At 64.7% G+C, this 57,671-nt stretch carries 52 protein-coding genes and 1 pseudogene (2 of these 53 only partly in view); 35 read left to right on the forward strand and 18 right to left on the reverse strand.

What is annotated here, in order from left to right:
- A protein-coding gene (locus O6W96_RS13660; protein ID WP_353470080.1) for a LysR family transcriptional regulator crosses the window boundary here: on the reverse strand, positions 1-369 show its 5' portion. The gene continues 531 nt to the left of window position 1, outside the view; 369 of the gene's 900 nt are visible here — the first part of the coding sequence; its start codon is at positions 367-369; its stop codon lies off the left edge, out of view.
- Between the two features lie 133 nt (positions 370-502).
- Between O6W96_RS13660 and O6W96_RS13665 the strand changes: the two genes are divergently transcribed.
- The 8 genes from O6W96_RS13665 (at position 503) to O6W96_RS13700 (ending at position 7,809) form a co-directional block, all read left to right on the forward strand.
- Positions 503-691 carry a hypothetical protein gene (locus O6W96_RS13665; RefSeq protein ID WP_353470081.1) on the forward strand — a complete coding sequence of 63 codons (189 nt, stop codon included), beginning with the start codon at positions 503-505 and terminating at the stop codon, positions 689-691.
- 23 nt (positions 692-714) lie between these two features.
- Positions 715-1,941 carry an MFS transporter gene (locus O6W96_RS13670; RefSeq protein WP_353470082.1) on the forward strand — a complete coding sequence of 409 codons (1,227 nt, stop codon included), beginning with the start codon at positions 715-717 and terminating at the stop codon, positions 1,939-1,941.
- Positions 1,938-3,095, forward strand: a complete 1,158-nt coding sequence (locus O6W96_RS13675; RefSeq protein WP_353470083.1) for a Gfo/Idh/MocA family protein — start codon at positions 1,938-1,940, stop codon at positions 3,093-3,095. The genes O6W96_RS13670 and O6W96_RS13675 overlap by 4 nt, the downstream gene beginning before the upstream one ends.
- A 161-nt stretch (positions 3,096-3,256) precedes the next feature.
- Positions 3,257-4,360 (forward strand): alkene reductase, encoded by a 1,104-nt coding sequence (locus O6W96_RS13680; RefSeq protein WP_353470084.1) that lies wholly within the window; start codon positions 3,257-3,259, stop codon positions 4,358-4,360.
- Between the two features lie 58 nt (positions 4,361-4,418).
- Positions 4,419-5,408 (forward strand): zinc-dependent alcohol dehydrogenase family protein, encoded by a 990-nt coding sequence (locus O6W96_RS13685; protein ID WP_353470085.1) that lies wholly within the window; start codon positions 4,419-4,421, stop codon positions 5,406-5,408.
- A 70-nt stretch (positions 5,409-5,478) separates the two neighbouring features.
- The gene (locus O6W96_RS13690; protein ID WP_353470086.1) at positions 5,479-6,396 is read left to right on the forward strand and encodes an aspartyl protease family protein; all 918 of its coding nucleotides are present in this window, start codon (positions 5,479-5,481) and stop codon (positions 6,394-6,396) included.
- Positions 6,397-6,632: 236 nt separating this feature from the next.
- Positions 6,633-7,577 carry a GlxA family transcriptional regulator gene (locus O6W96_RS13695; protein WP_353470088.1) on the forward strand — a complete coding sequence of 315 codons (945 nt, stop codon included), beginning with the start codon at positions 6,633-6,635 and terminating at the stop codon, positions 7,575-7,577.
- A gap of 55 nt (positions 7,578-7,632) precedes the next feature.
- Positions 7,633-7,809, forward strand: a complete 177-nt coding sequence (locus O6W96_RS13700; RefSeq protein WP_353470089.1) for a hypothetical protein — start codon at positions 7,633-7,635, stop codon at positions 7,807-7,809.
- 268 nt (positions 7,810-8,077) lie between these two features.
- Here the strand turns inward: O6W96_RS13700 and O6W96_RS13705 are convergent, their stop codons facing one another.
- Together O6W96_RS13705 and O6W96_RS13710 are read right to left on the reverse strand one after the other, a co-directional pair.
- Positions 8,078-8,407, reverse strand: coding sequence for a hypothetical protein (locus O6W96_RS13705; protein WP_353470090.1), 330 nt, complete (start codon positions 8,405-8,407; stop codon positions 8,078-8,080).
- 82 nt (positions 8,408-8,489) lie between these two features.
- The gene (locus O6W96_RS13710; RefSeq protein ID WP_353470091.1) at positions 8,490-8,687 is read right to left on the reverse strand and encodes a hypothetical protein; all 198 of its coding nucleotides are present in this window, start codon (positions 8,685-8,687) and stop codon (positions 8,490-8,492) included.
- A gap of 211 nt (positions 8,688-8,898) precedes the next feature.
- On the opposite strand from O6W96_RS13710, the pseudogene ligD reads away from it, so the two are divergent.
- From ligD to O6W96_RS13725, 3 genes and pseudogenes are all read left to right on the forward strand, one after another.
- Positions 8,899-10,707 (forward strand): annotated as a pseudogene (gene ligD, locus O6W96_RS13715) (DNA ligase D); the annotation flags it as partial.
- Positions 10,708-10,717: 10 nt separating this feature from the next.
- Entirely contained in the window at positions 10,718-11,521 is an 804-nt protein-coding gene (xth, locus tag O6W96_RS13720) for an exodeoxyribonuclease III (protein ID WP_353470093.1), read from the forward strand.
- Positions 11,518-12,546, forward strand: a complete 1,029-nt coding sequence (locus tag O6W96_RS13725; RefSeq protein WP_353470094.1) for an ATP-dependent DNA ligase — start codon at positions 11,518-11,520, stop codon at positions 12,544-12,546. The genes xth and O6W96_RS13725 overlap by 4 nt, the downstream gene beginning before the upstream one ends.
- A 255-nt stretch (positions 12,547-12,801) precedes the next feature.
- Here the strand turns inward: O6W96_RS13725 and dinB are convergent, their stop codons facing one another.
- A complete protein-coding gene (dinB, locus tag O6W96_RS13730; RefSeq protein WP_353470095.1) occupies positions 12,802-13,923 on the reverse strand; it encodes a DNA polymerase IV in 1,122 nt (373 codons plus the stop codon).
- Between the two features lie 157 nt (positions 13,924-14,080).
- On the opposite strand from dinB, the gene O6W96_RS13735 reads away from it, so the two are divergent.
- On the forward strand, positions 14,081-14,332 hold the full coding sequence (locus O6W96_RS13735; protein WP_353470096.1) for a DUF6582 domain-containing protein: 252 nt from the start codon (positions 14,081-14,083) through the stop codon (positions 14,330-14,332).
- Positions 14,333-14,363: 31 nt separating this feature from the next.
- On the opposite strand, the gene O6W96_RS13740 is transcribed toward O6W96_RS13735, so the two are convergent.
- Positions 14,364-14,882 (reverse strand): SOS response-associated peptidase family protein, encoded by a 519-nt coding sequence (locus tag O6W96_RS13740; protein WP_353470097.1) that lies wholly within the window; start codon positions 14,880-14,882, stop codon positions 14,364-14,366.
- A 74-nt stretch (positions 14,883-14,956) separates the two neighbouring features.
- Between O6W96_RS13740 and O6W96_RS13745 the strand changes: the two genes are divergently transcribed.
- From O6W96_RS13745 to O6W96_RS13765, 5 genes are all read left to right on the forward strand, one after another.
- Positions 14,957-15,520 carry an SOS response-associated peptidase family protein gene (locus O6W96_RS13745; protein ID WP_435372223.1) on the forward strand — a complete coding sequence of 188 codons (564 nt, stop codon included), beginning with the start codon at positions 14,957-14,959 and terminating at the stop codon, positions 15,518-15,520.
- 33 nt (positions 15,521-15,553) lie between these two features.
- Complete coding sequence (locus tag O6W96_RS13750; RefSeq protein WP_353470099.1) at positions 15,554-15,958, forward strand: DUF1622 domain-containing protein; 405 nt, start codon at positions 15,554-15,556, stop codon at positions 15,956-15,958.
- Between the two features lie 209 nt (positions 15,959-16,167).
- The gene (locus tag O6W96_RS13755; protein WP_353470100.1) at positions 16,168-16,365 is read left to right on the forward strand and encodes a hypothetical protein; all 198 of its coding nucleotides are present in this window, start codon (positions 16,168-16,170) and stop codon (positions 16,363-16,365) included.
- Positions 16,362-17,864: a deoxyribodipyrimidine photo-lyase gene (locus O6W96_RS13760; RefSeq protein ID WP_353470101.1), complete on the forward strand. Its 1,503-nt coding sequence runs from the start codon at positions 16,362-16,364 to the stop codon at positions 17,862-17,864. The genes O6W96_RS13755 and O6W96_RS13760 overlap by 4 nt, the downstream gene beginning before the upstream one ends.
- A gap of 120 nt (positions 17,865-17,984) precedes the next feature.
- The gene (locus O6W96_RS13765) at positions 17,985-19,277 is read left to right on the forward strand and encodes a hypothetical protein (RefSeq protein WP_353470102.1); all 1,293 of its coding nucleotides are present in this window, start codon (positions 17,985-17,987) and stop codon (positions 19,275-19,277) included.
- Between the two features lie 97 nt (positions 19,278-19,374).
- Here O6W96_RS13765 and O6W96_RS13770 read toward each other — a convergent pair whose 3' ends face one another.
- The 3 genes from O6W96_RS13770 to O6W96_RS13780 form a co-directional block, all read right to left on the reverse strand.
- Complete coding sequence (locus tag O6W96_RS13770; protein ID WP_353470103.1) at positions 19,375-20,661, reverse strand: glycoside hydrolase family 130 protein; 1,287 nt, start codon at positions 20,659-20,661, stop codon at positions 19,375-19,377.
- 78 nt (positions 20,662-20,739) lie between these two features.
- Positions 20,740-21,744, reverse strand: a complete 1,005-nt coding sequence (locus O6W96_RS13775; RefSeq protein ID WP_353470104.1) for a FecR family protein — start codon at positions 21,742-21,744, stop codon at positions 20,740-20,742.
- Positions 21,741-22,415: an RNA polymerase sigma factor gene (locus O6W96_RS13780; RefSeq protein ID WP_353470105.1), complete on the reverse strand. Its 675-nt coding sequence runs from the start codon at positions 22,413-22,415 to the stop codon at positions 21,741-21,743. The genes O6W96_RS13775 and O6W96_RS13780 overlap by 4 nt, the downstream gene beginning before the upstream one ends.
- A 262-nt stretch (positions 22,416-22,677) precedes the next feature.
- On the opposite strand from O6W96_RS13780, the gene O6W96_RS13785 reads away from it, so the two are divergent.
- From O6W96_RS13785 to O6W96_RS13835, 11 genes are all read left to right on the forward strand, one after another.
- On the forward strand, positions 22,678-23,397 hold the full coding sequence (locus tag O6W96_RS13785; RefSeq protein ID WP_353470106.1) for a hypothetical protein: 720 nt from the start codon (positions 22,678-22,680) through the stop codon (positions 23,395-23,397).
- A 5-nt stretch (positions 23,398-23,402) separates the two neighbouring features.
- Positions 23,403-24,512 carry an alkene reductase gene (locus O6W96_RS13790; RefSeq protein WP_353470107.1) on the forward strand — a complete coding sequence of 370 codons (1,110 nt, stop codon included), beginning with the start codon at positions 23,403-23,405 and terminating at the stop codon, positions 24,510-24,512.
- Position 24,513: 1 nt separating this feature from the next.
- On the forward strand, positions 24,514-24,924 hold the full coding sequence (locus O6W96_RS13795) for a hypothetical protein (protein WP_353470108.1): 411 nt from the start codon (positions 24,514-24,516) through the stop codon (positions 24,922-24,924).
- A 109-nt stretch (positions 24,925-25,033) separates the two neighbouring features.
- Positions 25,034-25,780: an alpha/beta fold hydrolase gene (locus tag O6W96_RS13800; RefSeq protein WP_353470109.1), complete on the forward strand. Its 747-nt coding sequence runs from the start codon at positions 25,034-25,036 to the stop codon at positions 25,778-25,780.
- A gap of 74 nt (positions 25,781-25,854) precedes the next feature.
- A complete protein-coding gene (locus O6W96_RS13805) occupies positions 25,855-26,346 on the forward strand; it encodes an ester cyclase (RefSeq protein WP_353470110.1) in 492 nt (163 codons plus the stop codon).
- A 160-nt stretch (positions 26,347-26,506) separates the two neighbouring features.
- On the forward strand, positions 26,507-27,187 hold the full coding sequence (locus O6W96_RS13810) for an alpha/beta hydrolase (RefSeq protein WP_353470111.1): 681 nt from the start codon (positions 26,507-26,509) through the stop codon (positions 27,185-27,187).
- A 362-nt stretch (positions 27,188-27,549) separates the two neighbouring features.
- Positions 27,550-30,582 carry a TonB-dependent receptor gene (locus O6W96_RS13815; protein WP_353470112.1) on the forward strand — a complete coding sequence of 1,011 codons (3,033 nt, stop codon included), beginning with the start codon at positions 27,550-27,552 and terminating at the stop codon, positions 30,580-30,582.
- 103 nt (positions 30,583-30,685) lie between these two features.
- A complete protein-coding gene (locus O6W96_RS13820; protein ID WP_353470113.1) occupies positions 30,686-31,081 on the forward strand; it encodes a nuclear transport factor 2 family protein in 396 nt (131 codons plus the stop codon).
- A 93-nt stretch (positions 31,082-31,174) separates the two neighbouring features.
- Positions 31,175-31,996 (forward strand): EthD domain-containing protein, encoded by an 822-nt coding sequence (locus tag O6W96_RS13825; RefSeq protein WP_353470114.1) that lies wholly within the window; start codon positions 31,175-31,177, stop codon positions 31,994-31,996.
- 129 nt (positions 31,997-32,125) lie between these two features.
- Positions 32,126-33,232 carry an alkene reductase gene (locus O6W96_RS13830; protein ID WP_353470298.1) on the forward strand — a complete coding sequence of 369 codons (1,107 nt, stop codon included), beginning with the start codon at positions 32,126-32,128 and terminating at the stop codon, positions 33,230-33,232.
- Positions 33,233-33,289: 57 nt separating this feature from the next.
- The gene (locus O6W96_RS13835) at positions 33,290-33,685 is read left to right on the forward strand and encodes a nuclear transport factor 2 family protein (protein WP_353470115.1); all 396 of its coding nucleotides are present in this window, start codon (positions 33,290-33,292) and stop codon (positions 33,683-33,685) included.
- 217 nt (positions 33,686-33,902) lie between these two features.
- Here the strand turns inward: O6W96_RS13835 and O6W96_RS13840 are convergent, their stop codons facing one another.
- Positions 33,903-36,815, reverse strand: a complete 2,913-nt coding sequence (locus O6W96_RS13840) for a TonB-dependent receptor (RefSeq protein WP_353470116.1) — start codon at positions 36,813-36,815, stop codon at positions 33,903-33,905.
- A gap of 339 nt (positions 36,816-37,154) precedes the next feature.
- Positions 37,155-38,087 carry a hypothetical protein gene (locus O6W96_RS13845; RefSeq protein ID WP_353470117.1) on the reverse strand — a complete coding sequence of 311 codons (933 nt, stop codon included), beginning with the start codon at positions 38,085-38,087 and terminating at the stop codon, positions 37,155-37,157.
- A gap of 179 nt (positions 38,088-38,266) precedes the next feature.
- Between O6W96_RS13845 and O6W96_RS13850 the strand changes: the two genes are divergently transcribed.
- A complete protein-coding gene (locus O6W96_RS13850) occupies positions 38,267-38,857 on the forward strand; it encodes a thermonuclease family protein (RefSeq protein WP_353470118.1) in 591 nt (196 codons plus the stop codon).
- 2 nt (positions 38,858-38,859) lie between these two features.
- Here O6W96_RS13850 and O6W96_RS13855 read toward each other — a convergent pair whose 3' ends face one another.
- The 5 genes from O6W96_RS13855 to O6W96_RS13875 form a co-directional block, all read right to left on the reverse strand.
- Positions 38,860-40,179: a hypothetical protein gene (locus O6W96_RS13855; RefSeq protein WP_353470119.1), complete on the reverse strand. Its 1,320-nt coding sequence runs from the start codon at positions 40,177-40,179 to the stop codon at positions 38,860-38,862.
- Entirely contained in the window at positions 40,176-46,442 is a 6,267-nt protein-coding gene (locus O6W96_RS13860; protein ID WP_353470120.1) for an AAA domain-containing protein, read from the reverse strand. The genes O6W96_RS13855 and O6W96_RS13860 overlap by 4 nt, the downstream gene beginning before the upstream one ends.
- The gene (locus O6W96_RS13865) at positions 46,439-47,083 is read right to left on the reverse strand and encodes a 4Fe-4S single cluster domain-containing protein (RefSeq protein WP_353470121.1); all 645 of its coding nucleotides are present in this window, start codon (positions 47,081-47,083) and stop codon (positions 46,439-46,441) included. Before O6W96_RS13865 ends, O6W96_RS13860 begins: the two co-directional genes overlap by 4 nt.
- Positions 47,080-48,879, reverse strand: coding sequence for an AAA family ATPase (locus O6W96_RS13870; RefSeq protein ID WP_353470122.1), 1,800 nt, complete (start codon positions 48,877-48,879; stop codon positions 47,080-47,082). Before O6W96_RS13870 ends, O6W96_RS13865 begins: the two co-directional genes overlap by 4 nt.
- A 309-nt stretch (positions 48,880-49,188) precedes the next feature.
- Positions 49,189-49,848 (reverse strand): hypothetical protein, encoded by a 660-nt coding sequence (locus tag O6W96_RS13875; RefSeq protein WP_353470123.1) that lies wholly within the window; start codon positions 49,846-49,848, stop codon positions 49,189-49,191.
- Positions 49,849-50,100: 252 nt separating this feature from the next.
- Here O6W96_RS13875 and O6W96_RS13880 point away from each other — a divergent pair, with 252 nt between their 5' ends.
- The 6 genes from O6W96_RS13880 to O6W96_RS13905 all read left to right on the forward strand — a co-directional run bounded on the left by O6W96_RS13880 (position 50,101) and on the right by O6W96_RS13905 (position 55,025).
- Positions 50,101-50,271, forward strand: coding sequence for a hypothetical protein (locus O6W96_RS13880; RefSeq protein ID WP_353470124.1), 171 nt, complete (start codon positions 50,101-50,103; stop codon positions 50,269-50,271).
- Complete coding sequence (gene hxsB, locus O6W96_RS13885) at positions 50,268-51,680, forward strand: His-Xaa-Ser system radical SAM maturase HxsB (RefSeq protein ID WP_353470125.1); 1,413 nt, start codon at positions 50,268-50,270, stop codon at positions 51,678-51,680. The genes O6W96_RS13880 and hxsB overlap by 4 nt, the downstream gene beginning before the upstream one ends.
- Positions 51,677-52,759, forward strand: a complete 1,083-nt coding sequence (hxsC, locus tag O6W96_RS13890; protein WP_353470126.1) for a His-Xaa-Ser system radical SAM maturase HxsC — start codon at positions 51,677-51,679, stop codon at positions 52,757-52,759. Before hxsB ends, hxsC begins: the two co-directional genes overlap by 4 nt.
- Positions 52,756-53,388, forward strand: a complete 633-nt coding sequence (locus tag O6W96_RS13895) for a peptidoglycan-binding domain-containing protein (RefSeq protein WP_353470127.1) — start codon at positions 52,756-52,758, stop codon at positions 53,386-53,388. Before hxsC ends, O6W96_RS13895 begins: the two co-directional genes overlap by 4 nt.
- Before the next feature lie 747 nt (positions 53,389-54,135).
- A complete protein-coding gene (locus O6W96_RS13900) occupies positions 54,136-54,510 on the forward strand; it encodes a hypothetical protein (protein WP_353470128.1) in 375 nt (124 codons plus the stop codon).
- Between the two features lie 278 nt (positions 54,511-54,788).
- A complete protein-coding gene (locus O6W96_RS13905) occupies positions 54,789-55,025 on the forward strand; it encodes a hypothetical protein (protein WP_353470129.1) in 237 nt (78 codons plus the stop codon).
- Positions 55,026-55,085: 60 nt separating this feature from the next.
- Here O6W96_RS13905 and O6W96_RS13910 read toward each other — a convergent pair whose 3' ends face one another.
- The 3 genes in view from O6W96_RS13910 to O6W96_RS13920 are tightly spaced (at most 5 nt apart) and all read right to left on the reverse strand, a layout consistent with a single transcriptional unit that may run on beyond the window.
- Positions 55,086-55,709 (reverse strand): hypothetical protein, encoded by a 624-nt coding sequence (locus O6W96_RS13910; RefSeq protein WP_353470130.1) that lies wholly within the window; start codon positions 55,707-55,709, stop codon positions 55,086-55,088.
- A 5-nt stretch (positions 55,710-55,714) separates the two neighbouring features.
- Positions 55,715-57,046, reverse strand: coding sequence for a hypothetical protein (locus tag O6W96_RS13915; protein WP_353470131.1), 1,332 nt, complete (start codon positions 57,044-57,046; stop codon positions 55,715-55,717).
- Positions 57,046-57,671, reverse strand: the 3' portion of a protein-coding gene (locus O6W96_RS13920) for a hypothetical protein (RefSeq protein WP_353470132.1). 397 nt of this gene lie beyond the right edge of the window; 626 of the gene's 1,023 nt are visible here — the last part of the coding sequence; the start codon falls outside the window, past its right edge; it ends in the stop codon at positions 57,046-57,048. Before O6W96_RS13920 ends, O6W96_RS13915 begins: the two co-directional genes overlap by 1 nt.

Raw genomic sequence — 57,671 nt, forward strand, 5'->3', positions numbered from 1 at the left:
GAGTTCCAGTTCGATCTCGGGGAACGCACGAGAGAAGTTGGCCATCGCGGGGGTCAGCAGCGTGCCGACGAGCGGCAGGCTGATCTTGAGCTTGCCTCGGGGCACACTGGTGCTCTGCGCGAGTTCGAGTTCGGCCGCTTCGACTTCGGCGAAGATGCGCTGGCATCGACGGAACAGGGCTTCGCCCTCGGCGGTCATGGTCACGCTTCGGGTGCTGCGATTGAAGAGGCGGACTCCCAGCCGCTCCTCAAGTCGCATGACCGTCTTCCCGACGGCGGAGGACGATATGCCCAGCTTGCGGCCAGCTGCCGTGAAGCTGCGGAGTTCTGCGGTGGAGGCGAATGCCGACAACGCCGCGAGTTTGTCCATGTCGTCCTCCAGGCATCAGCGGCGCCATGGTCCGATGCTCATGCGGTTTCTGCATAGATGATAGCGAAAAGCAATGACTACAGCGGAGGCGGTCGCGCTGCGATCTTCCTGTCAGATCAACAGGAGGTTTCCAATGGCACACCGTGATGTTCGCAAGGCGATTGCCGCCAAGTTGCTGGCGCCGTTCGACATGATCTTGAGCTTTACGGCTTTGGTCTACTCCCGCGTCTACCTTGGCGAGTCCCTGCCGGTGATGCTGCTCGCGGCATACCTCGGCATCCCGATCGAAGGCGTCGGCCTCGGCCGAACCACGCAAGGCTGATCTGACCCCACGAGGACAAGACCATGGAACGAGCAATATCAGCCGCGGCGTCACGGCCCAGGTCCGAAACCGCGGCGCTCTACGCGCTGGCGTTGGGGACCTTCGCGGTCGGAACCGAAGGGTTCATGATCGCGGCGATCCTGCCGACGATCTCGAAGTCGCTGTCGACGAGCATCCAGGCGGCGGGGCAACTCGTGACCATCTTCGCGCTGGTGTACGCCGTGAGCTCGCCGGTGCTGACCGCGCTTACTGCGGGCTATCGCCGGCGGAGCTTGCTGATCGGATCGCTTGCCGCGTTCGTCGTGGCGAACCTCGTGGCCGCCGTCGCTCCGGGCTACTGGGCGCTTGCGGGTGCTCGGGTGCTGCTGGCCCTCGCCGCGGGCCTCTACGTCCCAAACGCCAACGCTCTCGCGGGCTCGCTCGTCGCCCCCGAACGGCGCGGCCGCGCGCTCGCGATCGTCAACGGCGGCATAACGGTGGCGATCGCGATCGGCGTCCCGCTCGGCGCGTTCGTCGGGACGCATCTCGGATGGCGCATGACGTTCGTCGGCGTGGCGGTGCTCGCAGGGTTCGCGCTCGCGTTCCTGTCCTTCCAGCTCTCGTCGGACATCGAGGGCGCCCGCCCCGCCACGTTGCGTGAACGGTTCGCGTTGATCGGCAATCCCGGCGTCCTGGCGACGCTGGCGACCACGACCATCTGGGCCGTGGCGGCATACACCGTCTACACCTACGTCGCGCCATTCCTTGCGGCCAGCGCGGGGCTGACGTCGTCGCAGACCGGCCTGATGCTCATGCTGCTCGGCGCTTCCGCCGTGGTGGGCGTGACCGCAGGTGGCATCGCCAACGACCGGTTCGGCGCCCGCCTCGTCCAGGCCGTCACGCTCCCCTTGATGGCGCTTGCCTTCGCGGGGCTGACGGTCGCCTCGCTGTTGCTTGCGCCCCGGGCTGTCCTGGCGATGGTACCGCTCGTCGTCCTCTGGGGCCTGAGCGCCTGGGGGTTCTTCCCGTCGCAGCAGGACCGCCTGATCCGGGTGACCGGGGTCGAACATGCATCGGTCGCGCTCTCGTTGAACGCGTCGTTCATGTACGTCGGATTCTCGCTGGGAGCGGTGCTCGGTTCCCTCGTCATCTCATTCACATCGATAGCCTGGATCGGAGCCGCCGCGGCGGTCTGCGTGGTCCTGGCGATCGCCGTGTCGCGCCTCGCCTGGGTGTCGGCTGAACGCGGGATGCCGATCCACGCCTTGTGATCAACGATCACGCATTTCCCGAATCTAGAAGGAACATCACCATGACCACTTCGCCAAGTCCTGCCCGCCGTATCGGCGTCGGCCTGATCGGCGCCGGTAACTGGGCACTTCACGGCCACGCCCGGGTCCTCAATCTCGTCCCCGGCTACCGGCTCGTCGCCGTGCAGAGCAGGCGCCGGGCTGCCTCCGAGCAGGCGGCCCGTCAGCATGGATTCCGCGACGTCGTCGACACGGTCGAGGAGCTCGTCTCGCACCCGGAGGTCGATCTCGTCGTGGTCACCACGACGGCACCGCAGCACGCCGACGGCGTTCGCGCCGCGATCGCGGCCGGAAGGGACGTATTCTCCGAATGGCCCCTTACGCCCGACACTTCTACGTCGCTGTCTCTCGCCGATGCGGCGAAGCGCGCCGGGGTCCGCAATCTGGTCGGTCTTCAGCGACGCCTGGCGCCCCACAACAGGTTCATCAAGGACCTTCTGGCGGACGGTTACGTCGGCGAGATCCGGTCGGTCCGGATGCACGTCAGCGTCAGTGGCTTCGGTGCGGAACGCGGTCAGGCGCTCGCCTGGACGATTCCAGCCGAGAACTTCTCGAGCGTGATCTCGATCTATGCGGGGCACTTCCTCGACATGCTTTTCGACGCGACCGGCTGGCCGACGTCGATCTCGGCTCTGGCTCTGAACCAGTTCCCGGTGGTGACCCTGTCGGAGACGGGGCAGTCGCTGCCGACGACGAGTCCCGACGAACTCGTCATGATCGGCCGCCTGAACGACGACGCCGTGGTCACCGTGCAGGTCGAAGGCGGCAAGCGTAACGGCACCGGAGTGCAGATCGACATCACCGGCACGAAGGGAGATCTGCGCATCGTGAACCGGTCTGCGTTCGGCGATGTCGGGGACGACTATCAGGTCCTCGGCTCGCAGGGCGAGCGTCAGCCGCTTGAGCCGCTGCCCGTGCCGGCGTCCTATCGGATCCTCCCGGCGTCGAACTTGCCGTCGGCGGTTCAAGAACTGGGCGAGGTCTACGCAGCCCATGTTCGCGATGTCGCAGCGTCCGATGGCGCAGCGCCGGGCTTCTCCGACGCGGTGCGGCTGCACCGCCTGTTCGACGCCATCACCCTCTCGACGGAGACGGGCCAACGCGTGGACCTCTAGCGGATAGGCGTAGCGCGCCCGGATTGCGGACCTGCGGTTGAAGCTGTTCCGACCGCAGGCGGAATACCCCTGAGCGCCGTCGCTGCCCATTTCAATCCTACCGAAGAACGTCGTTTTCCACCCTGCGCCGGCATCGCCGAGCGTCATCAAAGGAGCATTCCGTGAGCAATCTGTTTTCATCGATCTCGGTCGGCAGCATCCCTCTTTCCCACCGCATCGTGGCCGCCCCGCTCACGCGGCTGCGCGCCGATCAGCCGGGGGACGTGCCCGGCGACCTGATGGTCGAATACTATTCGCAGCGGGCATCGGAGGGCGGACTTCAGATCGCTGAGGCGACGCCGGTCAGCAAGCAGGGCCAGGGCTACCTCGGTTCGCCGGGAATCTACTCGGAAGAGCAGGTCACCGGCTGGCGGCGCGTGACCGATGCGGTTCACGCGAAGGGCGGGCGGATCCTGCTTCAGCTCTGGCACGTCGGACGCCAGAGCCATGTCGACAACACCGGCGGTGCGAGCCCTGTGGCCCCTTCGGCGATCCAGACCAGCGACCTGGTGTTCACCAAGGATGGCTGGGTTCCGGTCTCGCCGAACCGCGAGCTCACCCTCGACGAGATCGCTGAGATCGTGGAGCAGTTCCGACTAGGGGCGGTCCGCGCCAAGTCGGCGGGCTTCGACGGCGTCGAGATCCACGGGGCCAATGGCTATCTGGTCGATCAGTTCATCCAGGACGGGTCGAACAAGCGCACCGACCGCTATGGCGGGCCCATCGAGAACCGCGCCCGCTTCCTGTTCGAGGTGCTCGACGCGGTCACTTCGGTATGGGGCGGCGATCGCGTCGGCCTTCGAGTCGGTCCGAGCGGGACGTTCCTGTCGATGTCGGACAGCGATCCGCAGGCGACCTTCGGGTACATCGCCAAGGAACTGAACCGCTTCGGTCTGGCGTACCTCCATGTCATCGAGCCGCGCATCGTCGGCTCCGAGGCACTCGTCGACGGTCAGCCGGCGGTCGCTTCCGCGCAGCTGCGTCCGCTCTTCCACGGCCCGATCATCGCCGCGGGCGGCTTCGAGAAGGAGACGGCGGAGGAGATCATCGAACGGGGTGATGCGGACCTGGTGTCCTTCGGGCGCCACTTCGCGTCGAACCCGGATCTGGTCGAACGCTACCGCAACGACTGGCCGCTCAACGCTCATGACCGCGCCACCTTCTATGGCGGCGATGAGCGCGGCTACGTCGACTACCCGTTCTACCGGCAGACCGTGGCAGCCTGACCCCGCATCGGCGCCGTTCCAGAAGCGGCGCCCACGTCACCCGTATCGGAGATCGTCCATGAACCGTACCGTACGCTTCCACGAGACCGGGGGCCCCGATGTCCTGCGGCTCGAGCCCATCGAACCACCCGCGCCAGGTCATGGCGAGGTGAGGCTTCGTATCCGGGCCATCGGCCTGAACCGCGCCGAGATCATGTTCCGGCAGGGATCGTACATCCAGGCGCCGTCATTGCCGAGCCAACTCGGATACGAGGCCGCAGGCGAGATCGAGGCGCTCGGTCCGGACGTGACCGCTTTTGCCGTGGGAGACCGCGTAAGCGTCATTCCCGCTTTCGACGTCGATGCCTACGGCCTCTACGGCGACGTCAGCCTCGCCCCGGCGCGTGCACTCGTGGCCGTACCTGACGGGGTGGACTGGGCCGACGCGGCGGCGAGCTGGATGCAGTACGGTACGGCCTGGGGCGCGCTGGTCGGCGTCGCCGGACTGAAGGCAGGACAGACCGTGTTGATCACGGCTGCATCGAGCAGCGTCGGCCTGGCCGCCATCCAGATCGCGAACATGCTCGGGGCGCGACCCATCGCCGTCACCCGTCGGTCCGACAAGGCCGAGGCGCTGAAGGCAGCCGGCGCGGTCGCGGTGATCGCCCTCGAGGAACAGGACGTCGTCTCGGAAGTCATGGGGATTACCCAGGGACGAGGGGCTGACCTGGTGTTCGATCCCGTAGGTGGCCCTGCGTTCCCGGCGCTTCTCGAGGCCTTGGCGATCGGCGCGCTGGCGATCATCTATGGTGCCCTCAGCGACGCCGTCACACCGTTGCCGATGCTCACGGTCCTGGTGCGCGACATCACGATCAGGAGCTACGGTTTCGCCGCAGTCATGCAGAACGATGGTCAGCTGCGCGAGATGAAGGCGTTCGTCACGGAGGGGATGCGTTCGGGCGCCTTGAGGCCCGTCATAGCCCGGACGTTTCCGCTCGATGAGATCGTCGAGGCACACCGGTATCTCCAGTCGAACGCCCAGGTCGGCAAGGTGGTCGTCCTTCCCTGATGAACCGGGATGCAGCCACGACCTGATCCACGAGCATGTTGAAGACCTCTTTTTCGAAGGTAAAATCACGATGAAACGCATCTTCGCCGCCGCAGCGCTCGCCTCCTCGGTGATGGCGATGCCTGCGGCCGCGCGAACCACGTACGTCGACATCCAGTATCGGCAAGTCTCCGGCACGCGTCCGTTCATTCCTGCGCGATTGGGTCAGACGACCCTTCTGATGATGGTCCATTCAGGCGCCGGGTTCTACATGATGACGAACCACGAGCACGCTAAGGCGATCGGGCTGAAGGACCTGCAGGATGCCGGCAAGTACGGAATAACGTCGGTCGGCCACGTCAGTCCGCTGGGACGGGTCAGAGCCGTCCTCCCCTCCCTCGTGATAGGAGGCAAAGAGGTGAAGAACGCCCCCCTCCTCGTCTTCGAGACTCCGCAGGATCCGCCGATGGACGGCATGCTCGGTCTCGGGTGGCTGAACGCCAACAAGGTGTTGCTGGATTTCGACAAGAACCGTGTCGGCATCCCGGACACGTCGGACGATACGACCGCGGGTGATCGAGAACTCGAGGCCCGCGGTTATGTCGGCCACAAGATGATCCGGGGCAAGGACGGGTACTACGTCAACGGGACCGTGAACGGCGCACCTGCGCGCATCAGCATCAACACGGTCATGAACAACGTGATCGAAGCGGCCTTCGCGAAGCGATCGGGCATACAGCTCGGACCGGTCGTGGACGAGGCGGGCGGGCCGAAGGGCGCGGTGTTGCCGGTACGCATCAGCAAGTACCAGCTCGATGTGGCGATCGACGGTCAGACCACGGCGCCGACGCAGCCGCTGTCGTGGGACACGGCCGCCTATCACTCGGAAGCGGCGGGATCGGCGGAAGACGATCTTCAGCTCGGTTCGGAGTTCATGTTGGCAAATCAGGCCGTCATCGACTTCGGGTCCGAGACGTTGTTCCTCCCGCGCCGCCCCTCCAGGCCCTGAACGCCGTCGCGCTCCGCCGGTGCGATCAACCGTAAGCGGCCCGCCCGCAGCAGATCCTAAGGACTGTCGCGCGCGGGCCTGGACGAAACCGACCTGCAGCGCGGCACCCTCGCGCGTCCAGCGCCTGGGTGGCGGCTGCACCGCGGCCGTGCGCCATCCTGCGAAAAAGCGACTGCTTGAGAAAACCTTTACGGGTCTGTCCGGGACCCGCGTCTACGGCGGCGAAGGAGCTTGTCATGCAGCTTATCGGTCTCGTCGTTCCCGCCGACTTTGAAGTCAGCAGCTTTGCTCCGTTGTCCGTCTTCGAGAGCGCGAACGCAGTGCTCGGCGAGCGCCGCTACGTGACGCGTCTGCTGTCGAGCACGGGCGGTGCCGTGAGCGGCTCCTTCGGCATCGAGGTGATAACCCACCCCCTTGGCGAACCCGCGTGCGACACGCTGTTCGTCGCCGGGACCGGTACCGCGTCGGCCGAGGATGACGCCTCCGACTTCCTGCTTGAGGCCTGCGACAGCGCACGCCGCATCGCCGCGACGCGGCGTGGCACCTTCGCTTTGGCAGAACTCGGGCTGCTCGATGGACGCCGGGTCACGGCGCACTGGGAGTTCGCGAGCGAGTTCAAGGAGCGCTTTCCGCAGGTTAGGTTCGAGGACGACAGCATCTTCGTCGAGGACGGATCCATCTGGACGTCCGCGGGGATGACGGCCGGCGTCGATCTCGCGATGCAACTGCTCGAGAGGGATATCGGCCCTGCGGCGACCCAGAAGGTCGCAAGCCAGATGGTAGTCGGGCAGCGGCGCTACGCGCGCCATCAGCAACGTCCCGCCACCACCGCGTTCGAACCGAAGTCCGATCGGATCCAGATGGCGTTGACGCACGCGCGGGCGAACCTGAGATCGGCTTTGACGGTCGAGGAGATGGCCGATGCCGCATGTCTGAGTCCGCGGCAGTTCACGCGCCTGTTCGGCGAGGAGACCGGATGCTCGCCAGCACGAGCCGTGGAGAAACTCCGTCTCGAAGCAGCCAGCCTGCTCGTCTCGCAGGGCCGGTTGTCCATCGACGTGATCGCGATCGAGACGGGCTTCGGCGACAGCGAACGCATGCGCCGTGCCTTTCAGCGGGCCTACGGTCATTCACCCCGGGCCATGCGCCAACTCGCAGACGTTCGGGTGAACATCGGGTGATCGCATGGCGTGAACCCCTCTTGGAATCAGAAGAGACTCAAGGATGAGTTTGCCGGTGGCTGATCAGTTTGTTCGCGTTCCAGGCGTCACGGAACTGTACGACGTCGTTAGAGGGGGCCGGACCGTCGGAATGGTCTGGCTCCATCGCGGGGTCTGGCACGCTGCCCTCATCAGCATGGCCAATCCCACGATCAGCGAACCATCGCGCGAACTGGCGGCGGCCAAGCTGTAGATGGTGATGTTGCGGGCGGCGGTGTTGCCGGAATGCCAGCATCGGCGTTCCGATACCGGCAGCTAACGCCGCGCCGATGCCATCCTGGAAATCGTCGATGCAAGGATTACCCGGCACTTGGAGCGCTGCTTGCGCAGCCCGAACTGCATCGCCCGACGAACGCCTATGCTTTCGTAGTTACGTCGGACGGGGATTGGTGCTGGGCCGAACGCGTGCGGCCTGACATCCCGCACGAAACGGCGAGTCCGGACACGTCCGCGCCCAACCGCTACCGATGGCTCGGTGCCGGCGGTGCCGACCACATGTCCGCCTCGTCGACGAAGGCGGTGCGCGTCCGTTTGTCGTAAAGGCACAGTTTGCTCAACGTCGATCCCCGCGTACGGTCGGATATCAGTTGCGCGACCTTGCCGACACGATCGTCAAACCCGACGATCACGGACGCCCGCGCGTTGCGGATGCCGCTTGCCGCGACACAGCTACGCGTCACGCGCTGATTGAACTCTCCCCACGCGGCGTCACTCGATGCGAAGGCCTGCGATGCGACGAGGACGAGCGAGGCGGCTGAGGCCAGCGCGAGCGGGCGAATGAGAGGGTTCATGATATTCTCGTCTCTACGGTTTTGCACATCGGTTCGTAGGTAGGATTGCACGCTCGCCGATGCGATGATGTGAGGCCGTTGTCTACGTCAGCCTGAGGGAAGTGGGCGGCAGCACGATGATCGGGGCGTACTCAGCCTCTTCGACTTCGCGCGGAACAGCCTGGGTGGCGACGATCTTGCCGCCTATCGAGATCTGCCGAGCACGGGGACTGCCAATCGTCCCAAGCCGCCTTTCAGCGTCACCTATTTCGGCGTTCTTGGGGCCGGTCAGGCTGAACATCAGGATGTGATGTGATCGAGCCCCTGCCAACTCGCCAAGTCCTGGACCACCAAAGCGCAGTCCATGATGATCGAACTCAACCAGAACGCCGGTTGGTGGAACGAGTGGTCATCGAATGAGTCTTCCTTGCATGGCGCGCACTCAGACACCCTCGCCAAGCAGTCGGGGCGGCACGAAGAAGGGTCCTCGTGCCGCTGCACAGTTGAGGCCGCCACCGTTCCAGCCCGTGCAGCTTGCGACACTGGTCGATACCGTACCAGCGGGTGACAACTGGCTTCACGAGATGAAGTACGACGGCTACCGCCTGCTGGTCGCCGTCGGGGGAGGCTCCGCACGGGCGTACACCCGATCGGGCCTCGACTGGTCGGACAGGTTCGCCGACGTCGTCGCTGAGGCCAGCGTGTTGAACGTCCGATCCGCCCTGCTCGACGGGGAGGCCGTCGTCATTGAAGCGGACGGCCGCTCGAACTTCCAGGCGTTGCAGGGCGCGTTGAAGGGAGCGCCCGCGAGCATCGACTATGTGGCGTTCGACCTCCTCGAGCTCGACAGAGAGGACCTGACGGGGCTGCCGTTGACCGAACGGAAGGCGAAGCTCCGCGAGATCCTGCCGGAAGGAAGCCACCGCGTCCGGTACTCCGAGCACATCGAGGGCAATGGCGAGAGGCTGTTGCACGACTTCTGCGATGCCGGGCTTGAGGGTGTCATCTCGAAGAAGAAGGACGGGCGCTACATCGGCTCGCGTTCCGGCGGCTGGCTGAAGACCAAGTGCATCAAGCGGCAGGAGTTCGTCGTCGTCGGCTGGACGCCGTCGGACAAGTCGCGACTCTTCCGGTCGCTGATCCTCGGCATCCATGAAGACGGCGTGCTGCGCTATGCAGGCAAGGTCGGGACGGGGTTCGGCAACGACGAGATCGTGCGGCTGATGGAGACGATGGGTCCACTCGAGCAGCCGACCGCGACGGTGAAGGCGCCGCGGTCGGAGGTGCGTGGCGCACACTGGCTCAAGCCGAAGCTCGTTGCGGAGATCGCCTACACCGAGATGACCAACGAGGGCACGCTGCGGCATCCCAGCTATCTCGGCCTGCGTGCCGACAAGAAGGCCGAGGCCGTAGTGCTCGAGGTCGAGCAGCCTGTGGCTGAGATCGCGGCGCCGGCCGTCTCCAGGGTGAAGGTCAGCAACCCGGACCGCGTGATCTTTCCCGAATCGAGCATCACCAAGGGCCAGCTAGCCGACTATTACGCCGCCGTTGCACCGATCATGCTCCCCTGGGTCGGCAGCCGGCCGGTGAGCCTGGTTCGCTGCCCGCAGGGACGCGCCAAGAAGTGCTTCTTCCAGAAGCACGACGCCGGCAGCTTCGGCGACACGGTGAAGCACGTCGGGATCATGGAGAAGGATGGGCACGAGGAGCCGTACCTGTTCATAGACACCGCCGATGGGCTGCTGACGTGTGTGCAGATGGGCACGATAGAGTTCCACGGCTGGGGTGCCAGGATCGAGGACGTCGAGAAGGCCGACAGGCTCGTCTTCGACCTCGACCCTGATGAGGGGCTCGACTTCGAGGCCGTCCGCACGGCCGCGTTCCACTTTCGCGACATCCTCGAGCAGATCGGTCTCGAGACATTCCCCATGGTGACCGGGGGTAAGGGCGTGCACGTCATCGCTCCGCTGGTGCCGCAGGCGGAATGGACCGAGGTAAAGGACTTCGCCCATCGTCTGGCGCAGGCCGTCGCGCAGAGCGATCCCGAGAACTTCACCGCGGCATTGCCGAAGGCGCAGCGCAAGGGTCGCATCTTCGTCGACTACCTTCGCAACCAGCGCGGCGCGACGGCGGTGATGCCCTACGCGGTGCGCGCCCGCGAGAATGCGCCGGTGGCGGCACCGATCACGTGGAAGGAGATGGAGACGATCGCCGCCCCGAACCGCTATCACATCGGCGATGCCGCGGAACTCTTGGAGCGGGCGGCGTCGAAGGCGTTGACCGGGTGGGGGCGCGCTGACCAGGTGCTTCCGAACCTGTGACGAGCGTGTCGTGAAGATCGCCACCTACAACGTGAACGGCGTGAACGGGCGACTGCCCGTCCTGCTGCGCTGGCTGTCCGAGAGCCAGCCCGATGTCGTGGTGCTGCAGGAGCTGAAGGCGCCGCAGGAGAAGTTCCCGGAGGCGGCAATCCGCGACCTTGGCTACGACGCCATCTGGCACGGTCAGAAGAGCTGGAACGGTGTCGCGATGCTCAGCCGCGTGGGTGAGATACACGAGACCCGGCGGGGGCTGCCCGACGATCCCGACCCCGCGCAGAGCCGCTACATCGAGGCGGCCGTGAACGGCGTCCTGATCGGCGGGCTGTACATGCCGAACGGCAATCCCCGCCCAGGTCCCAAGTTCGAATACAAGATGCGCTGGTTCGACAGGCTGATTGAGCATGCGGCGGGGCTGCTCGAGAGCGACCTGCCCGTGATGCTGGCCGGCGACTTCAACGTGATGCCGACCGAGGATGACGTCTACAAGCCCGAGCGCTGGCTGGAGGACGCACTGTTCGCGCCGGAGGTGCGCGAGGCGTTCTTCCGTTTGACCGGTCGGGGCTGGACCGACGCGCTACGCACGATCCACCCGGACGAGACGATCTACACCTTCTTCGACTACTTCCGGAACGCCTATGGTCGCAATGCCGGCCTGCGGATCGACCATCTCCTGTTGAGCCCCGCGCTCGCCGACCGCCTCGTCGATGCTCAGGTCGACCATGACGTGCGCGGCTGGGAGAAGACCAGCGATCACGCACCGGTCTGGATCGAGCTTGCGGACAAGCCGAAGCGGAAGCGGAAGCAGCGAGCATGACGGACAAGCCGCATCCCCTTGCCGGCACCGAACCGATGGAGGCGAAGCTCGTCGATGCGCTGCCGACGGAAGCCGGTTGGCAATACGAGCCCAAGTGGGACGGCTTCCGGGCGATCGCATCGCGACTAGGCGGGCACGTCGAGCTACGGTCGAAGTCGGGCAAGTCGCTCGCCCGCTACTTCCCCGAGATCGTCGCCGCGCTGCACGACACCGCCTGCGGCGACTATGCCCTGGACGGTGAACTCATCCTCCCCATCGCCGGGGTATTGTCGTTCGACACGCTGCAGGCCCGCCTCCATCCCGCGGAGAGCAGGATCCGTCGGCTGTCCAGCGAGACGCCGGCGCAACTGATGCTGTTCGACTGCCTCGCCCTGGACGGTGTCCCGCTGAGCGACCAGCCGCTCGCTGATCGTCGTGCGGCGCTCGAGCGGTTCCATGCGGTCGATGGGACCGCAATGCTGCTGCTCTCACCGCGCGCGCCCGACCTGGCTGCTGCACAGGCATGGCTCGCCGCGAGCGGTGGCGCCCTCGACGGCGTGATCGCGAAGCCGCTCGACGGGGCATACCGTGCCGGGGAGCGCGCGATGCTGAAGGTGAAGCAGCACCGGACCGCCGACTGCGTCGTCGGCGGCTTCCGCCGGGCGAAGGATGGATCACTCGTCGCATCGCTGCTGCTCGGACTGCATGACGACGCGGGCCTTCTCAACCACGTCGGGTTTACATCAGCGCTGGCAAAGCAGGACCGCGCCGAACTGACCAGGACGCTGGAGGCGCTGATCGAGCCGCCCGGCTTCACCGGTAAGGCACCGGGCGGTCCGAGCCGTTGGAACGGAGGCAAGGAGAGCGAGTGGCTTCCGCTCAAGCCGGAACTCGTCGTCGAGGTCAGCTATGATCAGGTGACCAGCGGTCGCTTCCGCCATGGCACCGGTCTCGTACGATGGCGCCCGGACAAGGCGCCCCGACAATGCCGAATGGAGCAACTCGACTACGCACTCCGTCCATCGGACCTCGCCGATATCGGCTAGTCGCCCAACTTGGCGACGAGTATCCTTTGGTTGTCCTTGGTCGCCGCTGTGAGAGGGCGCGGTTCGGCAGCAGCACCGGCATTGGCCTGACACCGTCATCCAGCCGAACAAGCGCCTGCCGTCACCAAATGCAAGTCGCGTCCCTCGACGTCGATACGGTCCACTGCCGAAGTCCGGACGTGATCGCTCGAAACGCTGCGCCCGCTCTTCGAGCCGTGTAATCGCGGCCAGCCCTTCTCGCCACCGTTCGCCGCGTCACGAGATCGCCATCTCGATAGGGGCGCAGACCGGGATCGGAGCCGCGTCGAACAATTCGGGTGCGCTCGAGGGCGAACCGCCCTCGAAGTTCGAGACGGTCACGCCCACAAGTCGGATCGGTTTCGTGGTGGGAAGGACCGACCGTACGAGTTCGAGGCTGATGGACCGGAGTTCGGCCTCCGAGGTGATCGCGGTCGGCCGGCTCCGGCTGCGGGTGATCTGCTGGAAGTCCGCGTACTTCACCTTGACGGTCACGGTCCGCCCGAAGGCCTGCCGCTTCGCGCACCAGGACCAGACGTCGTCAGCCATCCTGAGCACGCCGGCCTCTATGTCGACGTCAGCGGTAAGGTCCGCGCGGAACGTGGTTTCTGTGCCAGAAGACTTCCGTACCCGGTTGGGGTTGACCGGCCGGTGGTCCTCGCCTCGCGCGATAGCGTGATACCAGTCGGCCGAACTGCCGAAGTGCTGTTGCAGGAACGCGAGGGACTGTGCGCGCAGGTCGGCGCCCGTCTCGATGCCAAGCCGTTTCATCTTGTCGGCGGTGACCGGGCCGACGCCGTGGAAGCGGGAAACGGGCAACGTCTCGATCCACGCCGCGCCCATGTCCGGCGTGACCGCGAACTGGCCGTTGGGCTTGCGGTGATCGGATGCCAGCTTGGCCAGCAACTTGTTGTAAGAGATGCCGGCCGACGCGGTGAGCCCGGTCTCCTCCAGGATGCGGGCGCGTATCGCCTTTGCGGTGAGCCAGGCCGTAGGCATCTCGCGGCGGTTGGCGGTCACGTCGAGATAGGCCTCGTCCAGCGAGAGCGGCTGGATCAGATCGGTGAACTCGGCGAAGATCGTGTGGATCTGTGCTGAAACGGCGCGGTACACCTCGAAGCGGGGCGGCACGAACACCAACTCCGGGCAGCGCCTCATGGCAGTGACGGACGGCAGGGCTGACCGGACTCCGAATTTGCGCGCCTCGTAGCTTGCGGCGGCGACCACGCCGCGCGACGCGCCGTGACCCACGGCCACCGGCCTGCCCCTGAGCGAGGCGTCGTCCCGCTGTTCCACGGACGCGAAGAAGGCGTCCATGTCGACGTGGATCACCTTCCGAACGGCTGGCTCGACTGTCATGCCCCGAGACTAGCATATGCCGAACATAGTGAGAACACCAACCTCGTCCGGCGTGTCCTGAAATGTGGAGTTCGAACCCGTTGGCGAACGGCTGCCGAAATCGGCCAAGTGCCTGTTGATCGACTGCGCCCGTCATGCGTTTGACCATTGCAACGCGATGGAGACGGTGATGACCGAGCTGAGCACGAAGGACCGTAAGAAGCTGGATAAGGGATCGTTCGCCTTTCCCGAGCAGGAGAAGGAGCCGCTCGAGAACGCCAGCCACGTTCGGAACGCCATCGCCCGGTTCAATCAGGTGAAGGACGTCACCGATGATGAGCGGGATGCGGCGTGGAAGCGGATCAAGGCCGCAGCGAAGAAGTTCGACGTAGAGGTCAGCGAGAAGGGCTGGCGCGAGATCGGAAAGTGATCGGGCATGGTCAACGACTGATACCGCAGCGCTAGAAGGCGAGCGTCGCCTGTTGCCCGGCGCCGATCTCCTCTACGAGAAAGGTTCGATCAGGCGGCGTCGCCAGCAGTTCGGACTCAGGCACCGTGAGGTCCAGCCACTGCATCACCTGTCGGCGCGGAATGATGGCCCCGTGTCGGTCCTGATGGCGCGCAACCTCGCGGTTCGCTGGAACGGTAACGATCCTGTAGCTGAGTGGCCATCCGGCCACCGCCGGGTCCCAGATCCCGGCCAGGTAGAAGAAGTCTCCACCGTCGAGGGCGACACGGTAGCGCTTGGCACCGGCCGCGATATGGAATTCGGAAGCCGCGATCAGGCACCGGTGGTTTGGGAATGACCGCCCTTCCGAACGAATGAAGCGATATGACCCGCCGGCGCCGAACCGGGGGTCGGATCCCCAGGTCGCCTCAACCAACTCGACTTCTCGACCGTCGCTGGGGTTTCGTCGGACGATGACGCGGCGATCACCGAGCGGAGCGTCCGAATTGAAGGGCGTCGGCTTCGGGTCCATGGTCAAAACTTAGGGAAACGATCGGGACCCGCAAGCAGGGGTGTTGAACCGTGTGCAACGACTACCGTCTGGAAGTGGACATCGCCTCGATCGCCGAGGACTTTGCCGATCTGAAGATCAGGATCGAATTCTCGGAAGGCGTTCCAAACGTCGAGGCGCGTGCCGACATCAAGATCACCGACCCCGGCGTCATTGTCCGCACCGCTGGCGGTCGCGGTGTGGGGGACCTGGTGCAGCGACGCTGGAGCTGGCCCGGTCCGACCGGCAAGCCGGTGTACAACTTCCGCTCCGATGGCCGCGATTTTATCAACGGCCGTTGCCTCATCGTGGCGGACGGCTTCTACGAATTTACGAAGCCCGCCGATTCGAAGAAGAAGCTCAAGGACAAGTGGCTCTTCACCAAGCGGGACGAACCGATCTTCTGCATCGCGGGGATCTGGCGCAGTACGCCGGATGTGGGGGAGGCGTTCACGATGCTGACGATGCCTCCGGGACCGGACATCGCGCCGTACCACGATCGGCAGATCGCGGTGCTCGATCGCAGCCAGTGGGCCGACTGGCTGGACCCTACCGTGCCGGCTGCAAGCATCATTCGAACACTGCCGGCCGGAACCCTCAACGTCGTTCAGGTCGGCTAGGATGGGTACGCGTAGCGGAACGGGAGTATCCATTTGAACACCGAAGTCGCCCACGCCTTCGTCGATCATCTCGCCAAGCTCCTCGAACTGTTCGGGGTCGGGATCATCATCGGCGGCGTCGTGCTGGCCGCCTTCCTGTTCGTTCGGGCAGGGTTTCGAGGTGGTGACTGGCAGGCCGCCTACCAAGCGTGCCGGTCCAACCTTGGCCGCGGCATCCTGCTCGGGCTCGAGCTGCTGGTGGGGGCGGACATCATCTCGACGATCACCGCACCGCTCACGTTCGAGAGCGTCGCCCTCCTTGGTGGCATCGTCATGATCCGCACCTTCCTCAGCTTCTCTCTGGAGACCGAGATCGAGGGTTGCTGGCCCTGGCGGCGCGCCGGCCGGGATCGTGGCGTCCGGGAGGACCGTTCATCGCCAACCAACTCAACGTCCTAAGACGCGCGATTACACTGCCGGCTCCGTCCGCCTTGAAACAGGTTTTGGATGGTCCAGCGCAGCCTAACCTCGTTGTGGGAGACCTGCCGTGATTTCGCCGATCGGCAGGTGGTGGAAGGGTCGTCGGTAATTGCGTTGGGCGACAATCAGGATCTGCTGCGCGTTATCCGGCGCTGCCATCGGCGATCCGATCCTGCTACCCGCCGGGGATGCTGAAGACACGGAATAGGAAGAAGGCCGCCGAAGGCGAGCAAGCTGTCAGGCTCTTGGCCGAGGTGACGAAGTCGATTGGAGATCTTCAGAACGAGGATCTGCTCGATCTGGCCGATATATTCTCGGACGATGCGAACACCACGCTGGGAAGGATCTCTTCGGCCGAGATGCAAAGGCGCAACCTGAGTCTATGACCACGCCACTCGACCTACCCGACGGTCTTTCCGACTGGCAGCAGGCGCCGCGCGTGCGGGTGTTGAACGACCGCAGCCTAGCTGCGAACGGTCGGTATGTACTGTGCTGGCTTCAGCAGGCCCTGCGCGCTTACGACAACCCCGCTATCGACGCGGCCATTCGTCTAGGCAACGCGCTGCGGCTGCCGGTGCTGGTCTACCACGGCGTCAGAGAGGACTATCCGTATGCCTCCGACCGGTTGCACCGCTTCATCCTGGGCGCGAGCATCGATCTCGCTGAGGGGTGTCGCCTACGCGGCCTGGCTTGTGTCCAGCACATCGACCGTGCCGAGCGACGTGAGAAAGGTCTGGTGTACCGGCTCGGAGCCGACGCCGCAGCGATCGTGTTGGAAGACCAGCCGACCTTCGTTGCACGCTGGCAGTCCCAGCGCGTGGCGGCACGGGTCGAGGTGCCGGTCTTCGCCGTGAACGCCGCATGCCTGGTCCCGCCCGCCATCATCGGGCCCGACGTGCAAAGCCGCACAGCCTTTCTTCGCATCCATGAGCCGGCGCGTGCCGCTTGGGCGGTCTGGGATCAGGAGGTCCCACATGTAGAGCCTTATGCCGAACACTTGCCGTTCACGGCCGACACGTTCGGCCACGACGACCTGGATACCCTGATCGGCCGCTTGGACATCGACCATTCTCTGCCGGTGACGTCGATGCATCCGGCAGGTCGGACGGCAGCGGAGGAACGGCTGGCGCGGTTGGTTGCGGACGTACTGCCCGGCTATGCATCCGTCCGAAACGACGCCACGCGCGCCGACGGCGCGAGCGGTCTCTCACCCTACCTGCACTTCGGCGTACTTGGTCCTCGCGAGGTCATGGCTGCAGTGAACGGTTCCGTCGCAGGTGCACAGCACAAGCGGAAGTTCGCCGACGAGCTCCTTGGCTGGCGCGAATGGTTTCACCATCAGGCAAGGCATCTGGACGTGCCCGAGCGATACGATCGGATCGCGGGCTGGGCACGGCAGACGTTGGCCGGCCATACGGCTGACCCTCGACCCGACCACGAAACGCTTGCCGACATGCTGAAAGGCGAGACGCGGGACGAGACGTGGAATGCGTGTCAGCGGCAGTTCCTGGCCGAGGGTTGGATGCACAACAACCTTCGCATGTACTGGTGCAAGCGGATCATCGCGATGACGCCCAGTCCCGAGGCGGCGTGGACGACCGCCTGCTATCTCAACGATCGGCTCAGCCTCGACGGCCGTGATCCGAGCACCTACGGCAACATCGCCGCGATGTTTGCCGGCTCGCCCGCCGATCGCGAGCGTCCGATCTACGGTCGCGTAGCGACGCGCAGTGACGGTTCCACCCGGCATAGGGACGGCGGCGACGCGTGGCTCGCGGGCGCCGCATCGCGGCCGGTCCCAATGGTATCTGTTCCAACGGTGGCGCCGGTCGATCCGTACCTGACTGGCGAGACGACGATTAAGTTGGATCCGCTATCGGCGTGAACGGTGCGGCCCATTTGGTGCCGACCCGCGATCGGCCTCTCTCCTGCAAAGTATGGGAAGCGGAGCCGCGCTTTCGGGCGCCAGTCAAAAGGTTCTGTCCGTGCATGCATCCATTTCATAATGATCGCTGCTAGCTGTTCATTACTGCCGTTCGCTCGAACGGAGACGGCGGGCGAGGAGCCCATCCCTGAGGATTGCCTAAACGGTTTGCTTTCAGCAACTCTCACGCGGAAAAAGCCGACGGGTTTTGTTTACCGATTTACCGATAGGTATCAGGGCGAATTTTGGCAAACACGAGAGATATTGATGCTACGCGTTTTTCGGTTCTCTGAAAGCTACCCCGAGTTGGTTGACTTTGACAGAGATGCGGTAATTAGTAACTTTGGTTTAGGTCGTCAAACAAGTATCATACTTGATACTAATGTTATGGTTGAGATCGAAGGTGCGTACCGAACGAAGCAGCCACATGCTAAGCTCACCGAAGCTGGCATTATCCATTTTGCCAGAATGGTTGCAAAAAATGCAAAGTACGGTGTCTTTATTTCTCCAGCAGCTGCTTATCAAGAGTTGCCACCAGCGCGAAGAGCACCTGTCGAGGTTGCGTTCAATAGGTTTGTGAAGTACTATCTTCCGAAATTGGGATACGATCCGGATAAAGTCACTTCACCTTTCACCGGTGAAAGTGTCGATCTTGAAAAGTTTGCCGAACTCCCTCGCGATAGGCAGGAATTAAGATCGGTTTCATATGCGTGCTTACTGGCTATAAATGTAGTACATCGAATTAGGCACCTTGCACCTACAGACAAGTTTAATTGTTATATTGATTACTGCGCTGAGGTTCTCAACCTAATAAGTTTGAAAGAGGTATTCGTAGCACGATATGTCTTTTCCTCCGAAGTGGGTATAAATGAGCTAGTTAGGAAGCGAAAGGTTTCTCTTGTAAACAATTTTGTAAAGATAAAAAAGAGCGTCGCAAAAAATCTGCCAGCGGACGAGGTGATAAAGCGAATATCTCTGAATGGTGCTAATGACATCGCGCTTATTACTACCTTAGATGCGGTAAATAATACGAGAAGCCAGTTTATTTGGGAAGATGCCAAGCATGACGCTTGGCTGGCAACCAGTGATGAGAAGCTATACGAGTTCTGTCGCGCCTGTCCGAGTCTTAGCGAGCAGGACGGTGGCAAGCGGTTGGCTCGCGGCATGGAATTGCATGCCGAGATTACTGGAACGGACTACTGGAAGGAATCGGCCGAAATTCTGGGACGCAAACTCGATGAGCGTCGTGGCGAAATCGATCAGGAGATGGAGATGGGGCCGGTCTTGCAGGCCGCTTTTCAAATCGAGGCCTTGCTGGCTGACGGCACTGCAGAGAAGTTCTTCGAGAATCGATTATGGCGAGACCGACGATGAGTTGCACGTACTGGGTTGGTTGCGCAGGCGGTCCGGAACGATACCGGACGCCCCCTGACCAGACGACATAGCAATGTCCCCGTCGCTGTTTCGCCTGCTACTCCATGCAGGTGAGTAGGTTGTCGACGGACAAGGATCCGAACGCGGAGAAGCTGTCCGCAACGGCGTAGGGTAGCAGCAGCGTGCGGCCGCTGAGCAGTGCACCGCAGGTGTAGACGACGTTGGGCACGTAGCCGTCCCGCTCATGCGGGCTGGGGGCAAGTACCGGTCGCGGCGTCCGTGCCAGGAGTCTCGATGGATCATGCTTCTCGAGGAGGCATGCGCCGATGCAGTAGTTGCGCACGGTGCCGACGCCGTGGGTGAGCACGAGCCAACCCTCGTCGATTTCCATCGGCGAGCCACAGTTGCCCATCTGCACGAACTCCCAGGGGTAGCGGGGCTCGATCAGCTTCGAGCCGCTGTTCCAGTGGAGGAGATCATCCGAGGCGTTCAGCCAGATGTTCTTGTTGTCCTGCCGGCCGAGCGTCACGTACCGGCCGTCGATCCGGCGGGGAAACAGGGCCATGCCCTTGGCGCTGGCGACCTCGCCGGCAAGTGCCCGCATCTCGAACGCCTTGAAGTCCCTGGTCGTGAGTAGTTCGGAACGCGCCTCAGCCCCGCTGAATGCAGTGTAGGTGCCGTGGTAGGTAGCCTGTCCGTCATCCTCCACGAAGCGTACGAGGCGCATGTCCTCGATGCCCTGCCTCTGGCTTGGCAGCGTTGGGAACAGCACCGTCTCGGATATGCTCCGAGACCCGCCGCAGTCAAGATGGACGGCGCCATCGTCATCATCGCGAGGAACGATGATCGGTGGCACCGACGTCGAGCCGGGATCGTCCATCGTCAGGTCGCCCCCCGGCGTCCAGACCCCCGTCCTGAAGGTTACGGAGGATACGTGACCCTCGCCGACGCCGCGCAGCGATAGCACGAAGCGAACCGCACCGGCAGCGAGCCCGGATTGATCCGGATGCGGCACGGCGCTGGGATTGAAGAGCGCAGCGGCCTCGTAGGCATATTCCTGGCTGAAGTACGCGCCGATCAGGCGTTGCTGCTCAATTGACATACTCGACGCGGCAGGGATGCGGTCGGCAAGTTCGCCGAAACGCCGCAGCAGCGTCTCGTCGACGTTGCGGTGGTTCTCGTCGAGCGAGGCCGTGACGCCGGCGAGCTGACGCTCGAGTTCCTCCACGTCGAGGCCCAGGATCAGATCGATGGTTTCCTCCGTGCGCGTGCGCCCTTTGTCGAACCCCGTGGGATAACCCGGTTCGAACGGTCGGACGACGGTGCGGGAGGGATCGGGTTTCAGAACGACATCGTAGAAATCCACCTCTGCGCGCTCTGTCATTTCTAATCCTCTTTGCGCCATGAAGACCGGCGCGGTTTCCCGAATTCTTTGCAACGGCAACCACGTTTCCGCAGACGGTTAGCGTCGCCCGACCAGTTCGATCGCGCCGTCCTTCGCCCGACGCTGCCGGACCGGCAGGGTCATCGTGACCGCGACGATGAAGCCGTCCGGATCGTCCGAACGAAAGCGGCCGCTGATCAGGAGGTGCGCGGCCTGGCCGACAGCCCTCATGGGGCGCTTGGAATGCGCCGACATCCTGGCGACAGCGACGTCCAGGGGCGTGTCGTTGAAGCGCTCGTACGTCACCACCCACGGCAGGGTCGCCTCGGGGTTGGCGTCGCTCACCTGCATCGGCTTTCCGACCGTCGACACGAGTTGCTGGCCGGGTACGAGCGCCACGGTCCTTGCATCTCCGTCCCGCCCGACGGTCACGCTGCCACGCTCCAGTGTGGCGACGACCGACCGCGGAAGCACACGCACCGCGAAGCGCGTGCCGGTGGCAGTGACCGTCGTGTCGCCGCCACGCACCACGAACCCCCGGCCGTCGTGTCGCACGTCGAACAGCGCCTCTCCGCGAACGACGCGCAGATCGCGTCGGCGGTCCGAGAAGGCGATCGTCAGGTGGGTCTGGCGGTTCAGGATCGCTTGGCTTCCGTCAGGCAGCTGAACCGTCCGCACGTCACCGGCGGTCTCGTAGTTCGACACCGTCGACGCGACAACGACGGGACTCGATCCGCCAAGCGGGCGGCCATGATCCATCGATTGCCAGCTGAGCACGCCGATCGTGCCGACGACGAGCGCTGCGGCGCCAGAGATAGCGACGCGCGCGATGCGCGACGCACTGAAGCGTCGCGGTCGGGCGGCGAGTGCATCGGTACGCATCGCGTCGAGGAACGGATCGTCGTCGAGTCCGATGGAATCGAGCACGGCGTTGGCGCGGACCCACGCGGCGGTATTCTCATCGGACGAGGCAAGCCAGTCGGCGAATTCCTGCGTCTCCTGGACGGAGAGTCCGACGTCGTGCCGGAAAAGCCACAACGCCGCGTTCTCGTCGGCATGCGCCATTTTCGGGTTCTCGTTCACTGGGCCTCTCCCGCGCGCGCAACGACATGGCGGACGGCTTGCTGCATGTCCTTCTCGGCCGAACTGAGCGAGATGCCGAGCCGCAGTGCGATCTCGCCGAACGCCATTCCTTCCAGTCGACGAAGGATGAAGACCTGCCGGGCTCGCTCCGGCAACTCCATCAGCGCACGGGTCGTGGCACTGAGCTGCTGCCTTCCGGCCGCGATGCGGTCGGGACCCAGGTCCTCGCCGCCGTGCACGTCGGGATGAAAGCTGACGTGCTTGTCGACCAGGCGGGTCGCACGCCGCCGTCCTCGATCCGTGAGAACGCTCTGCGCAGTGGTGAAGACGTAGGCCTCGACATTGTCCAGCGCGCTCAGGGAGCCGCGACGAACGACGCGCAGGAACACGTCCTGGACGAGGTCGTCGATCTCGGTCGGAACAATGCCGCGGCTTGAGAAGAAGCGGGTGAGCGCGGAGCGAAGTGCGTTCGACCTGTTGCCGAACGCCTCGGTCGCCCGGGCTTCATCGGCACACTTGTGCCCAGGCCGGTTCAGGTCTTCGGGTATGGTCATCTCGCGTCGACCGTGCGGGCTCGCACGCCGAAGGGCAATAGCGGGCTGACGTGCCGCGACGCTGCGCGCGGAAGACTGGACCGCCGTCGGTTGCGAAAACGCGTCCGTGCGCATCATGCCATATGCCGTCTTGGCTAGGAACATTTCCCGGTGCTTCGTCGCGACTGTCAGATCCTGAAGAAGTCGAAGGTTCATCGAGTGGGCATAGAGTAGCCGACGGGCGTAGCGCAGGACGTAGAAGACGCATTTTAGGACTCGTGAGGTCTGGCCGAAATAGTGGGGTTTACGACCTCACGCCAAATCCGCCCCGGGCCTAGCAATAACCATCGAAAACGTAGCTCGACGCTCAGCGTGGCGAGCAACTCGGAGACCGATGGCAATGAACGATCTTCTCGCTTTCGCAGTGGATGCACATGGCGGATTGGACCGGTGGAACGCGTTCAGCGAACTTCGCGTGGATCTGGATATCGACGGCGCCATCTGGCACTTCAAGCAGCAGCCTGATCTCCTTCATGGAAAGGTCTTCGAACTCAGCACCCAGCGGCAGCGGCTGACGATCTCCCCGTTCGGCGGTGATCGCAATCACAGCGTATTCGACGCCGGCCAGCTTTCGATCCAGTCTGACCAGGAAGAGCTGATCGAACTGCGCGCGGACCCCGTCGCCTCCTTCGAGAGCCAGACGTACGAGTCGCCCTGGGATCGCATGCACGTCGCCTACTTCGCAAGCGAGGCGCTTTGGACGTACCTCACCTCGCCGTTCCTCTACACCTACCCCGGCTTCGAGACCGAGGAACTCGAGCCGTGGTTCGAGAACGGCGAGGAGTGGCGTCGGCTCCAGGTGACGTTCCCCGACTACATCCTCAGCCACTGCAAGACGCAGATCACGCATTTCGGCCCCGATGGCCTGATGCGTCGCCACGACTACACGGTGGACATCCTGAAAGGCGCCACCGGCGCGAACTACCCCACGGACTATCAGGACGTTCAAGGGCTGAAGCTGCCCGCCAAGCGTCGCATCTACGCCTATGACGACGCCGGCCTGAAGGTCGAGGAGCCCTTGCTCGTATCGCTCGACTTCACCGACTTCCGGTTCGCTTGATAGCCATGCACGACCTCCTCTTCCAGCCGCTCGAGATCGGCGCGATGACCCTTCCCAATCGGGTGGTCATGCCTGCTCTCACGCGCTTGCGCGCCGTTCCGGAAGGCATCCCGCAGCCGATCGCCGCGGACTATTACGCGCAGCGTGCGTCGGCGGGTCTGATCGTCACGGAAGCGACCGCCATCACGGCCGATGGCCATGGCTATCCGCAGATGCCGGGCATCCACACGCGGGCACAGGTGGCCGGATGGCGACGTGTCACCGATGCAGTTCACGCGGCAGGCGGAAGGATCGCACTGCAGATCGTGCACCACGGCCGATGGTCCCATTCGTCCTACAATGCCGATGGACGTCTGCCGATAGCGCCTTCAGCCGTAGCCCCACCCGGCGAAATCTATTCTCCGACCTTCACCAAGTTGCCGTACGAGACGCCCCGCGCCCTCAAATCTTGGGAGATCCCCCTCATCGTGACGGACTTCGCCGACGCCGCGCTTCGGGCGGTCGACGCGGGCTTCGACGCGGTAGAGATTCACGGGGCGAACGGCTTCCTGCTCGATCAGTTCCTGCAGGACGGCAGCAACCATCGCGTCGACGAGTACGGCGGCCCGATCGAGAACCGTGCCCGGTTCCTGCTGAACGTGGTGGAGCAGGTCGGTGACGACATCGGTCCCGAGCGCGTGGGCGTGCGCCTGTCTCCCCATGGCAATCTCGGCGGCCTGACTGACAGCGATCCTGTCGCGCTCTTCAGCTACGTGATCACCAGGTTGAGTGCACTGCGGATCGCGTACCTCCACCTGATCGAACCGCGCGCGTCCTCGGCGGGCATCGCGGACGACGCCAGCGTCGACAGTGCCGACAACGCCGCGCTCTTCCGGCGACTGTTCGAAGGCCCGATGATCACCGCGGGAGGCTACTCCGCAGAAACCGGGGTGCAGGTCATCGAGCGGGAACGCGCGGACGCAGTAGCGTTCGGGCGGGCCTTCATCGCGAACCCGGATCTTCCCGACCGGCTTCGCCGCAATCTGCCGCTGAACGTATTCGACCGGACGACGGCGTATGGCGGCGGTGCTCACGGATACACCGACTATCCCGCCCTCGACGCGATGGAGATCTGACATGACGCCAGCCCGTGCCGAACCAGGCCGCGAGTGGATGGAGATCATCAGTCGAAAGACGCTTGACGCCTTCGCGATCGCGTTCGTTCCCGAGCCTATCCTCGATGCCCTGGTCGCGCTCAAGCCGATCGTCGGTGTGGCCGGGATCCGCACGTTCTTCCAGGCGACCCGGCAGATGTATCATCGCATCTCCTTCCTGCACGAGGTCCGGTCCGAAGACCGGACGTACCTCGAATGGGAAGGCGAGTTCGACGGGGGCGTCGTCTGCGGCGCCACGGTGCTCGCTCACGAGCCATCCGGAAGGATCAGGCACATCAGCGTCTACCACTACCCGATGGAGCAGGCCGTGGCCTTCTCCGAGGCGCTGGATCTGCGGCTCGCGTCACAGGAGGCGGCAGCGTTGGCAGACTGACGATCCCGGGTCGGATGGTCGGGCTGGCTCAGATGAGCACGTCACGGCCAGCCGCGCACCGACGAGCAGAACGACCCACTTTCTCCCAACTCACGACAAGGACCATATCATGACCAAACACCTTCGCCTCGCAGCCGTCTTCCTGGCCTCGGCCGTCACGCTCCCCGCCCACGCCGCACCCGCGGGCACCGTCAAGAACGTCGTCCTCGTCCACGGGGCCTTCGCCGACGGTTCGGGCTGGGCGGCCGTATCCGCCATCCTGACGAAGGACGGGTACAAAGTCAGCATCGTCCAGCCGCCCGAGACCTCTCTCGAGGACGACATCGCCGCGACCAAGCGCGTGCTGGATGCACAGGACGGTCCGACGGTGCTGGTCGGACATAGCTACGGCGGCGTGGTCATCACCGGTGCAGGCAACAACGACCATGTGAAGAGCCTGGTCTACGTGGCCGCGTTCCAGCCCGACGTCGGCGAAAGCCTGGGCTCGCTAGGCGCGAGCAAGCCATCGGCGGGAACGTCGGTGAAGCCGACCGCGGACGGCTTCCTCTATATCGATCCCGCCCACTTCCACGAGGACTTCTGCGCCGATCTGCCTGCTGCGCAGGCGAACTTCATGGCCCGTTCGCAGGTATTCCTGTCGGTGAAGGCGGCATCCGCGAACGCCGTGGCGCCGGCCTGGAAGTCGAAGCCGAGTTTCGCGATTGTCGCGACCAAGGACCGTGCGATCAATCCCGAACTCGAGCGCTTCATGTACAAGCGGTCGCAGTCGAAGACGATCGAGATCGATTCTAGCCATGCGGTCTACATCTCTCAGCCGGCTGCCGTCGCAGCGCTGATCGAGACGGCTGCCCGATAACCCCGGGGCAGCCTGGCGGCGCACGGTCTCCCCCATCCGTGCGCCGCCCTTTCTTTCAGTAAAGGAACAAGATCATGAAGACCCAAGCCGCCATCCTGGCGCTCGCCGTCGTTTCCCTGTCGACCGCAGCTACAGCGGCGCCCCGCGCCGCATTGACGGAGGCGGCCGCCCGCGCGATCGTCGCGCCGCTCTACGATGCGCTCAACGAACCGTCGAAGAAGGACGTGCCAGCCCTGCTCGCCAAGGCCACGAATCCGGACTACCGGTCCTGCTCGACCAACGACGAGTGCCTCAACCGCGAGCAGCTCGCTGGCGCCTTCAAGTACTTCGGTGGTGTAATTCCCGACCTTCGTTGGTCGATCAAAGAGCTCTGGGTTTCGGGTGATCACATCGTCGTCCGGGGCGAGGCCACGGGCACGCCGGTGCAGCCGCTCTTTGGTGCGAAGCCGACCGGTAAGAGCTTCCGCACCATCTCGATCGACATGTTCACGGTTCGCGACGGAAAGCTCGCCACAGCCTACCATGTCGAGAACTGGACCGCGGCGATGCAGCAGATCGGCCAGTAGCGGGACCCCGGCCCATTCGGCTGCAGATCGGGACGTTGACCGGTGCCCTGACCGAAAAGGTGGGAAATTCGACATCACGCCGTCGACGCCGACGCGCCATGATCCGGTGCGACACAGACTGATCCCAACCGACTGATGTCACGAGAATCGGAGAGCTTACATGCCCAAAATAACCAACATCGTCTTCGTCCACGGCGCTTGGGCCAACTCGTCCGCATGGGACAAGGTCCTGCCGCTTGTCGAGGCGGCCGGAATGACCGCTACCGCCGTGTCCATCCCGCTCACGTCCCTTCCCGAGGACGCGGCGACGTTGAAGCGGGCGATCGCCCTGCTCGAGGGTCCGTTGCTGCTCGTCGGCCACTCCTACGGTGGGTCGGTCATCACCGAGGTCGGGGGCGACCCGAAGGTCGCGGGGCTGGTCTACGTCGCGGCCTTCGCGCCGGACGCCGGCGAGTCGGCTGGGTCCCTTGGCGCCGGCGGCCCGCCGAACCGACTGCTCGAGGTGGTTCGTCCGGACTCGGAAGGGTTCTTCAAGCTCACGCGCGAAGGCGTCGACGAGGTGTTCGCGCAGGATCTGACCGAAAGCGAAAGGTCGCTCATCTTCGCGAACCAGGGTCCGCTCGCCGGCGCTGCCTTGGGCGGCGAGATCACGGTCCCCGCCTGGAGGAGCAAGCCAAGCTGGTTCCTGATCGCCACCGAGGACAACACCATCCATCCGGAACTTCAGAAGACGATGTCCGGTCGGATGGGAGCGACGACTGCGACCATCGCCTCCAGTCATCTGCCCATGCTGGCCCACCCGAAGAGCGTCGTCGACCTCCTGTTGCAGGCGGCGGGATAACCGGGGACGTCTAGAAATGGAGGAGTTCGGGGCGTCGTGTGGATTCCCCCTTCTAGGCGAGAACGGTCGGACCCATAGGTGGAGCCACCGGCGGGTCCGGCTGGAAAGAAACAGATCGGCATTTCTGGATGCGGGCCATTGGCCACCCTGATGGTGGCCGATGGTCCGCAAGGTGCGTCGGCGGGGGCTGATCGATTGTTTGCGATGTACTGCTCAGAGGTCGTCCAAGTGCGCTCGGGCCGGCCAGGTTGAGGTGCTCACCGCTTTACCGGTATGTAGCGCTGGCGGCGCTTGCCTTGGCGTGTTGCGCGTCGCCGGTCGTCGCGCAGCACGCCCAACGTGTCCGGATCGACACGACCGGCATGTCGTTGTCTGCCGCTCTCCTGGACGTTGCCGAGAAGGCGGGTGTCAATGTGATCGTCGGGTCGGCCGGCGTTCATGGAAGGTCGGCGCCCCGCCTCGCAGGCACGTTCGATGTCGACCAGGTTCTCGCCCGTCTGCTTCAGGGATCCGGCCTCGTGCTTCGCCGTAGTCCCGATGGCTCCTTCGTGGTCGCGGAGGCGTCGGTCGCGCCGCTTGCCCCTCCATCCCCCGCCGTGCCGGACATCCTCGTGATCGGGAAGCGCACGCAGAACACCGATATCGAGCGCAAGGAGAACGACGTCCAGCCCTACAAGGTATGGACAAGCGGCGATGTCGCGAAGGCGCACTCGACGAGTATCGACGACTTCCTGCGCAGCAAGGTGACCTCGAACACGCAGGCCGGATCCGCATTGCAGAGCGCCACGGGCGACACGCGCTCCGAGGTGAACCTGCGCGGACTGGGCGCAACCCAAACCCTGATGCTCGTCGATGGCCGGAGGTTGCCTAGCCTTCCTTCCACGGCGCTTGCCAACATCGGCATCGAGCAGAGCGACATAAACGCCATACCGCTCAGCGCCATTGAACGCATCGAGGTCCTCGATTCCACTGCGGGCGGCATCTACGGACCGGGTGCCACGGGTGGCGTCGTCAACATCATCCTGAAACGGGATTACCGCGGCGTCGAGATCAACGGTACTTCGGGCGCAGCCAATCGAGGGGACGCGTCCTACACGCGGATCGATGGCAGGCTCGGCTTCACGCCTGACCATGGTGCCACGGACGTGATGCTGACGGCCAGCGTCGCCTGGCTGCCGCAGTTGCGCGTTGGCCAACGCGACTTCCGGTCCGAATCTCGGGTCAGGCATCAAGCGAACGATCCGCAGGGCCTCGCGCTCTATCCTCCCGTCAGCCAGTCGCTCAACATCGCAACGTCGGGAGGCGGTCACCTCGTACTCGATCCCTCGTATGGCGGTGCGGATCTGGGTTCCGCGATCACATCGGTTCCCACGAGCTATGGCGGTGTCCTCGCCGACGGCGGTAGGCTCCTGCAGGCGAATGCCGGGCGATACGACACCGCCCGGCCCGCAACCGCACCCGGCGGCGCCTCCTCCTTGTTGAGCGGCGCCAGGACCACTGCATTGTCTGCGAACGTCCGGCACCGTCTCGGGACGGCGCTGGAGATCTATCTCGATAGCCTGTTCCTGGAGGGCCTCGGTCACGCCGTATCCGAACCGAGCGCTACCGTCGTCGAGATCGCCGCCGACGCGCCGACCAACCCCTTCCAACAGGACATCGTCGTCAGCTATCCGCTGAAAGAGCAGACCATCACTCGGAACCGTATTCGAACGACGCGCTTCACGGGCGGTGTGATCGCCGACCTTCCGGACGGCTGGAAGGGAAACCTGGACTTGGCCGTGGGCCAGGCGTCGATCAGGACAGCGGCCCGGATGACGACGCTTTCGGGCTACTTTCCATATTACGTGTATTATGGATGGGCGGCGACGCCGGGACTGCCGGCGAACGTCCTGGCAGGCCAGCAGACATTCGAGGACTCGACCGCTGCCCTGACCCTCGAGTCGAACCTGTCGATACGCAGGACGACGAAGTTCAGTGACCTGTCTCTGCGGCTTGCGGGGCCGCTGCTCACCCTCCCTGGCGGTCCCATGACGTTGACCATACTTGGAGAGGATCGCGTTGAACGCTCAGCCAAGACGATGGCGCAATTGCCGACGGACGGCACCGACAATCCGGGGAACACAGCGGAGTTGCCGCTGCCTGCCTTCAATGTGCGCACGCGTTCCGTCTATGCCGAGCTACGCGCTCCGCTGACGGACCGCTACGCCGGTCCTGCGGGATTGCGCGGAGCCGAGCTGCAGTTCGCCTTGCGGCACGACGTGGTCCGCTCGATACTCCCCGCCGATACCTTCACCGATGCGCTGGATAACACCGTCACGCAGCGCATCGCGCGTGCCGCGACGCTCTACACGGCCGGCATCAAGACGTCGCCTTTCGATGGCCTCCTGCTGCGTGGGAGCGTCGCGACGGGCTTCATGCCGCCCGCCATCAACCAGTACGCATCCAGTTCCTATCTCATCACTCATGACAAGAGGTTCCTGCCGGCTAACCCGACGACCGACGCGTTCCTGTTTCTGAAGACGTTGCCTGACGCACAGCGCCCCGGCCAGATCCTGGGCGGGGAAGGTATTCTGACGCTGTCGTATGGCGGGTCGGCCCGGTTGAAGCCAGAACACGCTCAGAGCATATCCTTGGGCGCAGTCGTCACGCCGCTGCAGGTGAACGACCTAAGGATATCCGTCGATTACACGCGTATTCGGAAGACAGGCGAGATCGTTCGGGTTCACAGCCAGGACTACGCCTATTTCTTCCAGAATGAGCAGCGACTAACCGGTAGGGTCGTACGTGCGCCCCTCACCGAAGCCGATCGAGCCAGAGGCTATACCGGCGGCGTCGTGACGGGCATCGATACGACGGCCTTCAACCTGGGAGAGACGAAGGTCGACGCGATCGACCTGCAGGTCGACTACCATGTTCCGGTGCGCGGCCTGGGCGGCCTTAAGTTCCAGGGGGCCGCCACCTGGAACCCCTCGCTTCGTAGGTACGGTGGCCCGGAGACGACGACGACCAACTACGCCGGCTATTCCGACGGCCCACTCAACTGGCGGGCGAACGGAGGGGTGGAATGGTCATACGGCGCACAGACCCTGGGCTTCATGGCGACGTTCTACGGCGACTATCGGATCGCCGCCGCCCAGGACGACGCAGCGACCGCCGATGGACTTGCCTTGATACAGGGCGGTCCGAAGATACCAAGCCAACTGTACTTCGATCTGTTCGCGTCTCGCACAATCAGACTTCCGGAGGGGAGGCGGTCGCTGGAACTTCGGGTCGGCATGCAGAACGTCTTCAACCACTCGCCTCCGATTATCGTAGCCGAGTACGGCAACAACTACAGTGCCTATGGCGACCCCCGCTTGAGACGTTTCGAGTTAAACGTGGCCATGCGCTTCTGAACGAGATGCGCTCCATGTCCTGAAAAGGGGGATCAACGACCTCACTGGAGAAATCATGCGGACCTAGAACCCTTCTGGACAGTCCGAGCCAGAAGGATCGACGATGGACCACAGCAACGCGACCGAGGGCGCCCGAGCCTTGGTGAAGAGGTTCTACGAGGGCGCTGCCCGCGGCGATATCACGAGCTTCGCCGACAGTCTGGCCGAGAACTTCGAGCTCTTCGTGCCGCCGCAGCTCCCTTGGGGCGGCACGTTCGACAAGGGGCAGTACGTGGACCTGATGCCCCGCGTGGCTGAAGCGCTGGACTTCACCGACATGAAGTACGTGAGCGTCACGGCCGAAGCGCAGCATGTGGTCGCGCTCATAGACATAGCCGTTCGCGGTTCGGACGATCGGATCATGATCTCAGAGCACTGGGACGTGGTGGACGGCAAGGCGGTCCGTCTGCTGGTCGCCTACTTCGACCCGACCCCTCTGCTGCGCCAAGCGGCGGCCTGACCCAATCCTCTCAAGAAAGCCTCAGACATGCCACAGTCCGATTACTCCGGCCGGGACTCGGCCGTTCGTCACAACGTCTACGCGACCGTTCGCATGCGCGACGGCCTGCCCCGCGACATGGCCTATCACTATTGGCGCGACGTCCATTCAACGCTCTGCTCCCGGCTTCCCGGCCTTGGCTTCTATGTTCAGCAGCATTTCGACCGGGACCGCACTGCCCACCTCTGGCCGGCGGCGGACGGGGTGCGCCCGATGACGGCGATGCTCGACGGCGCGGCCGAACTGGGATTCGCGAGTGTCGAGGATCAGGCTGTCTTCGGCGAAGCCAGCAAGGTCCTGTACGCGGACGAACGCAACCTGTTCAGCGAGGCGGTCGCCTACTTCCTGCCGACGGGATCGATCACGTTCGTCGACCGCGAGGAGGACGGCATTCGGAACGGCCCCGATCGATATCATCGGGTCCATGTGTTCATGAACAGGCGTCCAGGCCCGGACGCGACCCAGTGGGTACAGGACACCAGCGCCGATCTCGCCGCGCACGCCGCGGTTCAGAAGTGGAAGCTGCACCTGGGAATGCCCTACGACAACGCCAACCCGGCGCCACCGTCGCCGGACGTAAACCACTTCGTGGAGGACGACCGCCTGAACGTCGCCGTGGCGGAAGTCGCGTTCGAGAATGCCCGGACCGCCCGCGAGTTCTTCGCCGGCAGCGCCTTCCAGATGGTCTTGGCTCGACAAGCCGATCATATCGACGCCCTCGGAGCCAGGCTCGTGACCGGCTTCTACACCTTCGTTCGCGACGGCAAGCCGACAACGGCTGGCATACGGGGAAGCCGCCCGGCGCAACTTATCGACGGCATCGGCGCTATCAATCAGGTCACGCCCGAAATCGCGGCCCGGTTCGTGCGGCAGTAGGCGATATCACCGCGTAAGCTCGCCGGCGCTCGGGTCGAGATCCGTCCGAGCCCTACACGGTCATGCCGGATACCATTGCGTGCGGCGAAGCCGCGCCGCCAAGTTCCAAACCCGGAGGCAGCGATGTCGATGTTATTCTCCCCGATCCAAGTGGGTCCGTTCGAACTGAAACACCGGGTCGTCATGCCCCCTCTGACGCGTCTGCGTGCCGATCCCGACGACACCGCCAGCGCGCTCATGGCGGAGCACTACACGCAGCGCGCATCCAACGGCGGCCTAATCATCGTCGAGTCGGCGATGATCTCAATTGAAGCTCGCGCCTATCTCGGAGCGCCGGGCCTGTACGACGACCGGCATGTGGCCGGGTACAAGAGGATCGCCGACGGAGTTCATTCGAAGAAGGGCATCGTATTCGCGCAGCTCGCCCACAATGGACGTGCCAGCCATGTCGACATGAACGGCAGCGTCCCACCTCTGGGGCCTTCGGTAGTGCCACTTGACGCCACGGTGCTCACGCCCAGCGGCTGGACACAGGTTTCGCCGGGTCGCGCCGCGACGCTCGACGACATCCAGCGCACGATCCGCGACTTTCGCGATGCCGCGCGCCGCGCGTTTGACGCCGGCATGGACGGCGTCGAACTGCACGCGGCGAACGGCTATCTCCTCGACAGCTTCCTCCAGGACGGCACGAACCATCGCAGCGACCTGTACGGCGGTTCAGTCGAGAACCGTGCTCGCATACTGCTCGAGACCATCCATGCCGTCGCATCGCTGCAGGGCGCGGACAGGGTCGGTGTGCGACTTTCGCCCAGCGGCGAATGGAACGGCATCTCCGACAGCGATCCCGAGGAGACGTTCGGACGGATCGCCGAGATGCTCAACCGGTATGGCTTGGCCTACCTCCATGTCATCGAGCCACGCGTGAACGGCGACGACGACCACGCCGACCGTACCGACAGGCGACCGGTAGCGTCGGCGTTCCTGCGCAAGCACTTCGACGGCGTCATCATAGCCGCCGGTGGTTTCGATGGCGTGGGTGCGGAGGCCATCCTCGAGCACGGGGACGCCGACCTCGTCGCCTTCGGGCGCCACTTCACGTCCAATCCGGATCTTCCCGAACGCCTGCGGTTGGGACTTCCCCTGACCAGATACGATCGATCCGCCTTCTGGGGCGGAGACGCCCGAAGCTACACGGACTTCCTGCCATGGCGGGAAGACGAAGCCGTAGCCGCCTGAGCCCAAGTCCTCTGCCTAGGCGGATATGACGAACGAAAACCTTCCATGGAGACGATGATGACCACTTCCGAACAAAACAAGGCAACCGTGCTCGCGGCCTTCGACGCGTTGTTCAACAAGCGCGATTACGAGGCGGCCGAGAAGTTCTGGTCGCCGGACTACATCCAGCACAGTGCGCATATCGCGCCCGGCCGCAGCGGGCTTTTCGATCTGGTTCGGTCCGCGCCGGCCCAGCTTCGCTACGAGAACCACCTGATCCTCGCTGAGGGCGACTATGTGATCGCTCACGGTCGCTTCGCCGGGAACGGGCGCCCGGTCGCCTGGATCGCGGCCGATGTGGTTCGCATGAAGGATGGCATCCTCGTCGAGCATTGGGACGTGCTTGAGGACGAGGCGACGCTCGAGGAATCGCAGAGCAAGCTGCCGATGTTCGGCGATACGTTCCCGGCGTGATCGTCGCCACCACCTTGAATGTCGTCGCCACGCCTCCGCCCTAGGCGGGTCGTGGCGCTCGACGCTTCCTAGACGTCGCGAGGCGACAGACCATAATGCGGCCTCTGCCGTCCGGTCCTCTCCCTAGGCCGCTCATCTCGAAGCGCCCGCAAAGGCGCCATCGGCCGCTCCGGCCGAACCGGGCCGAGTACGATGTCGGTCAGGAGCGTCCCGGTTTTCAGAGCGATACGGCGGCCGTTAGCAGGAAACGTCGACCGCGAGGGTCGCCATAGGTGCTATAGCCCACGCTGAAGTCCAGAAGACCGTAGAAATCGAGTGTGGGGACTTCTAGCGGTGGTGCCTTATCCAGAAGGTTCTTTATTCCAAGCGTGAAGTCGACCGGCGGACCCCCGCCCAACGTCATTCGATAGGTCAGTCCGGCATCAAGATAGACTTGCGCTGGAACTCTTGCGGATCCTTGCTGCAGAACGCGATTCTCATTGTAGGAACTGTCCGCGTCTCCGGCGGTGGTGATATCGTAGGCGCTATAATACTGCGCATCTATCGTGGCACCCAGGCGGCCCTTTTGCCATTCCAAGCCACCGTTGGCGCGCATTCGAAGCGGTCCGTTGATCTTGCCTGCGAACTGGACACCGGAGCCAACGTCGATCGAGCGATAGTCGGGGGTCCAGGTTGCGGTGCCGTGAGCACGGATGTGACCGAACGGCGTGTCGCATGCGTATTCTAGATCCGCGTCGATCGTCTGCAGGATTGAACGGCCCCGATTGATCGATGTCGCATCGACCTGCGTTACGAACCCTTCGGTGAAACCTAGCGCTTTGTCCTCCTCGGTCAGTGGTGCGCGTATGACGCGACCCGGATATTCTTGTTCGAAATCGCCTAGGTTGAATACCGTCAATCCGAGGATGGCGTGCGATTTCGTGATACGCGAATAGTCGACCGACATCCGCAGTCCGGGCAGCATCTTCGGTTGCGCGACGGCTCCGAACGAGAGTGTGCCGACTTGCTCGGGTTTCAGCGCCGCCGATCCTCCTGTGAGGACCTGCAGCTGACTGTCCTCGTTCGCTGGGTCGCGCCCCGCGCGGTACGGATCGCTGAAGATCTGTCCTGAGGTCAGCTGGACATAGGTGATGAATTGCCCAGGCGTAGGCGGGCGGAATCCGGTCGCGTAGCTCGCACGTAGGAGCAGTCCCTCCACTGGTTCGGTCTTGGCCCCGACGGTGAATGCAACCGTAGTCCTTGGAACCGCGATGAACCCGGGCGGCGGCAGCTCGGCCCCGTCTATGTCGGAGGTGCCGAAATACGCCGGAACGGTAGTCGTCGTTCGGTCGGCACGCGCCCCGATCTGTAGCTGTAGGCTCCGCAACGGCACCAGCGCCGAGCTTTCCCTTATGAGAGGCACGCGGGCCTCACCGGCAACCGAGTCCACCACGAGCTTATGCGCAGTGACGAGGTCGGCCGTGTAGTTTGGAACGTTTTCCATACGGTGTTCCACGGAAACGGTCGTCGTCGTACGGCCCGCAGGCAAACGACCGGGTGATCCGGCCAGCCGGACCGAGTAGTCCTGCAACCTGTTTTCCGAATGGACGTCGGTGTACCGGATCTGTTGGCTGGCGAGATAGTCGGCAAGTCCTGTCCCCGGAGACAGGACGTCAGGCTGATCCACGTAGGAGAATCTTCGCCCACGTGAGTACACGGCGGATTTGCCAATCGCGGCATCCGCTTCGAACTTCCATTCGCGCGGCAGGTCGGCGATCAAACCGGTCGTCACCCGATAGTTCACGAATCGCGTGGAATATGCCGCGACTTGGTTCGCTGCAGGGATAGTCAGCAATATGGAGTTCCTGAACGGATTTCCCGGATCGCCGCGGTCGTAGTACTGACTCTGTGAAAGTGCTGGCCCGAACGCCGTTCCGGCATTCTCGATCCGAAGCAGATTTCCGAAGATCTCGACGCGACTGTCGACATGCTGACGAATGTTCGCAACCACCGACTTGAACTGAGATCGCGTCAAGAGACTCTGGGCGCTTCCCGTGCCGTCTGGACCCAGCGACAGGTCGAACTTTCCTGCGCCTGCCTTCAGAAGGGCGATCTCGTCGCCGCCGGCCCCTCCGGAGTTCGCGGGTATGTTCGTCGTGGTCGCTCCGAGCGACTGTCCGCCGAACTTCGCGAGCAGCGTGAGCGGACGGCCATCTGTCGAGACGATGTTGACGTTTCTTCCATAAGGGATAGCCGGATTAGCACTTCGGTCCGCGCGAAGCACTATGGCCCGCTGAACGAAGGGCCGGTCACCGAAACGCAGGCCGTCGTCGTGTGAATAACTCGCGGCGATCGAGAATTCCGTTTTGTCGTTGAACGCCTTGAACGACAATCCCCCGTCGAGTTGCCATTGCGCGCCATCGCCACGTTGATTGATGCCGGCCCGTCCCTGAGCCCACACCTTCGGCAAGTCCTGCCTCAGTACGATGTTGACGGTCCCGCCGGTTGCGCCCGGGCCATAGAGGCCGCCGGTCGTGCCGCCATAGGTCTCGATACGCTCGATCGCCGTCATCGGGAGGGCGTTCACGTCCGCTTGGCCGAACGTCAGCGTGCCCGGAAAGCTCGGCATCCGCCGTCCATCGACCAGGACGAGTGTCTGATCGGTCCCGAGACCGTGCAGGTCGATGTTCGATACCATCATGCCGTACACGGGGAGGGGAATCTGAGCGTATGATGTCCTCTGCTGATCGGCGGAGAGGCGGCTGCGCAGTAAATCGTCGATTGAACTCGCCTGCGCCGCGGCGATGTCGTGCGATGACAGCACGCGATAGGGCTGGATGTCGTTGGCACGGCGCTGGACGTCGGTGTTGAACGTCCGATGGCCGACTACGAGGATGTCCGGAATGGCCGGGCCATCCTCCGGAAGTTCATCGCGCTGAGGGGTTGGCGCGCGACGGTCACGGACCAGGGCATACTGGTCATCACGTACCTTTACGGCTTTGAGGCCGCTCCTCTTCAGAAGCCGATCGAACGCCTCGTCGGAGGTCATGACCCCACGCAGTGCCCTGGCTCGCAGACCCGCGATCAGCCTGCGGTCGAACAGCAGGCCGACGCCAGTCTGACGCGACGCCTCGCTGAGCGCCTCCGCCAAACCCTGCGCCGGTATTTCGATCCTCCGGGCCAGCGATCGCGCGGAGGCGGGCACCCCGGCCGCTAGGGCAAGGCCGGCTAGGGTTGCGCTCGCAATCCAACGTTTCCGATCCGTCGCACCGAACAATGCTCTTCCCCGAGGTGAACATCTGAGGGCCGTGCAATGAGAATGACCGCTACGGCGACCTAGTCAACAATGTTCGCTCCTACCGTCGAACGATTAGACCTGGCGCGCGCGCCGGTGAGAACGCGCTAGTTGACAGCTGGTGATCTGCAACAAATGAGAATTCGTCGTAAGACGTCGCGCTTCTCCCGGGGACGTTGCGATTTAATGTCGCCGCTATAGATTCACTCCCATGGCGGCTGCGTTGATCGCCCGGAAGCCGTCGCGCTTCGACCAATCCATGTGGCCACCCAATCGCTCGGCTACAGCCACCGCTTGGGTCCGCGACAGGTTCAGGACGGCGAGTGCCTGCGAGGTCGCCCGGAGGTGCAGGACGGGCGCGGATTGGATGTGGCCAGTGCCCCGGTCCAGGATGTCGGTCAGCATTAGCACCTCGACCTCGTCGATCGGGAGCACGGCCAAGAACTCCACCGCAACACGGATGGCCGCCGAACATATGGCGTCGCGGTGCATCTCGAGCCTCTTGCCAACGGTCAGGTCCTTGATGGAGGCTTTGCCCGATTTCAGCAGACTCACCGACTCCTCAGGCATGTCCTCCAGGTCGAGCCCGTCCACGATGGCGATCGTGCGTCCGTCTAGCAGCAGCGTGTCCACGCCCTCGACCGAGAAGGGAAGGCTGCCAAGGGCACTGTGATCTTCCAGCGCCTCGACCATCGCGTCTGGATCGCGATCGACCACCCGCCGTGCAGCGGCGATCTGGGAGTTGCGCGCGCCGGCGGCGGCGACCGCCTTCGAGTGAGCGTCGTCGTCCTGCGCGCGGGCGGCCAAGACTTCATCGGCCAGCTGATCGCGCACCTTCTGCTCTCGGCCGAACGTCCGCGCGAACCACCCCGGAACGTAACCGGCGAACTTGGACGCCGCCGCGTCCTCCAGAATGCTCTGCCGTTCCGGTACCGCCACCTCACGCGCCGTGGACGTGGTCAGCCAGTCAATACGCGAACGAGGCACCCGGTGCGCTCCTGTCAGCGCCTCGACTATATCCTCGTATTCAGCCGCTGCGCTTGCCGAAGCGTCAAGATGGGCCTGCCGGTGAAGCGCTTGCTGACGGGCCACACGCTGGCGCTCAGCCTGCTTCGCGGCACGGTCCATTGCCCGCATCGTGCGCCCGACGCCCCTTACGAACTGTCTCGATGTTACCATGGCCCCCCGGCTGATTGTCGTCCGTCGCCAGCGGGTTATAGCCCGACGACGACTGGGAGCCATAGGGCAAAGGAAACTTCATCATCATCGCAGTAGCCCACCTCTTGTTAGCAGCCTCGGCGACGATCATGGGCAACGCCCACGTGACCGACGGCGATACCCTACGCATAGGCGCAACGAGGGTCAGATTGTCAGGTGTGGACGCGCCTGAGCTTTCGCAGCGTTGCGGACGTGAGGGTCACGAGGTCGCGTGCGGTAAGATGGCTGCCGACTGGCTCCGGCATCGCGTCGAGAGCCGACTAGTCACCTGCCAGACCGTCGACACCGACCGTTACGGAAGGTCGGTCGCAACGTGCCGCATTGGCGTCGAGGACGTCAACGCAGCCCTCGTGGAGATGGGCTGGGCGACGGCCTACCGCCGCTACAGTATGGATTATGTCAATCAGGAGGACCGCGCGCGCGCTGCGAACCGCGGCATCTGGGCTCTTGGGTTCCAGATGCCCGCCGACTATCGGCGCGCGCGCAGGCTGGCGGACGTCCCGCCGGCGCCCGATCCACGCTGCGCGATAAAGGGGAACGTTGGAACGTCCGGTGCGCGGATCTATCACATGCCGGGCAGCCGAACCTATCCGGAGGTCCGCATCAACACGCGCAAGGGCGAACGGTGGTTCTGCTCGGAAGGCGCGGCGGTCGCGGCGGGATGGCGGGCAGTACGCTGATCTCAGCGCAAAATGCGTTCGCGCAATGCCGGCATCGACACCGTAGTCCCCGAAGCGGACGCCGCGTCGACCGCGATCCGCTTCAAAGGCGTCGCGCCGATCGGAAGCGCCCTGTCGATCACCAGACCGCCGCCCGCGTCGCCAAGGCCTGCCTGCAGCGCGGACACGTCGCCGCACCATATGATCTCCGCATCGCGGTCCCGTGAAGGGTCCGGCCCGACGCTGCCAGCGTCGAACGCCACCGGCCGCATCTGCATCCGCTCGCCCGCCGTGCTCACCTCGACGCCGTAGCCGGGGCGCGTCGCGCTGCGCACGACCAACCTGCCGTCCTCGACCCAGGTCGTCTGCATGCCTTCGGTAACCTCGTAGCCAAGTCCAACGAGACCCTGGAGCACTGCCGTCCGCCTGGCGATGGCCGCACGCGTCCGTCGGTGTGCATCGAGTGTGGACCGCCCCTCTACGACCCGCGCGGCGATCGCGTCAGCGCCGAGTGCCTCTAGTCCCTGAGTCAGGACCGTGGTCGCGAGGCCGGCCGCGCCCATTTCGGCTGCGAGAAGCCCAAGGTCCATCGTCGCCGCCGCGCGTTCCCGCGCCTCTGTCAGCGCACGACCTGTCGCGACGTCCAGTCCGTCGAGGAGAAGGCCGCGCCGGGCCGGTTCGGCCTTTGTCGCCTCGTCGAGCCGCGTACTCCAAGCGGCGGAAGTCGCGCCATCGACCAGCGGATGCAGATCAGCGATCCGAACCTCGATCCGCGCGACCGCCGGATCGATGGCGACCGGAGGACGGGCCGCGAGCCATTCGGCGAACGACACCGGAGTCTCGTTCCCCCGCAACCGTTCTGCCAGTCCACGCGAGACCGTCGGGGCCGCGATGCGCGCGGCGAGGACCTTGAAACCATCAGCCAGCGCTGTCGCGTCGCCCCGCTCGAGTCGACGCTCTATCTCCGGATCCAACGCTTCGCTGCTGGCGCGCAGGGTGCGCAATAGGCTGGCCGCCGCCTCGCGCTCGCGGCGACCGCGTGACCGCGCGACCGCTTGCTCGGCGGCGACCTTGGCCAGTCGGACCTGGACGTCGTCCCTGAGGAAAGCCTCTTCGGCTGGCGCCTGCTTCTGGAGGTCCATGAAGCGGTCGGCCGCGATGAGCGCTGTTAGCGCGTCGCGCCGTGCCTCCGCCGCGGCGAGAGCGTCGTCATCAATGCAGTCGTTTCGCCTGCCGATCCGCGTCCACTCGGCCAGCGCCGCGTCAACGCGCGCCAGCATTCCGTGACAGATCTCGAGGATCTCCTCGCGCGTCACGATGCGTACGACCTTCGGTCCACTCATGCCCCGTCCCCCATCGCCGCCATCACGGCCTGACGTAGCCGCTCGCGTTCCCGTTCAGGCTCGTGGAACCACCGGTGTGACGACACCCGGTGAATGACCGGGATCGAGCGCCGCAGCACAGATGGTCGCCACATCTCGCGCGCCCTCGCGCCCTCGAGAAGCCGGTGCCGCGGTGCGTCGCACTCGATGCCGATGCCGTAGAGACCCGTGCGAGGGTCCTCGATCGCGAAATCCAAGCCGAACGCTCCGTCGTCCTGTACGGGCGCGGGATCCCAGCCCAGCTCTCGCAGTTCGGCAGCCACCGCTTGCTCCAGCCCGTCCTCGACGTCCCGCGCTGGCCCGGATGGCCGACGCTGCTCGGAGGTGAGCCGGCCCAGGAGGGCGGTAGCCGCGTCGAGATCCCCCTCGGACAGCGTACGGGCGTACTCAAAGTATGCCTGGAGGAAGTCGCGCGGGCTCGTGGCCTGGCGCCTCGTCGTCAGCATGTCGGAAATGAGCGGGATCGGCATCGAGGTGATGAGCACGACCTTTCGCTTCGCGCGTGTGACGGCGACGTTCAGGCGCCGCTCGCCGCCCGCCTGCCCGAGCACGCCGAAGGAACGGCGGAAGGTGCCTTGCGCGTTGCGCCCGAAAGTCGAGGAGAACACGATGATGTCGCGCTCGTCGCCCTGCACGTTCTCTACGTTCTTGACGAAGAAGCCCATGTCCTCGCCCCCCTCCACGCGGTCGCGCTCTCGGGTTAGCGCCGCACGGAAGGCGGGATCGGCCTCTGCGCGGTCCTCGAACACGTCTTCGATCAGGTCCGCCTGCTTCCGGTTAAAGGTCACGACTCCCACCGTCGGGGGGGCGGTGCCGCCTGCCGCCCATATGTCGCGTACCACGTCCGCGACGCGCTGAGCCTCTGCGGAGTTGGTCTGGTTCTCGTAGGTGCCGTCGACGCGGACCAGTTCGATTGGCCGCTGGCGCCTGACCTCGTCGGCGGGATGGCGTGCGGGCACGCTCAGCCGGTTGACGTAGAAGGCCGCGTTCGAGAACTGGATCAGCTCTCGGTAGGCGGACCGGTAGTGGATCTGCAGCGTGGTTGAGGGCAGCACGGTCTTCGCGAGCTGGAGGAGGTCCGGGCAGTCTTTGATCTCCCGTCGATTCCATGTCTCGGCGGCCTCTTCGCGCTCCTGCTCGTCCAGCCGATCGTCGGCGTCCTGACCCTCGAAGATCTCGCTTTCGTCGCTCTCGACCCGGCTTGAGAAGAATGCGCTCGGGGGCATCTGCTTCTCGTCACCGCTGACCACCATCGTGCGGCTACGGTAAAGGGTCGGGAGCGCATACTCGATCGGCATCTGCGACGCTTCGTCGAAGATCACCGTGTCGAAGAGGGCCTTGCGGAGCGGCAGGAGTCGGCTTGCGACGTCGGGGTTGACCAGCCACACCGGCCGAAGCTGCATCAAGCCGAGATCGGCACCTTGATCGACGAATTCGCGCAGCCGCTTGGCGCGGATCCCGCTCAGTCGGGTGATGTCTTCCCACTCGCGCATCGGGCGCAATCGGGAAGCGTCGAGACCCTCGACCAGCAGCCGCCGGTTGAGCGAGCGCATTTCGCGGTCCGCCGTGGAGAGCGAGACGGACTTGGCCTCAAGCTCTCCGGCCTCGAGCAGCAGCGCCGGATGCTCTCCCTCGATCCTCGCCTTCCAGGCGAGACGCCCCTCGATCGCGAGGATACGGCGGACCGTGGCCTCGAGCGACGCCTCGTCAAGCACTGCAAGCCGGTCTTGGATCCTGGCCAGTTCGGCGAAGGCCGCCATCGCACCCTCGCCGAGCTGAGGGACGCGGGCGCGGAAGCGCTGGTAGGCGGCTACGTGCGGCGCTTCCGTCTCGACCGGATCGACGGCCGCGGCGTTCGACCCGTCGCGCCGGATCGACTCCGCGCGGGCCGATATCCATTCGTCCAACATCCACGGGCCGAGCCGCGCCAGCGCGGCGCGGCAGGTGGTCCGTGCGGCATGTCGGGCAAGACCCTGGTCGATGCCTTCGATCATGTCATCGACAGCCTGCCGGCTTGCGGCGCGCGCCATGGCAAATGCGGTCGACCGCTCGGGGTAGCCCTCGAGCCTCACGACCAGCGCCTCCGCCTGCGCGAGCTGGGCGAGATGAAGCCGAGTCGCCTCGAGAAGGGCAGGAACGCGCATCGGTGGTAGCGAACCAGCGGGTTCGCCGGAGTCGACCACCGCCGCCAGGAGCCTGGTGCGGACGGGGCGGAGCCCGCCCTCCCGCTGCAGCGCGGCGCCGAGTGCGCGTGCGTCGGAGAGACCGCGCTCCTTCATCATTGACCGCCGACGCCACAGCGCGACCCACCGGCCGGGCGACAGCTTCTGCAGGAAAGTCGGGCGCCTGAGCAGCCGGTCCGACACCACCGACCAATGTTCCAGCTCCGCGTCATCCATCGCGCGGGCGACCGCGATGGCGTCGTCAGGCACATCGTCCGCTGGAAGCGCGAGGAGATCCCGCTCGGCAGCCGCGAGCGCCCCCTGGAGCACAGTAGCGCCGGCCTCGCGGTCCGACGCGCCGGCCAGCATGTCTAGCCACCGCGCGAGGCGGGAGCGGCTCGCGTCGTCGACTTCGCGCAGGGCACGGCCATTTGCGGTGGTCCAGGCCCGGTAGGCCTCGGGCTCGTTGATCGCGATGGCGTCGGGCGTGCGCTCGACCACTCCCAGACGCTCGCGCTCGAGACGTGCGAAGTCCGCGACATCCGCTGTGAAGGTCTGCACCGTACCCTCGTCCACGCCGAACTGGCGCGTGTCGGCGAGCGGGCTGCCCTCGAACTTGGCAGGCAGCCACAGCCTGGCCAGCGGCGCGCAGGTCTCCTGGAGCAGTGTGAGCGCGCCGGGGTCGAGCACGCCGAGTTGGTACCTCAGCGACGGCAGTGATGGTGTTTCGCCTTCGCGGGCTAGCCCGATCAGGTCGCCGATGACCAGCCGGTACGACAACCCCGTCTGCGGATCGACCACGTGCAATGCCCTGTGCTGGCCGTCGAGTTCGCGTTCGAGCGACTCGATGCGCGCAGCAGCCTGCTGGCGCTGCTGCCGCCAACCGGTGGCATTCTGCGGCCGACGGAACAACTCCTCAAGCTGCTCGCGGATCGACTGGATGACAGTCCGGCGGTCCTTGTTGACGTCGTTGACCATCACGATGCGGTCGCCAAGACCGGCGGCCTCGAGCCGCTTGTGGACCACCTCGAGCGCCGCCTGCTTCTGGCAGACGACGAGCAGGCTGCGACCGGTGCCGATGGCATCGGCAACCATATTGACGATGGTCTGGCTCTTGCCGGTCCCTGGGGGCCCCTCGACGAGCAGTCCACGGCCGGACCGGGCTTCGAGCACCGCCGCTTCCTGCGACGGATCGCTGTCGACGGTGAAGTAGCGCTCCAGTTCGGGCGCGTGCACGGGCTCTGCGCGTTCGACGTCCTCGCCGACGCGGAACGCCGTCTCGAGACTCGATCCCGCTGGCGGCAACGACTTCAGCTGGCGCAGATCCTCCATAACGGCCTGGCCCATGAAAGCGAGATGGAACAAGGCCGCGGAGCAGAATACGCGGTCCTCGCCGACCTTGGCGTTGAGGTCCTTCGAGGGGAGAGGGACGAGCTGGCGACCCTCGACCGCCGCCAGTTCGCGGAACGCGTCCAGCACCTCGGCCGGAGTGACGGTCGAGCGGCCCAGTATCTCGTTCGCCGCCTCCTGCCACCGTGCGGCAGCCTCGATCCCGAGCAGCGTCTCGAAGGCAGGATTGAGCCGCACCTCCTCGCGGCCACGATCAAAGGCAAGCGTCACGCGACCGCGGGATCCGACCTCCGGATGCAGCCGCACCGGCCACAGCAGAACCGGCGCGATGCGGGGGCTCACAGTGGCCTTGGCTTCCTGCATAACTAGGAACGGGAAGCCGAGGTAGAGTCCATCGATACCGGTGTCGCGCCGGTAGAGTGTGGCGTGCGAGTGGAGGGTGCGCACGCGACGCTCGACGCGAGAGTCGACGGTCAGCGCCGCCGGGTCGACGTCGATCGTTTGGTCGTTGCGTAGCAGGAGGTGTTCGAGCAGCGACGAGGCCCGGCGTCTCGCGCTGTCTAGCTCCGTCAGGTCAATGCGCGCCGTCGTCTTGCCGATCACCATGCGCGTAAGCGGTCCGCGCATGATCGAGGCGGTGATCCGCCGGGCGTAGAAATCGAGCAGGGTCGCGACGTATGACTGGCGTGGTGGTTGGCGCCAGTCCCCGACCGGCACGGCCAGCAACGCGAGCGCACGCGCGAGCGTTAGCCGCCGCTCGAGCCGAAACTGATCGGCCCACTCGTCGATGCGGTCGCGACCGCAGCGCGCGAAGTTCTCGATCCTGGCTTCGATCTCCGCGTTCATCTCGCGCCGCGGGCGGGTCAGTGTCGCCAGCGCGGCCTCGCGGTCGAACGCCTCGACGCCGGCGCGCGAGGCCGTCTCAGCAGCCTCGTCGACGATCGCGTCGGCGGCCCTGAACTGTGCGGCTGACGCCCCGAGCAGCAGGATCAGATCCTCCTCCTCGGTGACCTTGCGCTCGACGATAGCGAGCAGGCCGGGGTGATCGGTGTCTGGCAGCACCCTACGGCGCTCCTCCCAAACAGCCGCCAGCTGACTGCGCGAGGTCGAAAGCGCCGCGGCTCGTAGCTGGGTCTCGTCTAGCTCGACGCCAAGTTGTCGCGCACGATCGCGGACGCGCTGTTCGCGACGCTTCAACCGCGCCAGCCAGAGCTCGTCGTCGTCCCGCTCGAGCCGGTCGGGTACCGGGCCTACGATCAGCGCATAGCCTTCATCCGGATGGTCGAGCAGCCAGCCGGGCGTAACGATGCCGCCGCGTATCACCAGCGGCATGGACGGGTTCAACGCCTTGAGCGCGAGCGCCAGCCGCAGGTCTTCAGATGCTTCGTGCAGCGCGGCGACCGAGCGAAGCTCGGCACGCAGCTCGGGATGGTGGCCGGCCTCCTCCATCCAGGTGGCGAGCTCGCCGCGAAGCAGCAGCCCCCGTGCCTCATCCCAGTAGGCCGCTTCCGCGGCCGCCAGCGCGAAGCGCTCGGTCGTATGGTGCCGGACGCCACCGAGGGTGATCGGGCGCTTTCCGCCCGTCTCGTCGGCATGGCGCGGCGAGGCTGGCGCATTGGGAATGTCGCCCTCCAGCCAGCGCTGCACCTCGCTCCAGCCCCAGCGCTGGCGGCGGTCGAGCGCTAGCAGTCCGCGGAGCAGCGTGTCGTTAGCGGGCGGGAGACCCTCAGGTATCGGCGCGCCGTTGGTCAGGACGCTGATGAGGAAGGACTGGTCGTCGGCGCCACCGAAGCAGGCGCCGCGCGTCACCTGCTCGAGAATCAAGATGCCCAGGCTCCACCAGTCGCTTGCCGCGGCGACGCCGCCGGCTACCGCCTCGGGGGCGGTGTAGCGCGTGATCTCGAGCGGAGAGACGACATCGAGGTCATAGTCCGACAGTCTGGCCGATCCGAAGCCCGTCACCACCAGATCGAGCGGCTCCTTCGTTCGGACCATGATGGCTCCGGGGCGCAGGTCTCGATGCCGAAGGCCGCATTCGGCGAAGACAGCCAGCGCGCCGCCGACCTCGCGCAGGATCACGGATAGCGTTGCGGTGTCGTCGGCGAGCAGGCCGAGGTCGGCGAATGTGCCCCCGCGCAGATCTTCCGACACCTCGTAGGCGCGGTCCTCCCAGCGCCCGGTTTCGAGGATCTCGGGTACGTGGTCGCGGTCGAGCGTCCGTAGCGCGTCGTAGACCTCCGGGTCCGGCTCGCTGCCGTTGGCATAGAGCGTGAGCACCGCTTCGCGACCGTCGGCGGGGCGAACGGTCTCATAGCGTTCGCGCACCTCGCTGGTCGTTGGAAGCCGGCGCTCAAGTCGCCAACCGGCGACGTTCGTTTCGACGATAGCGGACGGTTCCGCCGCGGGTTCAGGCCGTTCGGCGACCCCTACTTCGTCCGTGGATGCCACCGGCGTCGACGCGGGGATGGCTGCGTCCTCGCCGCAGACGCCGCAAACGAGGTCGCCCACGGCGAGTGGGTGCCCGTCGATGCAGACTGGCGCCAAGGAGGCAGCCGTCACCGACGCGCCCGCCACGGCCGGCGGCCGCCAGCCCGCCGCCCGGATCGGGATCGAGGACAGCGGCCAGTCGCACAGGCGACCCTTGACCTCGCCCTCGCAGAAGATCTCCTCCAGCGAGCGCTCAGTCTCGCAGTTGGGGCAGAACCTCATCATTCGGCGAACAATCCTTTGTCGGCCGACGTCGATGCGCGGTGGCCAGCGGCATGGAGTGATCGCCGCAGCCGCGCAACGTCGGCCCGCGCCGGAATGCCGGCCATCCAGACGTCTCCATCCTCATCGAACATCACGTCCATGCGCCGGTCCGACGGCGTCGAAAGCCGTTCGAACACGGCCATCTCGGCGCCGAGCGGCGTCAGTACGTGCAGCCGCTGGTTGTCGCTGCCGCGCAACGCGAGCGTCTGCGGCAGGTCGGATCGGAAGGGGCCGGTCATCAGTGCGTCGATGAGGCCGGGGTTTCGCTCAAGCCAAGGCTCTATGTCCGTGAACTCGCGCCCGGTGAACACGAACACGGAACGGTCCGACGCTTGGCGCCACCCGAGGAGCAGCGCCGCGAGCGCGTCGGGCTGTTCGAAAGGCTCTCCTCCCGAAACTGTAAGGCCGTCGGCCTCGGGGGCATGAACGGCAACGGCCTCCAACAGACTGTCGAGCGTCACCTGGCCGAAACCGCCGTCCCACGTGTCGACCGAGATGCACCCTGAGCAACGGAGTGAGCAGCCCTGCAGCCACACACCGAGTCGGCGGCCTGGGCCGAGGGTCGTCACGGGGAAGTGTATGCGCGAGACCGCAACCGTCATGCCGCGTTTCCGAGGACTACGGTCGTGACAGTACCGGCTTCGACCGCGACGACGGTGGCTGGACCATCGCCGTCCCTGTCGAACAGGGCACGTGCTAGCGGGTTGATCAGGTGTGCTTCGATCTGGTTCCGTATGCCGCGCCCGCCGTTGGCGAGGTCCGCGGTGCAGAGGTGGCGCAGCGTCTTCCAGGCTTCTGCGGACAGGCTGATCCGGTAGCCGGACGCATTTGCGTCCGCCAGTACCGAGCGGACCATCGAAGCGAAGATCTCCTCGGCGACGGCCGGGCGGATGAAGTCGAACACAATCACGTTCTCGCCGAAGCGGTTGAGGATCTCGGGGCGGTTGAGGACCAGCTTGAAATGGTTCGCGATCTCGGCGCGCACCCGCGATCGAACCTCCTCGAATGGTTGATCCGGGGTTACGTTGGCGACCCGCGACCCATCTGCGGCGGTTGAGTAGATGCCGAGGTTCGACGTGAAGATAATCAGCGCCTCCGAGAAGTAGACGCGGTCACCACGACCTGAGGTCAGGACGCCATCGTCGAGGATCTGCAGGAACTTGTCGAGGATGCGCGGATGCGCCTTCTCGATTTCGTCGAACAGCACGACGCTGAACGGCCGCTCGCGTACTGCGTTCGTCAGTTCGCCGCCCATGTCGTAGCCGACGTAACCCGGCGGTGCGCCGATCAGACGCTGGTCGGCGTGCTCGGCACTGAACTCGGACATGTCGAAACGGATGTAGGCGCTCTCGTCGCCGAACAGCAATTCGGTCACGGTCTTGGCGAGCTCGGTCTTGCCGACGCCCGTGGGGCCGGCGAGAAAGGCGATGCCGCGGGGGCGCCCGCCGCGGCCACCGCCGCCGATGCCCGTGGCCGCGCGCTTCACGATGTCCAGCATGTGCACGACCGCGTGGTCCTGGCCGACGACCCGGCGCCCGATCGTCTTGGCGCCGTCTCGGATTTTCTGGCGTTCTATCAGGCGCCAGGCATCGTCGGTGACGCCGACCTTGTAGCGGCGCACCGCTTCGCCGACGTCAGCGACATGCACGCCCTCGGCGCGGGCGAGTTGCGCGACGGCGTTCAGATCGAGCAGCAGCATGCCCTCGGTGGCGTCGACCAGCTCGCGCTCGGCCTCTGCGATGTGCTCGACCGACGCCTGGCGTGCGCCTGGGATGCCGCGCATCAGGGACCCGGCGACCGCGCGCCGCGCCGCGCGGTCCGGCGGAGCGACGGGGATGTGGCGGATGCGGGGGTTGTCGATGGTGAACCAGTCGGGGAGATCGCCCTCCTTCTCGACGATCCAAACCACCGTGTTGAAACGCGGCGCGCGGTCCGGGCCGACCGGGCGAGCTTGAGCCTGCTGGCTCAACACCAGTGCGCGCGTGAATAGCGACTGCTCGGCCTGCGAAAGGGCGTCGCTGCGGACGATCAGGCGCGACGCGAAGTCGGCGACCAGTGCGATCGGCGGGCCGTCGAGGGATACGAGCCGCTCGATCGTCGCGGCCAGCATGTCGCCGCCGCCCGCGACACTGCCACCAGACGGCGTCAGACCCAGTCGGGTCAGCAGCGCGTCTGCGTCTGCCTCGCTCCCGTCGGGATGCTGCATGACCGAGAAGCCGGAGACCGGGTCGTAGCGGACCGCGTCCGTATAGCCTGCATCGCTCAGCGTCGCCGCGAGCACGTCGCCGAGCGGTACCGCGACCGCTTTGCCGCCGATGTCGCGGATCTGCAGATCCCGTACGTTTCCAGTGAGCACGAACTGGCTCTTGAGAGGCAGGAAGCGGGTCAGGTCGCGCACCCAACGCGGCCGATGGTCTCCGTTCTGCACTCTAACCCCTTTGACCGCGAAACCTCCAATGGTGACCCGCGGGCACAGATTTATCCGTCTGCGACCCACGGTCAATGTTGTTGGCATCCGCGCGACGGCGCCAAGCCCGCGAGTTACAGGGTAAATCAGAGGATGCCCATTCAACTCTGAGGGGGAAACATCTGCTCATCTGCCATCGTACCGGAGAGGCGGTCGACCATTGACGTGTGAGGCGCGAGCCTTGGCACTCAGGTCACCCGTGCTTCGACTGACCTGACCGTAATTGCGGTAACGCCAGCGTCAGACGGCAGCCGTCACATTTTCTTCCTCGTCGGTGGGTTCGGACTTATCGTCCGGCTCTCCGGTCGGCGTTGCGACCGCTGGGGCGGCTTCCGGTTTCACCTCGTGCCGTGCGTTGACCTTGGCCTGTAGCGCCGCGAGGCGGAGGTCCGCGACGTCGGCATCCAGTCCAGCAGCGACGGCCGCCTTGAGATACCGTCCGGCCGCGGCTTCGGTGTCGAACCAGGCCACCTCCTTCTCCGCACCGACCGGTTCTCCGTCGCCGAGCGCTGAACTCGCTTCCGCGTCGAAGCCCCCGCACTCGTCCAGCTTCCGCCAGCTAAAGGCTCGAGCGACGTGATCGTAGCAGTTCTGGCTGTAGATCATCTCGCCGGCGAGTTCCTCCTTCGCGGCTATGGAAACCCGCGCGGCGCCGCGACGGACGCCTGCCGGGCTCAGTGGTTCCGGCGGCGAAGGAGGTTGCGCCGCCACCGCAGTCACCAAGGCCTCCTGCGCATTGCCTACGTTCTCGGCAACGGTGGCCGATGAGCTCGCGCCGCCCGTCGTTGATGAACATTTCCCGATCGCAAACAGCAGCGCAACTGCCACGACAAGGATGAGCCAACCGTTCCCGCCTGTCTTTTTCGGACCCGTTGCACCTGTCGACTGCGGAATGTTCACTGGTTTGGGTGATAGCCGCACCGGCCTGCGTTCGACCAAGACTTCCCCCCACGTTGTCCCCTGGAGCTTAGCCTTGTCGCCCGGATCAGCAATCTGGATTTGAAATTAATTAGAGGCTTGCCGTCGTTAGAACCCGGTCATAGCGTTTCGACCAAAGCTGAACGGGGGGATGACGTGCAGGTAGGGGAAGTACTTGTGGAGTTGTCGACCCGAGACGCTCCCTACGGAGTCGAAGCGGCAAAACGTATGCCGATGATCTACGATTCGCTTCGGGCCCGGGTGGACGGTGAACGCGTGTTGATCTCGGGGGCGCGAGACGAGGCGGAGGCGCGACATTGCTGGCGCGTCCTGCTGCTGAACGAACGATTGGTCGAAGAAGCCGACGGCGATCGCCAGACCGTCCTCGCGTCGCTGGTCGCTTGAGCTTCGTACCACTTCGCCTTCGACCGGTAGGTCGTGGAGGCACGCTTGCTGTCAGTGACGCCGGGCGCTTCTTTATCGGTGCGCCGGACTTTCTGGACCGGTTGGAAGAGGAGCGGATATCGGACGGCGACCGCGCCTTCCTGCGATCGGGCGGATTCTCCATCGACGAAGGCGACCTGCTCGGGAAGGCCGCCCACATGCGCGGCATGGCTGATCGCATAGCAACCGTTGGTACGCTGGATTATCTGATCCTTGTCCCGACCCTCCGCTGCAACCTTTCTTGCAGCTACTGTCAGGTGTCTCGTGTCGCGGAGACTCGGCGGGGCTTCGATTGGAGCGAGGAGACGCTCGCTGCAGTCCTGACGATGATCGACCGATTGGACACGCCTCGCCTGAAGATAGAGTTCCAAGGCGGCGAGCCTACGCTTAGACCAGACCTCATCCGCGCGGTTATCGAACGCTGCGAGCGCTTCGAACACGTTGAGTTCGTTGTCTGCACCAACCTTCAGCATGTCGATGACGAGATACTGGCCATACTCGACCGTCCGGACGTGTTCATCAGCACTTCGCTGGACGGCGATGCCGCCGTTCACTCGCGAAACCGCACGAGCACGACCGAGGTAACGGATGCGTTCTTCTCCAATCTGCGCATGCTGGCGGATCGGCATGGCCCCCGGAAGATCTCCGCTCTTCCCACGATTGATCCGACGTCGCCGCCCGAGATGGACGATCTCATCGATGCTTACGTCGCATTGGGTTTGGACAGCATCTTCCTGCGGCCGATCAACTATCAGGGCTTCGCGAGGAAACGGCACGCCACCTCGCGCGAACAGGATGATGGCTGGCGCGGATACTACGAACGCTTTGTCCGGCGGTTGATCGAGCGCAATTGGCTGGACCGTGGTCGCGTGCTGGAAGAGACCTATCTGAGCATCGCATTGAGGCGAATCTTCCAGCCCGGTCTCGAACGACATGTCGATCTCCGCAACCCGAATCCGATGGGGATCGACTATGTCGTCGTGGATCACGACGGCACCGTCTATCCTACCGATGAGGCCCGTATGCTCGCACGCTCCGGTGTGGTGGATCTCGCGATCGGCAGCGTGACGGAGGGATGGAACGGTCCCGAGCGTGATCTGCTAAACACGGACGTGACGAACCAGTTTGATCCGGACTGCCGACGTTGTGCCTTCCAGCCGTTCTGCGGACGCGACGTGGTGGACGATCTCGCGCGCTACGGACGAATGGATTTGCCGAGGCGCGAGACCGACTTCTGCCGCCGACACCTTCACCTCTTCGATTTCGCCTTCGAGCTGATATATTCGGATGACGAAGCGGTGAAACATTCCCTGGCACGCTGGCTCCGACTTCCGGGCACGCCTGCGGCCTTCGGGGAGCGACTGGCGTGATAGAACTGGTCCGTCCCGCCACCGCTGACGCTGAGAAGCCTTACGTAACACGACTTCGCGTTACGGCCGGCGTACTCGACCCGACGGACACGGTGCTCATCGACGGGGATGACGAAGGAGGCCTGTTCAGCGGACCGTTCGGCATCGTCGCAATCGAAGGCATACTTCCAGAGCAGCTGGAAGGTGAAGTGGTGCTGGTGGATCCGGCACGCCGCCGCATCGAACGTCTGCTCCGCACCGAATCGACGACGAACACGTTGCTGGTGACAGAGCGCTGCGACCAGCTATGCGTCATGTGCTCGCAGCCACCGAAGAAAACGCACGTCGATCGCTTCGACCTGCTCGAGCAGGCATGCCTTCTGGCGCCCGCAGGCATGCTCATCGGGATATCTGGAGGTGAGCCCACGCTCTACAAGGAGCGGCTTCTGACGTTGATGGAGCGTACGCTTTCCACCCGCCCGGATCTCGGGTTCCACGTACTGACAAATGGTCAGCACTTCACCGAAGCCGACATTCAGCGGCTTGGCGCTCCGGAGTATCGGCGCGTGAGTTGGGGCATCCCGCTCTATTCTGCGGATCCCGCTCTTCACGACCTGCTCGTCGGTAAGCAAGGCGCCTTTAGCCAGCTTGAAGGCGGCCTTGCCCATCTAGCTATGGCTGGCGCGCGGATCGAATTGAGAACGGTCGTGATGAACGACAACGTCAATGGCCTGCCGGCTCTCGCTGGATACGTATCGTCGAGACTGCGCTTCATCGAAGCCTGGTCGATCATGCAACTGGAACATGTCGGCTTCGCGAAGAACAGGTGGCCCGCCCTCTTCTTCGATCACAGCCGGCGGTTCGCTCGGATCGGGGAGGCACTGGATCGGGCCTTGCTGAACGGCGTACGAGCGCAGCTTTTCAACTTCCCCCGCTGCACGGTTCCGCCGGAATATCGCAGCCTCGCGATCGCTTCGATCTCAGACTGGAAGCGCAAGTTCGCGCCTGCGTGCAGCGACTGCCGGGAGCAGACGAAATGCTCCGGCTTCTTCGAATGGCACCCCGATGAGGAGGCACGCGTGACCGTGAGGCCGTTGTGAAACGTACGAAGTTCCTTGTCTCTAGCCTGCTCGCCGCTGGTTTTTCAGGACAGCACGATGCGCTGGCGCAGGCATTCTCGAAGGCCACGACGAGGGCGACCGACGATCCGCAGGGAGGCGCTTTGCTGCGGCGATTCTCGCAGGACCACGCGATCACGCTCGCCCAGCATCGCAGTCATTCCAGCCACTCTAGCCACCGCTCCGGCGGCGGTGGCGGCGGTCACTACAGTCATACCAGCCATCGCTCGTCGTCCGGCGGCGGGTACAGCCCGAGCTACGATAGCACGCCGACCTATTCGACGCCGTATGTCGCGCCAGCGCCCACGCCGCCAGCTCCGCCGGAGCCTGCACCAGCGGCGCAGCCGCTGTTCGCACGTGAAACCAGAGCAGCGGCGCCGCCGCCCGACGGGCTACCGGCGCTCTCAGGAAGAACGAAGCGCTTCGCGTCGATTGTGCGCCGAGTCCAGATCGCGCTTATGGCCCAGGACCTCTACTCGGGAGCGGTTGATGGCGTGGTCGGGCCGGCACTACGCTCGGCCCTACGCAAGTTTCAGAAGGCTCGCGGCCTTGATGTGACCGGCACTATCACACCGCCAACTCTTGATGCGCTGATGGTGTCCAGTGGGTAAAGGAAGGTGCCCTCGCGCGCCAACCGATTGAGCGTCGGCGTGTCGCCGAAATCCTGCGCCTTCATGAACCCCATCGCGTCGTAGCGATGGTCGTCGGTCAGGACGACGAGGATGTTCTTCGGCTTGGTGCCGGGGCGCCGCGCGAGGCGCAGGTCCGGCTTCGCGTGTGCCGTCGCGCCTCGCTGACTTGACGTGCGTGCCGAATATGTTTCGCAAACTCCCGCCCGGATCTATGCGTGAGGCGGCCATTCTTTTCGCAGTTTTATCGCGTCCTCCCCATTCCTTCGCTTAATCGATCAAGGGTTCGGTCGATGCTGTCAGTCACGGGACCGAGGAGTGATGCAATGACCGTTCGACGCTGACCTGGCCCGCCTGAGGGCGACGCGATCGACGACGAGAGCTGAATGGTAAAGATGGCTGACGTGGTGCTCGCCGAGGCGAGCTGAGTTGCGCGAGCTGAGCGAGGACTCTGTCTCGAAGGCGATGCTCTCGCGAGGAGGATTCCGGGCTCCGCTCGATGCGCGGTGAACTAGGAGTTTTGGACACGCCGACCATGCAGGCCGCCTGTCGACTTGGGGATGATCCGGCATCACGCATGCTTCGTGCACATCAGAATGCCATGAGCGCTCTGCTGAGCGGCTGAGGATGGTAGCTCGGCAAGCGGTATGGCTCCACAGACCGCGCCTGACGATTTATACTTTAAAGTATAATTCGTCATCACTACGTCTACCGCGAAGGAGCGGTATAATGTTTGAGAACATGATTGAGGCGGGTGCGGCGATGACCCGCATAAGGTTTGCCCTGGAGGACGTGGAACTAAGACCGGCCGAGATCGAGACCCTGCTTGGCCTCGCGCCGGGCGCGTGGAACGAATTCGCGATGGGCCGGCCGCTGGTCGCGATGACGAGGTTGCAGGAGACGCGCGCACGCCTGGCGGTGGAGCTGCTCAACGCACTCTGCAGCCTTCTGCCGCGCGCCGACGACGTCGGCGAGTGGATGCGTCGTGGCAATCGGTTGCTCGAGGGCGGCACCCCGCTCGCATGGTCGGCGGCATCGCTCGACAACCTGCGGGCGCTCGTTGCGGCGATAAGGGGGGAGCGGCACGATGTGCGGCGATGCTGACGCCCGGCGCGTGCGACGCCGGACCGGCCCTCTGCTGTGGGGAGGCCTGGCCCATGTCCGCGCTGCACGATGAGATGCCGACGGTTTGTCAGACCGCCGGCGCCGCCCCATGGTGGCAGATTGCCTGGCGGACCCGCTCTCCGGCGCGCGTGGGTCGTCCGGACCTTTCCGTGCGGTCGATATCGGCGTCATCCGCGGATGCAGCGCGGGACGAGGCGCTCCGCGTTGTCGATCAAGCCCATCAGGGGGAGGTGCGTATCTCCCACCACGCCGCTTGTGTGACCGACGTGATCGCCTCGCGGCGCGAGATCGCAGTTTGGGATACCGTTGCATCGCCCGTGCCAGTCGAACTCGACGGGCTGTGGGCCGCCGAGGACGTCCGCCGTGCCACTGCGCTATCGTGCTATATGCGAATCGCCGCGGTGCTGGGCGAGGCCGTCGCTGCCGGCATCCTCGCTCGTGGCCTCGGCCGCGAACTCAAGCGTCTTGTCCGCGACCGGCTGGCGGAGGGTTGACGCGGTCCCGGGCAACCCGACCGACCGCCGGTTCAGGTCTGGCTTTCCGAACTCGCGATTTCAGTCGTCATCGTTGTCGTCATCATCGTCCGACAGGTCGCCAGGGTCGAACGGGACGCTCAACATGTCCTCTCTCCACTTCTGTGGCTTGCGCGCCTCGATGGGCTCGTCGTTCACGGCGTCGAGCTTTATCACCATGTCGGCAAGCGTGGCGCGGTGCCAGCGCAGCGTCGCCCTGAGCGACTCTACGAGACCCAAAGTGTAGTACAGTTGCTCGTCGCGACGAGTCAGGTCCGAGGTCAGCCGCTCTAACTTCACAGATAGCGCTGCCGGGTCCATCACTCTTGCATCGTCAGCGTCACCTCCCTCTGCATCTTCTCGGTCGGGCTGCACCGCGCTCTCTCCGATCAGCGCGAGCGCCTCGTCAAAGGACATGCCGGACGCAACGCAGTCGTAACGCATCCTTCCCGACCGGATGACGGACTTGTAGCGTTCGCGGTTCATCGACGATGTCGACATGCCGGAGGCGTTCGCGACAGTGACGATGGACGGACGCGTCCCATCGTGAATGAGGGTGTTGCACGCTGTCAGCACGGCCTGAAGACCCTCCCGCCTCTGCTTGTCGCGTAGTTCCCGGAGGGCCTTGGCGCCGCCCCGGCCTGCCGGCTGTCTTGTGATGCTCACGTCTGCTACTCCATTTCCCGATTACGCCGCCTCACGGTCCTGTCGTCCTGCTGCTCGGCCCGCCGCGCCTCGTCGCGTGCGTCCTTCATCTCCTGGGCCCAGGGTGCGAGTTTTCGATACTTCACCGTCGAGGCCGCGCTCTTGTGGCCGAGCGCGCCCTGGATCGCGTTCGCGGGCTCGTCGTCGAACTCTGCCTCTTCCGCGCCGGCGTGCCGGAAGTCGTGGAAGGTGAATGGCGGCCATCCGACAAGCAGGTAGCGCAGGAAGAGATTGAGCTCGCTGCGAAGCAGGGCCCTCTTGTTGTGGCTGAAAGCGTATTCCCCCTCTCCGCACTTCCACCGCAGCGGCTGCGCCGGCGCCATGGTCGGAAAGCCCTGCAGTGCACAGCTTTCCACGTGGAGGGCGCAGAGATCGAGCAGCTCGTCGATCAGCTCGCTCCGAACCGTAACGCTGACCTTCTCGACCTTTGCCAGATCGACGCCCGGCTCCACCTTGGGCCAGACAGCCTGCGTGAAATGCATTTTTCCGGGAAGGATGTCGGTTCGCGACTTCCAAACCCGTCGGAGCAGCTGCTGGATTTCGTGGATCCGTCTCAGGCTCTCCGCGACCATCTCGAGCGCAAGGTCCGCGAACCGGATAGCCCGCTCGACCTCGAGCAGCGGGTAGAAGTGTCGTCCGAACTCCCTCCCGTTGCGCGCGAGGGTGGCGCGCTCGGATTCAAAAGCCAGCAGCCCGGATCCGTGTCCGACATAGCCAGGCAGGCCCAGCCGCCTGATCTCGGCGTGGCGCCGCTCACGCACATCGGCAAGCAGGACGGCAGGCGTGACGAACGCCCCGAGGAGCGAGAGCGTTATCATCCAGCTAGTTCTGGGCACCCCGCCGTCACAGCCTACCGTGCCGAGATGCTCCGCGACGAACAGCGCTTCGTATCCCGCCCGCTCGCGATCCTTTAGGGCCTGCGCGGTCTTGGAGCGTGGGCTGTGCCACTCGGCTAGCGACCGCCATGCCGCGGCGTTCCGCCAAAGCCGGAAGTTCTCGATCTGCCAGCCGCCGGTCGGCATGCCGCGCTCGTCGAGGATCTTCACCTTGACGGGGAAATCGTGGAAGTTTTCCGCTACGCCGATCGCATCCAGCGCGGCGCGCATGGCGTCTCCCATCGCCCTCTGCTGATCCGCGCGGTGCTCCCCCGCCTCGAGAATGGTGTCCAGCTCGGCAAACGCCTTGTGGCTGTCGTCCTTCCGGCGCTGCGCTCCAGCTGGTCTGAGCCCGCCGTATCGCTCGATGAGCACCCGGCGAAGCGACAACGGTAGAACGAAGCGCGGTGGCATGAGCGCCATCAGACCCTTTTTCCACTCGGGTCGTGCTGGAGGCAATAACGGCGGAGTCTTCCGACGATGATCCGCCAGAAGCGCACGGTATAGTCGCGGACGGCGGCCACGTCGTCCGGGAGGATGTCACAATCCACCGCGTAGCGGGTGAGCGCCTCCTGGTAGGTGCGCATTGTCCACTCCTGGCCGGGTGCATGGGTGCGCATGATCTCCTCGACCCGGGAGATCACAATCATTGCGGATGTCATTTGCTCTGGCCGCCTGAGGCGCGCCGCGTAGACGATCGCGTAAAGCGAGCCGGCGTTGAACAACTCGCTCAGGCGCCACACGCGGTGGCGGATGCGCAACGACGGGCGCTCGCGCTGATAAGGGCGCCGGCCATCAAGATAGGTCTTCGGGAGGTTGCGAAATTCCTCCGGGAGGGCCGCCGCGAACATTTCCCATGTGACCGGGATATCATCCGAGACCGCATGGCGTTGTCTGGCGTAGGTGCCGAAGCGCGCGTTCAACCATGCGGAGATGGTCTTAAAGGTCGAGGGATCGAGCGGGATTAGACCATGTACCTCGTGACGGGTGAAGTTGCCGATCTCCTTCAGTTTCTGAAATACGGCCTCCAGGATTTTCGGAGAGTGGG

The sequence above is a fragment of the Sphingomonas faeni genome (assembly GCF_040407495.1).
Classification (GTDB): domain Bacteria; phylum Pseudomonadota; class Alphaproteobacteria; order Sphingomonadales; family Sphingomonadaceae; genus Sphingomonas; species Sphingomonas faeni_D.

Excerpts from the sequence above, each read along its gene's own strand:
- O6W96_RS13665 (WP_353470081.1), top strand. The coding sequence starts at position 503 with ATGGCACACCGTGATGTTCGCAAGGCGATTGCCGCCAAGTTGCTGGCG.
- O6W96_RS13710 (WP_353470091.1), bottom strand. The coding sequence starts at position 8,687 with ATGTTCAGCCTGACCGGCCCCAAGAACGCCGAAATAGGTGACGCTGAA.
- O6W96_RS13780 (WP_353470105.1), bottom strand. The coding sequence starts at position 22,415 with ATGATGCGCACGGACGCGTTTTCGCAACCGACGGCGGTCCAGTCTTCC.
- O6W96_RS13915 (WP_353470131.1), bottom strand. The coding sequence starts at position 57,046 with ATGGCGCTCATGCCACCGCGCTTCGTTCTACCGTTGTCGCTTCGCCGG.
- O6W96_RS13795 (WP_353470108.1), top strand. The coding sequence starts at position 24,514 with ATGACGCCAGCCCGTGCCGAACCAGGCCGCGAGTGGATGGAGATCATC.
- O6W96_RS13850 (WP_353470118.1), top strand. The coding sequence starts at position 38,267 with ATGGGCAACGCCCACGTGACCGACGGCGATACCCTACGCATAGGCGCA.
- O6W96_RS13705 (WP_353470090.1), bottom strand. The coding sequence starts at position 8,407 with ATGAACCCTCTCATTCGCCCGCTCGCGCTGGCCTCAGCCGCCTCGCTC.
- O6W96_RS13880 (WP_353470124.1), top strand. The coding sequence starts at position 50,101 with ATGATCTACGATTCGCTTCGGGCCCGGGTGGACGGTGAACGCGTGTTG.
- O6W96_RS13740 (WP_353470097.1), bottom strand. The coding sequence starts at position 14,882 with ATGGACCCGAAGCCGACGCCCTTCAATTCGGACGCTCCGCTCGGTGAT.
- O6W96_RS13855 (WP_353470119.1), bottom strand. The coding sequence starts at position 40,179 with ATGAGTGGACCGAAGGTCGTACGCATCGTGACGCGCGAGGAGATCCTC.
- O6W96_RS13785 (WP_353470106.1), top strand. The coding sequence starts at position 22,678 with ATGAACGATCTTCTCGCTTTCGCAGTGGATGCACATGGCGGATTGGAC.
- O6W96_RS13800 (WP_353470109.1), top strand. The coding sequence starts at position 25,034 with ATGACCAAACACCTTCGCCTCGCAGCCGTCTTCCTGGCCTCGGCCGTC.
- O6W96_RS13830 (WP_353470298.1), top strand. The coding sequence starts at position 32,126 with ATGTTATTCTCCCCGATCCAAGTGGGTCCGTTCGAACTGAAACACCGG.
- O6W96_RS13860 (WP_353470120.1), bottom strand. The coding sequence starts at position 46,442 with ATGATGAGGTTCTGCCCCAACTGCGAGACTGAGCGCTCGCTGGAGGAG.
- O6W96_RS13865 (WP_353470121.1), bottom strand. The coding sequence starts at position 47,083 with ATGACGGTTGCGGTCTCGCGCATACACTTCCCCGTGACGACCCTCGGC.
- O6W96_RS13835 (WP_353470115.1), top strand. The coding sequence starts at position 33,290 with ATGACCACTTCCGAACAAAACAAGGCAACCGTGCTCGCGGCCTTCGAC.
- O6W96_RS13755 (WP_353470100.1), top strand. The coding sequence starts at position 16,168 with ATGCTGAAGACACGGAATAGGAAGAAGGCCGCCGAAGGCGAGCAAGCT.
- O6W96_RS13805 (WP_353470110.1), top strand. The coding sequence starts at position 25,855 with ATGAAGACCCAAGCCGCCATCCTGGCGCTCGCCGTCGTTTCCCTGTCG.
- O6W96_RS13810 (WP_353470111.1), top strand. The coding sequence starts at position 26,507 with ATGCCCAAAATAACCAACATCGTCTTCGTCCACGGCGCTTGGGCCAAC.
- O6W96_RS13685 (WP_353470085.1), top strand. The coding sequence starts at position 4,419 with ATGAACCGTACCGTACGCTTCCACGAGACCGGGGGCCCCGATGTCCTG.
- O6W96_RS13690 (WP_353470086.1), top strand. The coding sequence starts at position 5,479 with ATGAAACGCATCTTCGCCGCCGCAGCGCTCGCCTCCTCGGTGATGGCG.
- O6W96_RS13695 (WP_353470088.1), top strand. The coding sequence starts at position 6,633 with ATGCAGCTTATCGGTCTCGTCGTTCCCGCCGACTTTGAAGTCAGCAGC.
- O6W96_RS13735 (WP_353470096.1), top strand. The coding sequence starts at position 14,081 with ATGGAGACGGTGATGACCGAGCTGAGCACGAAGGACCGTAAGAAGCTG.
- O6W96_RS13825 (WP_353470114.1), top strand. The coding sequence starts at position 31,175 with ATGCGCGACGGCCTGCCCCGCGACATGGCCTATCACTATTGGCGCGAC.
- O6W96_RS13670 (WP_353470082.1), top strand. The coding sequence starts at position 715 with ATGGAACGAGCAATATCAGCCGCGGCGTCACGGCCCAGGTCCGAAACC.
- O6W96_RS13845 (WP_353470117.1), bottom strand. The coding sequence starts at position 38,087 with ATGGACCGTGCCGCGAAGCAGGCTGAGCGCCAGCGTGTGGCCCGTCAG.
- O6W96_RS13770 (WP_353470103.1), bottom strand. The coding sequence starts at position 20,661 with ATGACAGAGCGCGCAGAGGTGGATTTCTACGATGTCGTTCTGAAACCC.
- O6W96_RS13725 (WP_353470094.1), top strand. The coding sequence starts at position 11,518 with ATGACGGACAAGCCGCATCCCCTTGCCGGCACCGAACCGATGGAGGCG.
- O6W96_RS13815 (WP_353470112.1), top strand. The coding sequence starts at position 27,550 with ATGTCGTTGTCTGCCGCTCTCCTGGACGTTGCCGAGAAGGCGGGTGTC.
- O6W96_RS13765 (WP_353470102.1), top strand. The coding sequence starts at position 17,985 with ATGATCGCTGCTAGCTGTTCATTACTGCCGTTCGCTCGAACGGAGACG.
- dinB (WP_353470095.1), bottom strand. The coding sequence starts at position 13,923 with ATGACAGTCGAGCCAGCCGTTCGGAAGGTGATCCACGTCGACATGGAC.
- O6W96_RS13900 (WP_353470128.1), top strand. The coding sequence starts at position 54,136 with ATGTTTGAGAACATGATTGAGGCGGGTGCGGCGATGACCCGCATAAGG.
- O6W96_RS13820 (WP_353470113.1), top strand. The coding sequence starts at position 30,686 with ATGGACCACAGCAACGCGACCGAGGGCGCCCGAGCCTTGGTGAAGAGG.
- O6W96_RS13760 (WP_353470101.1), top strand. The coding sequence starts at position 16,362 with ATGACCACGCCACTCGACCTACCCGACGGTCTTTCCGACTGGCAGCAG.
- O6W96_RS13790 (WP_353470107.1), top strand. The coding sequence starts at position 23,403 with ATGCACGACCTCCTCTTCCAGCCGCTCGAGATCGGCGCGATGACCCTT.